At 64.7% G+C, this 53,898-nt stretch carries 58 protein-coding genes (1 of these 58 only partly in view); 33 read left to right on the forward strand and 25 right to left on the reverse strand.

What is annotated here, in order from left to right:
• Positions 1-150 precede the first annotated feature (150 nt).
• Together DK874_RS08980 and feoB are read left to right on the forward strand one after the other, a co-directional pair.
• Positions 151-414, forward strand: coding sequence for a FeoA family protein (locus DK874_RS08980; RefSeq protein ID WP_114313691.1), 264 nt, complete (start codon positions 151-153; stop codon positions 412-414).
• Positions 383-2,467 carry a ferrous iron transport protein B gene (gene feoB / locus DK874_RS08985; RefSeq protein WP_114313692.1) on the forward strand — a complete coding sequence of 695 codons (2,085 nt, stop codon included), beginning with the start codon at positions 383-385 and terminating at the stop codon, positions 2,465-2,467. The genes DK874_RS08980 and feoB overlap by 32 nt, the downstream gene beginning before the upstream one ends.
• A gap of 268 nt (positions 2,468-2,735) precedes the next feature.
• Here feoB and DK874_RS08990 read toward each other — a convergent pair whose 3' ends face one another.
• A complete protein-coding gene (locus DK874_RS08990) occupies positions 2,736-2,996 on the reverse strand; it encodes a ferredoxin family protein (RefSeq protein ID WP_114313693.1) in 261 nt (86 codons plus the stop codon).
• A 137-nt stretch (positions 2,997-3,133) separates the two neighbouring features.
• On the opposite strand from DK874_RS08990, the gene DK874_RS08995 reads away from it, so the two are divergent.
• The 4 genes from DK874_RS08995 (at position 3,134) to DK874_RS09010 (ending at position 5,019) form a co-directional block, all read left to right on the forward strand.
• Complete coding sequence (locus DK874_RS08995; protein WP_114313694.1) at positions 3,134-3,532, forward strand: hypothetical protein; 399 nt, start codon at positions 3,134-3,136, stop codon at positions 3,530-3,532.
• On the forward strand, positions 3,523-3,756 hold the full coding sequence (locus DK874_RS09000; RefSeq protein ID WP_205387576.1) for a DUF488 domain-containing protein: 234 nt from the start codon (positions 3,523-3,525) through the stop codon (positions 3,754-3,756). Before DK874_RS08995 ends, DK874_RS09000 begins: the two co-directional genes overlap by 10 nt.
• 186 nt (positions 3,757-3,942) lie before the next feature.
• Positions 3,943-4,443, forward strand: a complete 501-nt coding sequence (locus DK874_RS09005; RefSeq protein WP_114313695.1) for a cytochrome P460 family protein — start codon at positions 3,943-3,945, stop codon at positions 4,441-4,443.
• Positions 4,444-4,452: 9 nt separating this feature from the next.
• On the forward strand, positions 4,453-5,019 hold the full coding sequence (locus DK874_RS09010; RefSeq protein ID WP_114313696.1) for a MarR family winged helix-turn-helix transcriptional regulator: 567 nt from the start codon (positions 4,453-4,455) through the stop codon (positions 5,017-5,019).
• On the opposite strand, the gene DK874_RS09015 is transcribed toward DK874_RS09010, so the two are convergent.
• The 5 genes from DK874_RS09015 to DK874_RS09035 form a co-directional block, all read right to left on the reverse strand.
• Positions 5,016-6,146 (reverse strand): TIGR04053 family radical SAM/SPASM domain-containing protein, encoded by a 1,131-nt coding sequence (locus DK874_RS09015; protein WP_114313697.1) that lies wholly within the window; start codon positions 6,144-6,146, stop codon positions 5,016-5,018. The genes DK874_RS09010 and DK874_RS09015 overlap by 4 nt on opposite strands.
• A 157-nt stretch (positions 6,147-6,303) precedes the next feature.
• Complete coding sequence (locus DK874_RS09020; protein ID WP_114313698.1) at positions 6,304-7,911, reverse strand: nitrite reductase; 1,608 nt, start codon at positions 7,909-7,911, stop codon at positions 6,304-6,306.
• Between the two features lie 134 nt (positions 7,912-8,045).
• A complete protein-coding gene (locus tag DK874_RS09025; RefSeq protein WP_114313699.1) occupies positions 8,046-8,342 on the reverse strand; it encodes a hypothetical protein in 297 nt (98 codons plus the stop codon).
• The gene (locus DK874_RS09030; protein ID WP_114313700.1) at positions 8,335-9,765 is read right to left on the reverse strand and encodes a cbb3-type cytochrome c oxidase subunit I; all 1,431 of its coding nucleotides are present in this window, start codon (positions 9,763-9,765) and stop codon (positions 8,335-8,337) included. The genes DK874_RS09025 and DK874_RS09030 overlap by 8 nt, the downstream gene beginning before the upstream one ends.
• Before the next feature lie 10 nt (positions 9,766-9,775).
• Positions 9,776-10,441, reverse strand: a complete 666-nt coding sequence (locus DK874_RS09035; protein WP_114313701.1) for a c-type cytochrome — start codon at positions 10,439-10,441, stop codon at positions 9,776-9,778.
• Between the two features lie 230 nt (positions 10,442-10,671).
• On the opposite strand from DK874_RS09035, the gene DK874_RS09040 reads away from it, so the two are divergent.
• From DK874_RS09040 to DK874_RS09065, 6 genes are read left to right on the forward strand one after another with little or no spacing between them, the layout of a single operon-like run.
• Complete coding sequence (locus DK874_RS09040) at positions 10,672-11,097, forward strand: RrF2 family transcriptional regulator (RefSeq protein ID WP_114313702.1); 426 nt, start codon at positions 10,672-10,674, stop codon at positions 11,095-11,097.
• 47 nt (positions 11,098-11,144) lie between these two features.
• Positions 11,145-11,342: a DUF542 domain-containing protein gene (locus DK874_RS09045; protein ID WP_205387577.1), complete on the forward strand. Its 198-nt coding sequence runs from the start codon at positions 11,145-11,147 to the stop codon at positions 11,340-11,342.
• Positions 11,339-11,635, forward strand: a complete 297-nt coding sequence (locus DK874_RS09050; RefSeq protein ID WP_114313703.1) for a cupin domain-containing protein — start codon at positions 11,339-11,341, stop codon at positions 11,633-11,635. The genes DK874_RS09045 and DK874_RS09050 overlap by 4 nt, the downstream gene beginning before the upstream one ends.
• On the forward strand, positions 11,632-12,009 hold the full coding sequence (locus DK874_RS09055) for a hypothetical protein (protein WP_114313704.1): 378 nt from the start codon (positions 11,632-11,634) through the stop codon (positions 12,007-12,009). The genes DK874_RS09050 and DK874_RS09055 overlap by 4 nt, the downstream gene beginning before the upstream one ends.
• A gap of 31 nt (positions 12,010-12,040) precedes the next feature.
• Positions 12,041-13,138 carry a YwiC-like family protein gene (locus tag DK874_RS09060; protein ID WP_114313705.1) on the forward strand — a complete coding sequence of 366 codons (1,098 nt, stop codon included), beginning with the start codon at positions 12,041-12,043 and terminating at the stop codon, positions 13,136-13,138.
• A gap of 56 nt (positions 13,139-13,194) precedes the next feature.
• Positions 13,195-14,217, forward strand: a complete 1,023-nt coding sequence (locus DK874_RS09065; RefSeq protein WP_114313748.1) for a S1C family serine protease — start codon at positions 13,195-13,197, stop codon at positions 14,215-14,217.
• Here DK874_RS09065 and DK874_RS09070 read toward each other — a convergent pair whose 3' ends face one another.
• Complete coding sequence (locus DK874_RS09070; RefSeq protein ID WP_114313706.1) at positions 14,218-15,192, reverse strand: P1 family peptidase; 975 nt, start codon at positions 15,190-15,192, stop codon at positions 14,218-14,220. It abuts the gene before it with no gap.
• A 44-nt stretch (positions 15,193-15,236) separates the two neighbouring features.
• On the opposite strand from DK874_RS09070, the gene DK874_RS09075 reads away from it, so the two are divergent.
• The 6 genes from DK874_RS09075 to DK874_RS09100 are packed head-to-tail and all read left to right on the forward strand — an operon-like array spanning position 15,237 to position 21,130.
• Positions 15,237-16,298, forward strand: coding sequence for a class II aldolase/adducin family protein (locus DK874_RS09075; protein ID WP_114313707.1), 1,062 nt, complete (start codon positions 15,237-15,239; stop codon positions 16,296-16,298).
• On the forward strand, positions 16,295-17,389 hold the full coding sequence (locus DK874_RS09080) for a zinc-dependent alcohol dehydrogenase (protein WP_114313708.1): 1,095 nt from the start codon (positions 16,295-16,297) through the stop codon (positions 17,387-17,389). The genes DK874_RS09075 and DK874_RS09080 overlap by 4 nt, the downstream gene beginning before the upstream one ends.
• A 58-nt stretch (positions 17,390-17,447) precedes the next feature.
• The gene (locus DK874_RS09085) at positions 17,448-18,485 is read left to right on the forward strand and encodes an AAA family ATPase (protein ID WP_114313709.1); all 1,038 of its coding nucleotides are present in this window, start codon (positions 17,448-17,450) and stop codon (positions 18,483-18,485) included.
• Positions 18,445-19,314 carry a DUF58 domain-containing protein gene (locus DK874_RS09090; RefSeq protein WP_114313710.1) on the forward strand — a complete coding sequence of 290 codons (870 nt, stop codon included), beginning with the start codon at positions 18,445-18,447 and terminating at the stop codon, positions 19,312-19,314. Before DK874_RS09085 ends, DK874_RS09090 begins: the two co-directional genes overlap by 41 nt.
• Positions 19,281-20,201, forward strand: a complete 921-nt coding sequence (locus DK874_RS09095; protein ID WP_114313749.1) for a vWA domain-containing protein — start codon at positions 19,281-19,283, stop codon at positions 20,199-20,201. Before DK874_RS09090 ends, DK874_RS09095 begins: the two co-directional genes overlap by 34 nt.
• Positions 20,198-21,130 carry a vWA domain-containing protein gene (locus tag DK874_RS09100; RefSeq protein ID WP_114313750.1) on the forward strand — a complete coding sequence of 311 codons (933 nt, stop codon included), beginning with the start codon at positions 20,198-20,200 and terminating at the stop codon, positions 21,128-21,130. Before DK874_RS09095 ends, DK874_RS09100 begins: the two co-directional genes overlap by 4 nt.
• On the opposite strand, the gene DK874_RS09105 is transcribed toward DK874_RS09100, so the two are convergent.
• The gene (locus DK874_RS09105; protein WP_114313711.1) at positions 21,127-21,411 is read right to left on the reverse strand and encodes a hypothetical protein; all 285 of its coding nucleotides are present in this window, start codon (positions 21,409-21,411) and stop codon (positions 21,127-21,129) included. The genes DK874_RS09100 and DK874_RS09105 overlap by 4 nt on opposite strands.
• A 128-nt stretch (positions 21,412-21,539) precedes the next feature.
• On the opposite strand from DK874_RS09105, the gene DK874_RS09110 reads away from it, so the two are divergent.
• Complete coding sequence (locus DK874_RS09110; RefSeq protein WP_114313712.1) at positions 21,540-22,394, forward strand: cell division protein FtsX; 855 nt, start codon at positions 21,540-21,542, stop codon at positions 22,392-22,394.
• A 1-nt stretch (position 22,395) separates the two neighbouring features.
• Entirely contained in the window at positions 22,396-23,688 is a 1,293-nt protein-coding gene (locus DK874_RS09115) for a murein hydrolase activator EnvC family protein (RefSeq protein ID WP_114313713.1), read from the forward strand.
• Between the two features lie 9 nt (positions 23,689-23,697).
• Here DK874_RS09115 and hpf read toward each other — a convergent pair whose 3' ends face one another.
• Positions 23,698-24,258 carry a ribosome hibernation-promoting factor, HPF/YfiA family gene (gene hpf / locus DK874_RS09120; RefSeq protein WP_114313714.1) on the reverse strand — a complete coding sequence of 187 codons (561 nt, stop codon included), beginning with the start codon at positions 24,256-24,258 and terminating at the stop codon, positions 23,698-23,700.
• A complete protein-coding gene (gene ftsE / locus DK874_RS09125; RefSeq protein WP_114313715.1) occupies positions 24,255-24,983 on the reverse strand; it encodes a cell division ATP-binding protein FtsE in 729 nt (242 codons plus the stop codon). Before ftsE ends, hpf begins: the two co-directional genes overlap by 4 nt.
• Before the next feature lie 77 nt (positions 24,984-25,060).
• On the opposite strand from ftsE, the gene DK874_RS09130 reads away from it, so the two are divergent.
• Positions 25,061-26,386: a S41 family peptidase gene (locus DK874_RS09130; protein WP_114313716.1), complete on the forward strand. Its 1,326-nt coding sequence runs from the start codon at positions 25,061-25,063 to the stop codon at positions 26,384-26,386.
• Positions 26,387-26,490: 104 nt separating this feature from the next.
• Here DK874_RS09130 and metG read toward each other — a convergent pair whose 3' ends face one another.
• The 4 genes from metG to DK874_RS09150 all read right to left on the reverse strand — a co-directional run bounded on the left by metG (position 26,491) and on the right by DK874_RS09150 (position 30,144).
• A complete protein-coding gene (metG, locus tag DK874_RS09135; RefSeq protein ID WP_114313717.1) occupies positions 26,491-28,365 on the reverse strand; it encodes a methionine--tRNA ligase in 1,875 nt (624 codons plus the stop codon).
• A 95-nt stretch (positions 28,366-28,460) separates the two neighbouring features.
• Positions 28,461-29,144: a ribose-5-phosphate isomerase RpiA gene (gene rpiA, locus DK874_RS09140; protein WP_114313718.1), complete on the reverse strand. Its 684-nt coding sequence runs from the start codon at positions 29,142-29,144 to the stop codon at positions 28,461-28,463.
• Between the two features lie 2 nt (positions 29,145-29,146).
• Positions 29,147-29,614 (reverse strand): thioredoxin-dependent thiol peroxidase, encoded by a 468-nt coding sequence (gene bcp / locus DK874_RS09145; protein WP_114313719.1) that lies wholly within the window; start codon positions 29,612-29,614, stop codon positions 29,147-29,149.
• A 44-nt stretch (positions 29,615-29,658) separates the two neighbouring features.
• Complete coding sequence (locus DK874_RS09150; protein WP_114313720.1) at positions 29,659-30,144, reverse strand: adenosine diphosphatase; 486 nt, start codon at positions 30,142-30,144, stop codon at positions 29,659-29,661.
• A gap of 56 nt (positions 30,145-30,200) precedes the next feature.
• On the opposite strand from DK874_RS09150, the gene mqnC reads away from it, so the two are divergent.
• A complete protein-coding gene (gene mqnC, locus DK874_RS09155; protein WP_114313721.1) occupies positions 30,201-31,337 on the forward strand; it encodes a cyclic dehypoxanthinyl futalosine synthase in 1,137 nt (378 codons plus the stop codon).
• On the opposite strand, the gene trpA is transcribed toward mqnC, so the two are convergent.
• Together trpA and trpB are read right to left on the reverse strand one after the other, a co-directional pair.
• A complete protein-coding gene (gene trpA, locus DK874_RS09160) occupies positions 31,334-32,113 on the reverse strand; it encodes a tryptophan synthase subunit alpha (RefSeq protein WP_114313722.1) in 780 nt (259 codons plus the stop codon). The two genes, mqnC and trpA, sit on opposite strands and share 4 nt — an antisense overlap.
• Positions 32,110-33,327: a tryptophan synthase subunit beta gene (trpB, locus tag DK874_RS09165; RefSeq protein WP_114313723.1), complete on the reverse strand. Its 1,218-nt coding sequence runs from the start codon at positions 33,325-33,327 to the stop codon at positions 32,110-32,112. The genes trpA and trpB overlap by 4 nt, the downstream gene beginning before the upstream one ends.
• 197 nt (positions 33,328-33,524) lie before the next feature.
• Between trpB and thyX the strand changes: the two genes are divergently transcribed.
• Entirely contained in the window at positions 33,525-34,322 is a 798-nt protein-coding gene (gene thyX / locus DK874_RS09170; RefSeq protein ID WP_114313724.1) for an FAD-dependent thymidylate synthase, read from the forward strand.
• Here thyX and ligA read toward each other — a convergent pair.
• A complete protein-coding gene (ligA, locus tag DK874_RS09175) occupies positions 34,319-36,343 on the reverse strand; it encodes an NAD-dependent DNA ligase LigA (RefSeq protein ID WP_114313725.1) in 2,025 nt (674 codons plus the stop codon). The two genes, thyX and ligA, sit on opposite strands and share 4 nt — an antisense overlap.
• A 60-nt stretch (positions 36,344-36,403) precedes the next feature.
• Between ligA and DK874_RS09180 the strand changes: the two genes are divergently transcribed.
• Together DK874_RS09180 and DK874_RS09185 are read left to right on the forward strand one after the other, a co-directional pair.
• Positions 36,404-37,528: a BMP family lipoprotein gene (locus DK874_RS09180; RefSeq protein WP_114313726.1), complete on the forward strand. Its 1,125-nt coding sequence runs from the start codon at positions 36,404-36,406 to the stop codon at positions 37,526-37,528.
• Between the two features lie 56 nt (positions 37,529-37,584).
• Positions 37,585-39,093: an ABC transporter ATP-binding protein gene (locus tag DK874_RS09185; RefSeq protein WP_114313727.1), complete on the forward strand. Its 1,509-nt coding sequence runs from the start codon at positions 37,585-37,587 to the stop codon at positions 39,091-39,093.
• Here DK874_RS09185 and DK874_RS09190 read toward each other — a convergent pair.
• From DK874_RS09190 to DK874_RS09210, 5 genes are read right to left on the reverse strand one after another with little or no spacing between them, the layout of a single operon-like run.
• Entirely contained in the window at positions 39,090-40,013 is a 924-nt protein-coding gene (locus DK874_RS09190; RefSeq protein ID WP_114313728.1) for an LptA/OstA family protein, read from the reverse strand. The genes DK874_RS09185 and DK874_RS09190 overlap by 4 nt on opposite strands.
• Positions 40,014-40,016: 3 nt before the next feature.
• A complete protein-coding gene (locus DK874_RS09195; protein ID WP_114313729.1) occupies positions 40,017-40,874 on the reverse strand; it encodes an LptA/OstA family protein in 858 nt (285 codons plus the stop codon).
• Positions 40,871-41,422, reverse strand: a complete 552-nt coding sequence (locus DK874_RS09200) for a hypothetical protein (RefSeq protein ID WP_162798769.1) — start codon at positions 41,420-41,422, stop codon at positions 40,871-40,873. Before DK874_RS09200 ends, DK874_RS09195 begins: the two co-directional genes overlap by 4 nt.
• A gap of 54 nt (positions 41,423-41,476) precedes the next feature.
• Positions 41,477-42,499 carry a lipid II:glycine glycyltransferase FemX gene (locus DK874_RS09205; RefSeq protein WP_114313730.1) on the reverse strand — a complete coding sequence of 341 codons (1,023 nt, stop codon included), beginning with the start codon at positions 42,497-42,499 and terminating at the stop codon, positions 41,477-41,479.
• Between the two features lie 3 nt (positions 42,500-42,502).
• Positions 42,503-43,252, reverse strand: coding sequence for a response regulator (locus DK874_RS09210; protein WP_114313731.1), 750 nt, complete (start codon positions 43,250-43,252; stop codon positions 42,503-42,505).
• Positions 43,253-43,303: 51 nt separating this feature from the next.
• Between DK874_RS09210 and pheA the strand changes: the two genes are divergently transcribed.
• On the forward strand, positions 43,304-44,125 hold the full coding sequence (gene pheA / locus DK874_RS09215) for a prephenate dehydratase (protein ID WP_162798770.1): 822 nt from the start codon (positions 43,304-43,306) through the stop codon (positions 44,123-44,125).
• On the opposite strand, the gene DK874_RS09220 is transcribed toward pheA, so the two are convergent.
• Positions 44,122-44,754: a CBS and ACT domain-containing protein gene (locus DK874_RS09220; RefSeq protein ID WP_114313733.1), complete on the reverse strand. Its 633-nt coding sequence runs from the start codon at positions 44,752-44,754 to the stop codon at positions 44,122-44,124. The two genes, pheA and DK874_RS09220, sit on opposite strands and share 4 nt — an antisense overlap.
• Positions 44,755-44,836: 82 nt before the next feature.
• On the reverse strand, positions 44,837-45,271 hold the full coding sequence (locus tag DK874_RS09225; protein ID WP_114313734.1) for a hypothetical protein: 435 nt from the start codon (positions 45,269-45,271) through the stop codon (positions 44,837-44,839).
• Positions 45,272-45,368: 97 nt separating this feature from the next.
• On the opposite strand from DK874_RS09225, the gene DK874_RS09230 reads away from it, so the two are divergent.
• From DK874_RS09230 to DK874_RS09260, 7 genes are all read left to right on the forward strand, one after another.
• Positions 45,369-45,860 (forward strand): OmpH family outer membrane protein, encoded by a 492-nt coding sequence (locus DK874_RS09230; protein WP_114313735.1) that lies wholly within the window; start codon positions 45,369-45,371, stop codon positions 45,858-45,860.
• A gap of 78 nt (positions 45,861-45,938) precedes the next feature.
• Positions 45,939-48,539: a DNA translocase FtsK gene (locus DK874_RS09235; RefSeq protein WP_114313736.1), complete on the forward strand. Its 2,601-nt coding sequence runs from the start codon at positions 45,939-45,941 to the stop codon at positions 48,537-48,539.
• Positions 48,540-48,561: 22 nt separating this feature from the next.
• Positions 48,562-48,963 (forward strand): S-adenosylmethionine decarboxylase, encoded by a 402-nt coding sequence (gene speD, locus DK874_RS09240; RefSeq protein ID WP_114313752.1) that lies wholly within the window; start codon positions 48,562-48,564, stop codon positions 48,961-48,963.
• A 2-nt stretch (positions 48,964-48,965) separates the two neighbouring features.
• On the forward strand, positions 48,966-49,910 hold the full coding sequence (speE, locus tag DK874_RS09245) for a polyamine aminopropyltransferase (RefSeq protein ID WP_114313737.1): 945 nt from the start codon (positions 48,966-48,968) through the stop codon (positions 49,908-49,910).
• Between the two features lie 55 nt (positions 49,911-49,965).
• A complete protein-coding gene (locus DK874_RS09250) occupies positions 49,966-50,601 on the forward strand; it encodes a DsbA family protein (RefSeq protein ID WP_114313738.1) in 636 nt (211 codons plus the stop codon).
• A gap of 72 nt (positions 50,602-50,673) precedes the next feature.
• Complete coding sequence (locus DK874_RS09255) at positions 50,674-52,209, forward strand: cation:proton antiporter domain-containing protein (RefSeq protein ID WP_114313739.1); 1,536 nt, start codon at positions 50,674-50,676, stop codon at positions 52,207-52,209.
• The gene (locus tag DK874_RS09260; protein WP_114313740.1) at positions 52,196-52,930 is read left to right on the forward strand and encodes a YebC/PmpR family DNA-binding transcriptional regulator; all 735 of its coding nucleotides are present in this window, start codon (positions 52,196-52,198) and stop codon (positions 52,928-52,930) included. The genes DK874_RS09255 and DK874_RS09260 overlap by 14 nt, the downstream gene beginning before the upstream one ends.
• 91 nt (positions 52,931-53,021) lie before the next feature.
• On the opposite strand, the gene secA is transcribed toward DK874_RS09260, so the two are convergent.
• Positions 53,022-53,898, reverse strand: the final stretch of a protein-coding gene (gene secA, locus DK874_RS09265; protein WP_114313741.1) for a preprotein translocase subunit SecA. It continues 2,120 nt past the right edge of the window; the window shows 877 of its 2,997 coding nt (coding positions 2,121-2,997); the start codon falls outside the window, past its right edge; the stop codon is at positions 53,022-53,024.

Genomic DNA, 53,898 nt, shown 5'->3' on the forward strand with positions numbered 1-53,898 from the left:
CATCCGCAGCCATGTCCTGCTGCAAATGGCTGGGGTGGAGCTTTAAGGTAGCAAACGAAGGAAGTAGTTATCGCTTTTAACTTACAAAATCCGAGCGGAATACTTGACATTAACGAGGTTTCGGTTTAGCCTGGGCCCAGGAGGTCGGTTATGCTTTCCCTAGCCCAGCTTTCCCCTGGCCACCGGGCCCGCATCCTTAAGGTTCCACCGGGACAAAAGCGGCTCCTCGCCTTGGGGTTAAGGCCAGGGGCTGTGGTAGAGATTCTCCTCCAGGCTCCTTTGGGGGATCCCCTCGAGGTCCGGGCTGGGGAAACCTATTTGCTTTTGCGTCGGGCAGAGGCCAAGGACATCCTCGTGGAAACCCTACTCTCCAACGAACCCCATGGAATGCCCCCGGTGCAACCCACCCGATAGCGTCACCCTAAAGACTCCATCCACCCATGAACGCTGGGCCTTGGTGGGTGGGCCCAACACCGGAAAATCCTCCCTCATCAACGCCCTGGCGGGAAGCCAGCTCTCGGTGGGCAACTGGGCGGGGACCACCCTCGAACGCCTTTCTGCCCAGTTGGACCTGGAAGCCACGCGGGTGGAGCTGGTGGACCTACCCGGCACCTACAGCCTTCTGGCCACCTCCCCGGAAGAAGCCCTGGTGGTGCGGGAACTCCTCCAGAACCCCCCCGACCTGGTCCTCAACGTTTTGGATGCGGGCAACCTGGAAAGGAGCCTGGTCCTCACCCTGGAGCTCATGGAGCTGGGCCTCCCTATGGCCCTGGTGGTCAACCTCCTGGACGAGGCGGAGGCCAAAGGGCTACGGATCAACCTCGAGGCCCTGGAGGAGGTCCTGGGCCTGCCCGTGGCCGGCACCGTTGCCAGCCGGGGCCAAGTGGCGGGCGTTTTGCCCAAGGCGAAGGAGGCGCGTATTCCCAGCCCCAAGGTGCGGTATCCCGAGGCTCTGGAGGAAGCCATCCACCGCTTGGGCCCGTGGATTCCCAACCGGGCCCTGGCCCTGCTGGCCCTTATGGGGGAGGAGGGCCTTCCCCTATCCCGGGAGGCGCTACAGGCCCTCAAGGAGGAGCGAAAGCACCTGGAGAATGCCGGCCATGACCCCTATCTCCTGGCCCTCGAGGCCCGTTACGCCACGGCGCGGGAGATTTACCGCCGTGTTGCCCATCGGGTGGAAACCAAGGCACCCCTCACCGAGAGGCTGGACCGCCTGGTCCTCCACCCCCTTTTAGGCCTACCCCTTTTCCTCCTGGCCCTCTTCGCTACCTTCCGCTTCACCTTTACCCTCTCCACCCCATGGGTGAACCTGATCGGCAAAGTCCAGGAGGTCCTCGCAGGATGGGCGGTAGCCCTTCCCCTCCCCTCTCTGTTTCGATCCTTCTTGGCGGAAGGATTGGTGGCCGGAGTGGGCACGGTCTTGGCCTTTGCTCCCCTGCTCTTCCTCCTCTACCTGGCCTTGGCCTTCTTGGAGCTCTCCGGCTTCCTGGCCCGTATGGCCTTTGTGGCCGACCGGGCCATGCAGTGGGCGGGACTTCCGGGCAAGGCCTTCATCCCTCTGGTACTGGGCTTTGGCTGCAATGTTCCCGCCGTCTACGCCACCCGTACCCTCACCCATCCCCTGGACCGCCTCAGAACCGCCTTGGCCATCCCCTTCATGGCCTGCGGGGCTCGGCTTCCCGTCTTCACCCTTTTCGCCTTCGTCTTCTTTCCCCAACAAGCGCCCCTGGTGGTCCTAGGGCTTTACCTCCTGGGGTTGCTTACGGGCTTGTTCACCGCCCTGCTTCTGGGTAAGGTACTGCGAGCCGAACGAGGGGAAGGCGCCATGGAGCTTCCCCCTTACCGCTTCCCTCCTTGGCGGCTTCTCCTGCGCCTGGCCTGGGCCCGGACCCAGAGCTTTCTGCAAGGAGCAGGAGGACCTATCCTGATGGCGGTCTTGGTTGTTTGGGCCCTTCTCCACCTGCCGTTCTTGGGGGGAAGCCCCTATGCCTTCTTGGCCAAGGCCCTGACTCCCCTGTTTCATCCCTTGGGCCTCGAGGACTGGCGGCTGGTAGGAGCCCTGATCCCCGGGTTCATCGCCAAGGAAGTGGTGGTGGGAACCCTAGGGGTCAGCTTCCTGGGAACGGAAGGCCTCAGCCCTCTAGGGTTGGTTGCGGGGGTAAGAGAGCTTCTGGGAGCCCTCCTTTCCACCCTAACCGGCACGTTCCAAAGCTTGGGGGCGCTCTTCCTCCCCTTAAACCTAGACCTCGCCCCCGAGCCCACTCCTCTTCAGGCAGCCCTCAAGGAGGCAGTTTCCCCTTCTGGGGCCTTGGCGTATCTGGTCTTTGTCCTCCTCTACACCCCTTGCGTGGCCACCTTGGCCGCGCTCCGACAGGTGGTTGGCGGAAAAGTAGCCCTGGCCGCCGTGGTGTACCAGCTTTCCGTGGCCTATGGGTTGGCCTTCCTCACCAGCAGGTTACTGCCATGATGGTAAGAGCCCTCCACCTCCTCGCCTCCCCCACGACTCCCCGGGAACTGGCTGGGGCGCTGGGGCTCAGCCTCGAGGCAACCCTTCTCCTGCTTCAACAGCTAGAGCGAAAAGGCTATGTGCAACCCCTTCCCTGCGCCCCATCCTGCGGGGCATGCGCTTTTCGTAACCTCTGCCCTGGACCCGGCGAAACCACCTGGATCCGAACCCCAAGGGGTTGCTCAACCCAAGCTCTCCACCCTAACCCCGAACCCAGAGAGCTCTAGCGTTACTCCAACACGTGTACGTTAGGCAGGGTTTTGGCCCAACTCCGATTCTTTTCTATATACTCCCTCCACTGCTCGGGCACGTCCTCCTCGGGGTAGATGGCGTTCACCGGGCAAGCGGGCACACAGGCCCCGCAGTCGATGCACTCGTCAGGATGGATGTAAAGCTGCTCCCCGGCGTCGTAAATGCACTCCACGGGGCAGACCTCCTGGCAGGACCGGTCCTTTACACCGACGCAGGGCTCACAGATCACGTGGGGCATAACCACCTCCAGACCTAGCCTGCTCCCCGGCCCCTGGCCCGTCCATGACCCGGGTCAAAGGGCTTTGGGATCCTGCCCCCGATGCCTTCCCGGAACAAACTCACACTTGTGGAGGGCGAAACGAACAAGAATAAGCCATGGTAGCTTTGCGAAAACCCCTTCCCCCCTATACCCTTCACACCCTAGGAGGGCAAAGGGTGTACCTGCCGGACCTTAAGGGAAGGATACTGGTTCTCCTACGCGACCCGGGGATGGCCCAGGCCCTGGCCCACAGGCAGGCCGAGCTCGCTACCCTCGAGGCCCAAGCCTTCTTCCTTCTTCCCCAAGACGCCTGGGAAAGCCCCCTACCCCTCCTTCTGGACCAGGAGGGAAGCCTGGTCCAGGCTATCCCGGAAAAGGGGGTGTTGGTGACCGATCCCTTCTTGGAAGTCTACCATCTAGGGCCCGTGGAAGGCGTGGGGGAGATCCTGGACTGGGTGCGCTTTGTGGGAGCCCAGTGCCCGGAGTGCGTCCTTCCGGAGGCAGAATGGCTCTAAAGGTAAAGCGGGTCTACGAGCCAGCTTCCCCAGAGGACGGGGTGCGGGTGTTGGTGGACCGCCTCTGGCCTCGAGGGCTCAGTAAGGAGAAGGCCCAGGTGGACTGGTGGGCCAAAGAACTTGCCCCCTCAGAGGCCCTCCGCCGCTTCTTCGCCCACGACCCCGGGAAGTATCCCGAGTTCCTTCGCCGCTACCGAAAAGAGCTAGAGGGCAACCCCGCCTAGGAGCGCCTCAAGGCCTTAAGCCAGGGAAAAACGGTAACCCTTCTCTTCGCCGCCAGAGAGGAGCATTACAACAACGCCAGGGCCCTGCTGGAAATCCTAGAGCAGGAGCCTTGAGCCGGTCTTCCCGTCCCCCTTGACAGGGCTTAGGCCTCGGGTTATTATTTAGGAGTACTAAGGAGGTAGCGTATGCGCTTGAAACGAGCGGTGTTTCTCGGCCTTATGGCCCTAGGCCTCTTGGTTCTGGCCCAGTACCCGTCCAGTGGGGGCCAGGCTCAGGCCAGCTTCCCCTACCCGGAGGGCTTCCGCCTTTGGACCCACGTGAAGAGCATGGAGCTCAAACCCGGCCATCCCCTCTACGAAAGCTTCGGCGGCCTTCACCACATCTACGTGGACCCAACCGGGCTCAAGACCTATCTGGAGGGCAAGAAGAATCCCTTCCCTAAGGGCACGGTCATCGTCTTTGACCTCCTCGAGGCCAAGGAGGAAGGAAGCGCTCTCCTGGAAGGCCCAAGGAAGCTCATCGGGGTGATGGTCAAGGACCCGGACCGGTATAGGGCCACGGGAGGCTGGGGGTACTATGCCTTTGGCCCCGACAAGAAGCCCATGAGCATCGACCCCGCCTCCTGCCACGCCTGCCACCAGGGGGCAGCCAACACCGACTTCGTCTTTAGCGCCTTCCGGCCCTAAGATGAAAGGGTGGGCACCCCGCAAGGCCAAGACCGGGAGGAAAAGCTCCTGGCCCTCTTAGAACGCCTGGCCCAGGTGGAGCGGGCCCTCCTCACCCGGCAGGCCTACCACCTGGGCCTTACGGCTTTGCAAGCCCAGCTTCTCCTGCACCTTTCCGAGAGGCCTTATGGGGTGGTGGCCCTGGCCGAACTCCTGGCCCTCACCCCAGCCACGGTGAGCGAGGCCCTCACCAGCCTGGAGCGCAAGGGCCTTCTGTCCCGGGCCAAGGACGAGCGGGATGGCCGGCGCTGGGTCTTAAAGCCCACGGTGGAAGGGGTTAAACTGGCCCACGCTCTAAAAACCTACGCCGCCCCCCTCCGCCATGCCCTGGCCCAAATACCCCATCAAGAGGAGGTCCTTTCCGGGCTCATGGAGCTTTTGGCAACGCTGGTGCGCCAAGGAACGGTGCCCGAGACCGGCCTTTGCCTTACCTGCCGCTATCTACGGCGAGAAAAGGGCTTTTTCTGCTCCCTCCTCCGCCTGGACCTAAAGCCTTTGGACCTTCGCCTTGCCTGCCCAGACCACGCCCCCGCCTAAGTGCCCGCTCTAGGAACCCTGCCCACCTTCTCCAGCCAAGCCGGGGGCACATAGGCGCACCGGGGCTCGCTGGCCAGATAATCCCCGGTTTCCGCCCAGGCCCTAGCCCGACTCCCCCCGCACACAAAGCGGTACTCGCAAACCCCACACTTCCCCTTGAGGAGGTCTTTGTTACGGAGTTCCCGAAAGAGGGGGCTATGACGATATATTTCCAAAAGAGATCTATCCCGGATGCTGCCGGCATACACCGGCAAAAACCCTGAAGGGGCTACATCCCCGGTGGCGGATACGAAGACAAAGCCATTGCCGTCCGTAACCCCAAGCCGGGAGTGCTCCATACCGTCTTGGAAGTACTCCCGGTGGAGGCTCTCTCCCGCCGCCAGGGCCCGGTCCTGCCCCCCTTCCTCCCTACGCCTCTGTAGCACCACCCGGCGGAAGTGGTGGGCCTCGGTGGTTTTCACGTGGAAGGGATAGATCCGGGAGACCCCGTAAAGCCAGTGGAGCACCTCTTCAAACTCCCGGGCGGAAAGCTGCTTTAAAAGAAGTCCGCGTCCCACGGGCACCAGGAAGAAAAGGCTCCAAAGGACCACCCCTTTCTCCGCCAGGAGATCGGGCAGAGCCTGGATCTCCGGCCAGTTCTCCCGGGTCACGGTGGTGTTCACCTGGGTAGGAAGCCCTGCCTCCTTGGCCCATTCCAAGGCCGCCAGGGTCCGGGCAAAGGTGCCATCCTCCCCCCGGAAGGCATCGTGGCTTTGGGGGCTTGCCCCGTCCAGGGAAAGGGCGAGCCGGGTCACCCCCGCCTCCTTCAGCTGGAAGACCTTCTCCCGGGTAAGGAGGGGAGTGGCCGCCGGGGTGAGGCCCACCTTAAGGCCCAGCTCCCGGGCTCTTTGGATAAGGAAAAGGAGGTCGGAGCGAGCCAAGGGGTCCCCCCCGGTAAGGAGCAAGAGGGGCTTGGGGCGGTAGGTGGCCACCTCCTCTATGAGCCTCAAGCCCTCCTCCGTGGAAAGCTCCCCGGGCAGGGGGTGAGGCATGGCTGAGGCCCGGCAGTGGCGGCAGGCCAGGAGGCAGGCGTTGGTCACCTCCCAGGCAACCAAATAGGGGTACTGGGCAAACTCGGGGCGTTCCATACAAACAGGGTAACCGGTGGCTAGGGCACCCAAACCATGACCGGGGTCAAGCAACGAGGGCGGGATAGCTGTTTTTGGCCGTCGCAAGAGCGGGTATGCGGAACCTGTGGGCCAAGGGGGAAGGCCTTAACCCTTCCCCCTTTTTAGGCCCAAGGGTTCAGTAAATGTCGTAAGCGGTGTTGTACACGTTGAACTTGCCAGTGGGGGTGCGCACCCAGTCCCCGGTGATCCGGGCCTTCTCCTTCAGGGTCATGGCGTCGTAGACCACGATGAAGGTGGGGGTGTCCTTAGAACCCCAGGCGGAAACCCAGATCTCGGTGCCGCCCTTGTTGAACTCAGGATGCACCATGCGGGCCTTCAGCTCCTGGGCACCCGGCACCTCCCAGCACCTGGCCACCTCCAGCTTGCGCTTGTCGATGGCGCAGAGGCTCGCCGCCGCCTGAGGACTTGGGCTCATGGGGAAATCCACGATGACCCAAGGGCTATTGGGGTGGGTCTTGATGAAGAGGGTGCCGGTGTAGGGCAAGCTGATCCGCTTGACCACCTTCCAGGCGTACTGGGGATGCTTTTCCGGGTCTACGCCCACCACGGTCACCTCGGGGCTACCGATGTTGCCCGTGGCCCAGACCGGCCCGAAGGTGGGATGCTCCCAGTTGGAACCCCGGCCCGGGTGGGGCCTGACCCCCGCCTCCACCTCGGCGGCAAACTCCCGGGTCTTGGTATCGATAACGATGAGCTTGTTCAGGGCGTTGGCCGCCACGATGAAGTACCGCTTCAGGGCCCAACCCCCGTCGTGGAGGAAGAGATCTGTATCAATCATGGTGATGGGCAAGGGCCGGCCCTTTTTATCCAGCTCGGAGTAGTCCACCAGCCAGGTCTGGCCCGACTCCTTGAGGTTTACAATCCACTCGGGGTTAAAGTGGCTAGCCACGATGGCCGCCACCCGGGCCTCCATGACCAGCTCCCCTGCCCCCTTGGTGTAGGAGATGGTGGAGACCATCTTGATGGGCTCCAGGGTCAGACCATCCAGGATCACCATGGTCGGCGGCCAGTAGCATCCCACCACCGCATACTTGTCCTCGTAGCCCTTAAACTTGCTGGACTCGATGGAACGAGCATCCAAACAAGGCTTAGACTCGGCCACCACCTGGGGTGGGTTCATCCAGAGGTCGATGAGGCTGGCCTTGCCGTCCCGGCCGATGGCCATGAAGTACCGGCCCGTGGCCGAAGAGCGGAGGATGTGGGTGGCAAAGCCCGTGGGCACGATGGTAACCAGTTCCTTCTTATCCCCATCGATGATGGCTACCTGACCGGTATCCCGGAGCACCTGGCCGAAGAAGTTCTGCCAGTTGCGGTCATGGAGCGGCTTGGCGGGCCGCTTTTCCAGTGGCACGTGCACCTTCCAGGTCTTCCTTATCTCCTCGTAGGTGGGGATGGGCGGCGCAGGTGGTTCCTCTAGAAGAAACCGGGCAACAAGTTCGGTTTCCTGTTGGCTCAAGATCCCCTGCCGCCCCCAGTCGGGCATCCCCCCAGGAAGGCCGCCAAAGATCACCGCCTTCAGGTACTCCAGACCCTTCTCTGCCATCTTCTTCGGGTCCAAGGCCGGACCCGTGGCTCCCTTGCGCAACACCCCGTGGCAACCTGCGCACCGGTCAAAGTAGATCTTGGCCGCCTCCTCCTTCTCCCCCGGGCTCAGGGGACCAGGGGCCTGGGCCAAGGCCAAGGCACTCAAAACCAAAACGCCCAATAAGGCTAACCTCCTCATGGCTTTCACCTCCAGTAACTAGGATACCGATGTCCGAGTAGTACAGATGTCCTATGACGGAAGTCCCTACAAAAATCTGCTTACCGGTAGCCCAAGCCGGACCCATCGATGGGCCCGGCAGAAGGACGGAAAACCTAGTGGGCGTGCTCCTTCTCGTGGAAGGTGGTCACCACCCACCACATCCCCTGAGGGATGAAAAGGTAAACCGCGGAGCTAAAGGCGATCAGATACTTCCAGAATGCGTCCAGGTAAGGTGGCAGAATCATGCCCAAAGCCCCCAGGGTCTGCAAGGCGGCGAAGAGATAGGAAAAGGTGACGATGGAAGGCCTCCCCAGCATCCGCCCCAGGGCGTAGAACATGGCGTAGAAACCCGCAGCGGAAACCATGAGCATGCCATAGAGCATCAGGTCCCGCACCGCCTCGCTAGTCATGGGCCCCCACCTCCTTGGCCGTCCGGGCCTCCCCTTTCCCAATGGTAACCAGATCCCACAGAAGAACCAGGTAGCTCACCAGAAAGAAGACCCCAAAGACAAAGCGCCAGACCATGCCGTTTTGGAACCAGGGGTGCTGCTGGGCGTCTATATAAGCCTGCCAGGTACTGCCCCCGATGGCCCGTTCCACCATGGTTTGAGTAAAGCCGGCGATGGTCATGGCCGCAGACATCCCAAAGATGCCCACCACCATAAGGACAAACGCCCACTTCCACAGCTTGGAGTCAAAACGGGGAAGCTCGGGGCGACGCACCTGGTGGAGCGCCATGTAGATCACCGTGAGGATGGCGGTAACGTAGGCCCCGAAGAAGGCCAGGTGGCCATGGGCTGGAGCCAGCTGGGTACCATGGGAGTAGAGGTTGATCTGGGGCAGGGTCTGCATGAACCCCCAAACCCCGGCGCCGATGAAGTTGCCAAAGGCCTGGGCAATGGCCCAGAAAAGGGCAGGTTGGTTCACGGTCTGCATGCGGTGCATCCCAGCGTCGTAAACCGCATGCACCACCATGGCCACCAGAGGAATAGGCTCGAGGGCGCTAAAGAATCCTCCCAAGCCCAGCCAGTACTCCGGGGTGCCGATCCAGAAGTAGTGGTGCCCAAGGCCCAGGATCCCGGTGCCGAAGACCAAGGCCACCTCTAGATAAAGCCAGGTCTCCACAATGCGTCTAGGAGTTCCCAAAAGGTGCATGAGGGCCATGGCCATGATGGAGCCCACCAGCACCTCCCAGGTGGCCTCCACCCAAAGGTGCACCACCCACCACCAGAAGTACTGGTCCATGGAGATATTGGGGGTGTAGTGCATGCCCGCCGTATAGAGCCCGGCCAGGGCTACCAGGTCGAACATCAATACCGCCACCACCCCGGTGATGCGCTGGGCCTTAAGCGCCGTGGCCACCACGTTGTAAAGGAAGATGGCCATCACCGCCACGATGCCGAAATCCGCCCAGCGGGGAGCCTCTATGTACTCCCGGCCCTCGGTGATGAACCATAGGGTAAAGGCGTTCCCCGGTCCGTACTGGACCAAAAGGTAGACCAGGACCACGATGCCCACCGCAGCGATCAGGGTGAAGAAGGCAAATCTGGCCAAGCGGATGCCCACCACCTCCCGCCCCAGCTCCAGGGGCAAAAACCAGTACACTCCGCCCATGAAGCCCAGGAGTAGCCAGACGATCATGGCATTGATGTGGAGCATCCGGTTGGTGATGAAGTTAAGCTTGCCGTAAAGAAAATTGGGATCCAGGTACTGCCAGGCCGCCAGCAAACCGAAAAGGACCTGGGCCCCAAAAAGGGCCAAGGCCACCCAGAAGTACCAGAGGGCCAGCTTCTGGGACTCGTAGAGTTTCCCTTGCGGTAAAGCCTGGGTCATGAGGTACCTCCTACTGCACCCCGGCGAAGCGATCCGGGAAACCGTTGGTGTCTATGGCCGACATCCACTTCAAGAAAGCCACCAAGGCCATGGCCTCCTCATCCGTCAAGCCTAGGTTGGGCATACGGCGGACAAAGGTGGGATAGCGATCCGGATGCTTAAGCCATTCCGCCATGGCCTCCTCCTTGGTGGCCTTTCCGGTCATGCTCTTGACCATGGTCTCCCACTTGGGGTCCAACCATGCCCGGGTGAGGTCGGGAGCGAAATAGGCCCCGTTGCCTAAGAGGGTGTGGCAGTCCATGCAGTTACGGCTTTGCAGGGTCATCTTACCCTTGTTGACCAGGGCGTACGCTTCCTTCTCGCTCCACAGCTTGCCGAAAAACCCCACCTCCTCCCCGATGACCGGGATGTCCCGCCGCTTCTCGTAATCCCGCTTGAGCCCAACGGCCTTGTTAATCACGGTGTAGGCCGGCACCCGGGCCGAACCCTCCCGGATTTGGTTCAGGGAATCAATGGTCAGGTAAAGCAGAATCCCGGTCATGATCAGGGAGCTCACCACGGCCGCATTGCGCCAGAAGCGGGGCTCGAGCCACCCGGATCCCCGTGAAAGCCATAGGGTAAGGACCACGGTGGCGAAAAGGGCCCCGATGGTGGTCTCTATCCAGCCGATCTCCATACCTCAACCTCCTTTCACCTCCAACTCATAAACTCGGGTATCCTGGTCCGGGTTTCCATGACCTAGGTCAAGGGCAAATGTCCCCAGGGATCCTCCCTCTTCAAGCCTCTTTGGCCTCGAGGCCCTGCCCCTTTCCCTGGCCAGGGGAACCCAACCGGCTTCGCCCTGGAGAGCAGGACACTTCACCATCTGGGACTCCCAAGGCCTTAACCCCCCTTTACCATGAGGGTATGCGGTTACGCACCCTACTCAAACGCGAGGAGTCATACGCCATCCACGCCCTTTTGCTCCTGGTGGAGGAACCCGGCCTTCCTGCGCAAGAAATCGCCCAAAAACTAAAGATACCGCCAGCTTTTCTGGCCAAAGTCCTTTCCAAACTGGCTAAAGCGAGCCTGGTGGAAAGCCGCATGGGCCGAGGGGGAGGGGTATGGCTAAAAGAGCCCCCGGAGGGGATCACCCTGCTTAAGGTGATAGAAAGCCTCTCCGGCCCTGTGGCCCTAGACCTTTGCGCCACCCTAAAGCGCTGCCCCACAGAGGAGAGGCGAGGGTTCTGCTACCTAAAGCCAAGCCTGGTGCGCATGAACCAGGAGATCCGCAAAACCCTCGCAGGCTTAACCCTAAAGGACCTTCTACCCGAAACCCCCAGGACCGTTTGACCCAGGTCATGGCGGTAAAACCCCCTGGGTGCCAAGCTTAGGGGGGTATGGTGGAACTCAACTTAAAGACCACAGTAAACGAGGTGCTCCAACGCCATCCGGAAGCGGTGAGCCTACTCAATGAGATGGGTATAGATACCTGCTGCGGTGGGGCCGATTCCCTGGAAGAAGCCGCCCGCCAAGCAGGGAAAAACCCAGAGGAGGTGCTGAAGGACCTCCTGGCCTTTTTAGGGTGGGAAGGATGAACCTTCAGAGGAAGGCCCGCTACGGCGAGGTCCCTGGGGTGGAGCTTCTGGCCGACCACCCGGAGGTCCGCCTGGTTCTCTTCAGCTTGCAAAAAGGGCAGGAGGTACGGGGCAAGGGGGAGCCAAGGGTGCACCTCTTTTGCCTCGAGGGGGAGGGCATCCTGTGGGCTGGGGAACGGAGCATCCCCGCTACCCCCGGCACCCTCCTGGCCGCGGAGCCTAGGGAAGCCCACGGGGCCAAGGCCGGAGAGGGAGCCTTCTTGGTGCTTGGCATCATCACCCCCAGGCCATGATTCCGGCGAGCCGGCTCGCCCTCACCGCGGCCCTCCTCTGGTTCTTGGTCGCCAGCCTGGTGGGCTTACTCCTAGGTTTAGGCCTCCTTCCCTATTCCTGGCGGCCCACCCACGCCCACATGCAACTGCTGGGCTTCGTGAGCCTTATGATCTACGGGGTGGCCTACCACGCCCTGCCCCGGTTCCGGGGGGTGGTCTTCCGCAGGCCAGGACTGGCCCTTTTCCAGGTGCTCCTGGCCAACCTCGGACTTCTGGGGATGGCCTTAGCTTGGGGCCTGGGGCTTGGGACCCAGATATGGGGGCTTTTCGCCATCCTCTCGCTTTTGGCGGGAAGCCTTTTCGTCCTCCTCATGCTGGAGGTGCTCTGGCGCTAAAGGTTCCTCGGACCCCCCTTTGGAGAACGGTATGCGTGCGACCGGTGTCCCTCTTAAAACCGTAGCCCTCCCCACGGAGCATGGGGGTTGGGGGTTCACCCTGGAACCCATCCTCCTGGGCCTGTTGCTCTCCCCCGGACCCCACACCCTGGGGCTTGCCCTCCTGGGCCTCTTCGGCTTCCTGGCCCGGCACCCCTTGAAGCTGGTCTACCAGGACCTTAGAAAGGGAAAGCGCTACCCCCGTACCCAGCTGGCTTTGAAGGTGGGCGGGGCCTATTCGATCCTGGCCCTTCTGGGCCTTCTCCTGGCCACCTGGACCGCCCAAGGCCCTTTCCTTCTTCCCCTTTTACTAGCCCTGCCCTTAGGGGCCTACATGCTTTGGGCGGACGCCTCAAACCGCTCCCGCGATCTTTTCCCTGAGATGGCCGCCGCCTTAGCCATGGCCTCCTTGGCCCCAGCGGGGGTGCTGGCGGGGGGCTTGGGGCTGGAGATCGCTTTGGGAAGCTTTCTGGCCTTGGCCCTGAGGGACGTGGCCGCCCTCTACTACGCCCGCACCCAGGTGCTCAGGGCCCGGGGAAGAAACCCCAAGCTTCACCCTGCCCACCTGGCCCTTTGGGCCTCCTCCCTCCTCGCCCTTCTTCTTCAAGGACAGGGGCTTCTGCCCGCTCCCACCACCCTTGCCCTCCTCCTCCTGGCCCTATATGGCAGTTTGGCCCTCACAAGACCACCGGTGGAGGCCCGGATCATCGGCTGGACGCAGATGGGCTTTGGCCTCCTGGTGGTCCTGGCCACGGCTTTGGGCTATACCCTCCAAGGCCTCCCCACGGCTCTCCTTGGGATACCGGCCCTGCACCGGTTTCTGGGGTGGTTCTTGGTGGGGCTAGCCTTTTTGGTTGGTCTTTACCTTCTTCTGCGGAGAGAGGTGAACCTGCCTGTGCGCATCCTCCTGGGCCTCTACGACCTGAATGCCCTCATGGGCCTCCTCTACCTGGCCTTTTTCTGGAAGCCTCTCCCTCACCCTCTCCTGGCCCTCACGGGCGTGGTCCTCCTTCACCTCCTCCTGAGAAAACCCTATCCCTGGCCCGGGGTTGGCTTTCTCCTCCTGGGATTCCTCCTTCTTTGGCACTGAAGCCCATGGTGGGGGAAAACACCCTTATCCCCTCCAAATCCCGGGAAAATAAAGGCATGAGGAAAGCCTGGGGGATTTTCCTCCTTCTTCCCTTGGCGGGGGCCCTCTACGCCCTGTGGAGCCAGCCCGTACCGCTTTGGGGTAGGTCAGAGGAGGCGGCTTGGGAACTGGTCCAGGCGCCTCCTGAACGCCTGCAGGAGGTTTACACCAAGGCCCATCCCGCCGTCTTGCGCATAGATGGCCCCGAGGGAAGCCGGGGCACGGGGTTCTTCTACCGGGAGGGCTTTGTCCTCACCGCCTACCACGTGGTGGCGGAGGGGGGGCCCTACACCCTGGTGCTTTCCAACCGCAGGCGGGCCACGGCCACCCTTCTGGGCTTCGCCGAGCCCATGGACCTGGCGGTCCTGGCCACGGAGGCCCAAGCCCTCGCCCTTCTTCCCCTGGAAACCCAAAGGCGCCCCCAGGTGGGAGAGGCCGTCCTGCACATCGGCAACGGCCGGGGCCAGTTCATCGCCCCCCGCTACGGGCGCATCACCCAAACCTCCGTGGACCCCTCTCCCTTCCTGCCCTCAGGCCTGGTGGAAACCAGCCTGCCCCTCTCCCCAGGGGATTCGGGTGGACCCGTGCTGGACCTGGAGGGGAAAGTACTGGGGGTGGCGGTGGCCATAGGCCAGACGGAGGAGGGCTTCCGGAGCTTCTTCACCCCGCTTCTTAACCGGAGCCAGGCCCTGGCGGAGATGGAAGGGGGCAAACGGAGCTACTGGCCCTATCTGGGCCTGAGGGGTCCCAGGGGCTTAACCCCACAGCTGGCCCGGGAGCTGGGCCTGCCCCCGGGTGGGGTGCTGGTGGGCGAGGTGGTGCCGGGCGGGGCCGCCCACCGGGCAGGGCTAAGGGGCCTGGAAGCGGGAGGGGTGCCGGATGTGATCCTCGAGGTCAACGGGGTGCCCGTGAATAGCTTTGAAGACCTCCTGCGGGAGGTACGCCGCTATGGGGTGGGGGAACGGGTCCGCCTCACCGTGCGCCGGGGTGGGGAGATCTTCGGGGTGGAGGTGGAACTCGCCCCCTTCCCTGGGCGGTAGTCAGCCCATGAGGTCCCGGTAGGCGGGAATCCCTGGGGCGCCTTTCGCCAGGAGCACCGCCCGGAGGATGGCCCGGGTTACGGCATCGGCGGCGTAGGCCCCCAGGCGCAAAAGGAGGTAGGGCTCTACCCCTTTGCCCTCCCCCTGGGCCAGGGCGAAGACCAGGTCCCCATCCAGGGGGGTGTGGGCCGGGCGGATGGCCCGGGCCATCCCATCCTGGGCCATGATGGCAAGCCTTTTGGCCTGGGCCTTGCTGAGGGGGGCATCCGTGGCCACCACCGCCAAGGTGGTGTGCTGGCCCAGGAGGAAGGGGTAGCGGTAGTCCTCCGGGCTTCCCCGGTAGCGGGAGCGATCCGGAACCAAAGCCCTCTCCCCTTCCGCCAGGAAGTCCTCTCCGTAAAGCCTCCCCGTCCTGGGGTCAAAGGGGCGGCCCAGGCTGTTCGCCGCCACCAGGGCCAGGACCCGGTGGCCTTCTTCCAGGAGGTACCCCGCCAGGCCCACCCCGCCCTTTACCCCTCCCGCCACCGCCCCCGTGCCCGCTCCCACGCCCCCTTCCTCCACCTCCTCCCCCGCGGCCAAGGCCGCCTGGTACCCCGCCTCCTCCCCCGGCGGTCGGTGCACCCCTCCGCGGCCCAGGTCATAGAGCACGGCAGCAGGCACGATGGGTACCGCACCTCCTGGGGTGGGAAAGCCCCTTTTTCTTTCCGCCAGGTAGCGCATGACCCCATCCGCCGCCCTCAGGCCAAAGGCGCTTCCCCCGGTGAGGAGAACGGCGTGCACCTTTTCCACGGTGTTTTCCGGCAAGAGCAAGTCCGTTTCCCGGGTGCCGGGAGCCGCCCCCCGCACGTCCACCGCCCCCACCCAGCCCTCCTCCACCAGGACCACGGTGCAACCGGTGAGGGCCTCGAGATCGGTGAAATGCCCCACCCTGATCCCCGGCCACAGGACCCCTTTCCCCCACAAGGCTTCCGCCATACGCCCAGTATCGGGTAGGCTATGGACCAGAACAAGGAGGAAGCATGTGGGAGTACCTGATCCACGGCGAGCCTTCTCCCAATATCCAGCGCTTCTTGAAAGGCTTAGGCCAAGCCCTAGAAGCCCAGGGGTTCCGCTACAACCCCGAATCCGAGGCCCCCAATTTGGTGCTGAACGCCATCACCCCGGAAAACCCCAAACCCTACCGGCGAAGGGCCCAGGCCACCTTCGTGGCCTCGGTTATGGAGCTTCCCGCCTTTCCCGAAAACCCCCTCCAGGCCCTCTACCCCTACCTGGTCCGGGCCCTTTCCAACGTGCTTCTGGCCCACGTGCCCAGCCAAGGGGTCAAGTTCCTCACCCTGGAGCTGGGGCACTACGACGAGCCCAACGGGGAAGGGTTTTTTGAGCGGGTGGCCGCACGCCTTAGGCCCATCGCCTGTAGCCGCCTGGTGATCCACAACATCTTCCACCCGGACCTCGAGCCCGAGCTTTGGCAAGGGGACGAGCTCACGGAAAGCATGTACCGGGCGGGGAAGAAGCTTAAGGAGTGGGACCTCCTTCCCGCCCCCTTCCCCATTGAGGAGATCCTTCCCCCCGAGGACCTTCGCCACGTGAAGCGCCTCTACGGCATCGGTGGCCTTTCCTACGGCAACCTCTCCGTGCGCAAGGACGAGCGCCGCTTCTGGATGTCGGCAAGTGGGGTGGACAAGGCTAACCTAAGGGAGATCGGCCGCGACATCCTTCTGGTGAAGGACTACGATCCCCAGCAAAACGCCATCCTCCTCTCCGTGCCTCCCCACGTGGAGCCTAGGCGGGTGAGCGTGGACGCCATAGAGCACTGGATGATCTACCGGGAGCACCCCGGGGTAGGGGCCATCCTGCACGTGCACGCCTGGATGGAGGGGGTTCCCGCCACCCCCTTCAACTACCCCTGCGGCACCTACGAACTGGCCCAGGCGGTGGCGGAGAAGGTACGGGAGGCCCCCGATCCCACCCGGGCGGTGGTAGGCCTAAAAAACCACGGCCTCACCATCACCGGGCGGAGCCTGGAAGAGATCATGGAGCGGATAGAGGGTAAGCTCATCCGCACCGTACCCATGTCATGAAGGCCCTCCTCTACACCCCCTCCCTTCCCAGGTTCTTTGCCGCGCGAGTCTTGGGCAAGCGTTTTCCCAAGGGTCTTCTGCCCCTCCGCCTCGCCCAGGTGCCCCTTCCCGAACGGCCAGGCTTCCTGAAGGTCAAGGTGCGGCTAAGCGGGGTCTGCGGCTCGGACCTGGCCCTCCTCTACGGGAAAAGCCCCCCCTCCATCAGCCCCTTCTTCTCCTTCCCCGCCGTCCTGGGCCACGAGATCCTGGGGGAGGTGGAGGGAAGCCTGGTGGCGGTGAACCCCCTCCTCGCCTGCGCCGACCGCGGGCTTCCCCCCTGCCCAGCATGCCAGCGGGGTGAGGAGGGGCTGTGCCGGAACGTGGCCGAAGGGCCCTTGGCCCCCGGGATGCTGGGCTACAACCGGGACCTGCCGGGGGGGTGGGGGGAGTGGGTGTTGGCCCGGCCCGAGAGGCTTTATCCCATCCCTGGGGGCGTCCCCGAGGAGCGGGGCGTTTTGGCCGAGCCCCTGGCGGTGGTGGTGCGGGGTCTTAAGAAGCTGAGGCCGTGGCCCCAGGAGATCCTGGTCCTAGGTATGGGTACCCTGGGGCTCCTGGCCCTCAAAGCCCTTCGGGCCCTGGGGTTTGCCGGCAAGGTGTATGGGGTGGCCAAGTACCCCCACCAGGCGGAGCGGGCTTTGGCCTTCGGGGCAGACGGGATCTACGGGAGCGCCAAGGAGGCCCTATTGGAGCGGGCCCGGCGCTACCGCTACCTCCTCTTTGAGGGATACCGGGGCGGGTACGAGGCGGTCATAGAGGCCTCGGGAAGCGGGCTTGGTTTCCGCCAGGCCCTCACCCTGGCCCAGGAAGGAGGCCGGGTGCTCCTCCTGGGAGCCCCAGGCCTGGACTGGGCCGACCTCTCCCCCTTCTGGTTCAAGGAGGTGGGCCTGGTGGGAAGCTACACCTATAGTCCCGAGGAGTTCGCCCAGGCGGTGGGTCTTCTCCCGGAGCTCAAGGGTTTGGAAGCCCTCATCGGGGGCATCTTCTCCCTTACCGACTGGCAAAAAGCCCTCTCTGCCAAGGGCAAGGCCCTATTCCGGCCAAATGTGTCCTGAAGGGGAGTATCCCCTGGCTTGAGGAACTATACTCCGGGGAAACCTTTAGGGGGTGGGTATGGCCTGGGAAGAAGAACCCTTTTTGGCAGCAGGGGAAAGGCTCCGGGCCCTTTTAAGGGAGGTCAAGAGGGTTATCGTGGGCCAGGACCACCTCCTGGAGAGGATGCTGGTGGCCCTTCTTGCCCGGGGCCACCTCCTCATCGAGGGGGTACCGGGGCTGGCCAAGACCCTGGCGGTGAAGACCCTGGCCCAGGCGGTAGGGGGGAACTTCAAGAGAATCCAGTTCACCCCCGATCTGGTGCCCGCTGACCTCCTGGGCACTCGCATCTACAACCCCAGGGATGGGGAGTTCAAGACCGAGCTCGGTCCCATCTTCGCCCACCTCCTTTTGGCGGACGAGATCAACCGGGCCCCAGCCAAGGTGCAGTCGGCCCTCCTCGAGGCCATGCAGGAGCGCCAGGTGACCCTGGGCAAAGAAACCTACCCCCTGCCCAAGCCCTTCCTGGTGCTGGCCACACAAAACCCCATAGAAAGCGAGGGCACCTATCCCCTGCCGGAGGCCCAGCTGGACCGCTTCCTCCTCAAGGTGGTGGTGGGCTACCCCGCCTTCCACGAGGAGCTCCTCATCGTGGGGCGCATGACCACGGGGGAGGAGGTCCAGGTAGCCCAGGTGCTTTCCCTGGAGGAGGTTTCGGAGCTGGCCCGTCTGGCCGACCGCGTCTACGTCCACCCCAAGGTGGCCGAGCACGCCGTAGCCCTGGTCCAGGCCACCCGGGACCTGGAAGGTGCGGGGCTTAAGGACCTGAAGCCCTTTGTGGCCTACGGGGCAAGCCCCCGGGCCTCCTTGGCCTTGGTCCAGGGAGCTAAGGCCCTGGCCCTGGTCCGGGGGCGGGCCCACGCCCTTCCGGAGGATGTGCGGGACCTGTACCTGGACGCCCTCCGCCACCGCGTGATCCTCTCCTACCAGGCTTTGGCGGAGGGCGTGCGGGTGGAAGATGTGCTGGAAGCCATCTTAAAGCGCCTTCCCCCGCCCTTTGTGCCCCTCCACGACCCTCATGGAGACGCCCGAAGCCCTCTTGGCCCGCCTGGAGCTTAAGGTGGTGCGTCCCCTGGATGGGCTCCTCTTCGGGGACTACCGGGGGGTGTTCTACGGCAAGAGCCTGGAGCTTGCGGAGATCAGCCCCTACAACCCCGGGGACGAAGCCGAGCGCATCGACTGGCCCGCCACCGCCCGCACGGGGGAGCTACACGTGCGCCGCTTTCGGGAAGAGCGGGAGCTCACCCTCTGGCTCCTCCTGGACGGAAGCCCCTCCATGCGCTTTGGCTCTAGGAGGCGGGAAAAGTACACCCTGGCCCTGGAGCTGGCCCTGAGCGTGGCCTACATCGCCCTCCGGCATGGGAACCGGGTGGGGGCTATCCTGCCCTCGGGCCTCCTGCCCCCCAAAGGGGGCAAGGCCCAGGCCCTCCTCCTGGCCCGGGAGGCCCTTAAGGGCGGGGAGCCGCTTCCCCTGGGGGAAGCCTTGGGGCTTCTGGAAAGGGTGGCCAGGCGCAGGAGCCTGGTCTTCACCTTCTCGGACTTCCTGGACTCCTTTTCCGCCCCCTTTTCCCGCCTGGCCGCCCGGCACGACCTGGTGGCGGTCCTGGTGGAAGATCCCCTGGAGCGGGCCCTACCCCAGGCAGGGGTGCTCTCCTTCTTTGACCCGGAAACCGGGGCCCAGGTGGAGGTAAACACCTTAGACCCAAGGGTACGGGAGGCTTATCGCCAAAGGGCTGAGGCCCTGAGGGTGGCCCGGGTACGGGAGATCCTTAAAGCCGGTGCCGACTTCCTGGTGGCCTCCACGGAGATGGACCTGGTTCCCCTCCTCCTCAGGTTTGTGGAAAGGAGGCGTTGGTGGCATTTAAAAGCCCCGAGGGCTTCCTCCTAGGCCTTCTCCTCCTGGGCGCAGGGGGGCTACTCCTCTGGCTTTTGGGGCGGGCCGGGCGGAGGCGGCTTCTCTCCGCCTTGGACCCCGCCTTCCTCCCAGGGCCTAAGCCCCTACCCCTTCCCTTCCTCCTGGCCCCTCTTTTCCTCCTACTGGCGGCAGGTCGCCTCGAAGCCCCCCTTCCCTGGCGGGAGAACCTCACGCAGGCCCTTCTGGTGGTGGACACCAGCCACTCCATGGCCGCAGACGACGAAACTCCCACCCGCCTGGAGCGGGCCAAGGCCCTGGCCCAAAGCTTCCTTCGCGGCCTGGATCCCTCGGTGAAGGTAGGGCTGGTGAGCTTCGGACCCCAGGCGGTCCTGGTCCTCTCCCCTACCCGGGACCGCCAGGCCCTCCTTAAGGCCCTGCAAGGCCTCAAACCCGGGGGGACCACCCCCTTGGGCCAAGGCCTCCTCCAGGCCCAGCGGATCCTGCGGCCCAAGGGGCCAGAGGGGGATCTTCCCCAGGTGAAACCCCCCGCCGCTATCCTCCTCCTTTCCGATGGGGCTGCCAACGCCGGGAGCGATCCCCTCGAGGCGGCTAAAGAGCTCTCCCGGGCAGGCCTCCCCATCTTCGTGCGCCCCCTGGGCGACCCCAAGGGAGCGGTGAGCCGCATCGGGGAAGGGCTTTACTTCGTGCCCACCAATCCCCTGAGCCTCCTGCGCCTGGCCCAGGCCACCGGGGGCCAGGCGCTCGGTGAGGATTTCCAACCCCTCTACCGGGCCCTCCGCCCCTACCGGGTATGGCGAACCCAGACCCTGGACCTCACCCAGGCCCTGGTGGTGGCTGGGCTCCTATGCCTTTCCTTCGGCGCTTACCTGAGCCTGGCCCGGGAAGGGAGGTGGCCGTGAGCCTTCAGGCCCCCGAGGCCCTAAGCCTTCTCATCCTTTTGGCCTTCTTGCTGGTGGGCCTCTATCCAAGGCGCCCCAAGGCCCGCTTGCCCCATCCCTTGGTCCCCCTGCTGCAACAGGCGGCCCGGGAGTCCCGGGGAATCCTTCCCTGGTTGCCCCCAGCCCTCTTTTTCCTTGGGCTTTGCCTCCTGGTCCTGGCAGCCACAAGACCGCTGATGCCCCTCCCCGGCCAAGCAAGCCGAAACGTGGCGATCCTGGTCATAGACGTAAGCCGCAGCATGATGGCAGCCGACCTGAAGCCAAGCCGCCTCGAGGCGGCCAAGGAAGCCGCCCGGGCCTTCCTCCGAGAGGCACCCAAGGCCCTAAGGATTGGGCTCGTGGCCTTCAGCGGCAACGCCCAGACCGTCCACCCCCCCACCACCGACCGCAGGCTCCTAAAGGAAAGCCTGGACAGCCTGGAGTTCGGCCGCTCCACCGCCATAGGGGAGGGAATCCTGGAAGCCCTGCACAACATCCGGGAGGCAGGGGGCGAAGGGGAGGTCCTCCTCCTCACCGACGGCAGGAACCGAACGGGCAGGGACCCCCTGGAGGCGGCGGCCGAGGCCTCCCGCATGGGGGTGCGCATCTACGCCGTGGGGGTGGGGGTACCGGGATGGACCCCAGGCCCCGAGGATCCGGTGAGCGCCTTTGGCTTCTTCCCGGGGGCCTTTGAGGTGGACGAGGAACTCCTCTGGTCCCTGGCGGAGTTCACCGGGGGGCGGTATTACCTGGTGGCCTCGGAAAAGGAGCTTTCCGACCTCTACCAGAAGCTCGCCCGCTCCGTGCGCCTCGAGGTCATGCCCGGGGAGGCTGCTGGGTTTCTGGGGGTCCTGGGAGGCTTTTTGGCCCTCTTAGGAGTGGCCTTGCGGCGTTACCTCTCCCCCGCCTAGGACCCGCCAAAGGGGTTAGGAACGGGCTCCACCGGGAAAAGCTCCTGGGGCTCCCCCCCAGGCACCGGGAGCATGCGGAAAAACTCTCCGTTCCAAAAGAGATAAACCTGAGGTTCGCACCCCTCCCCGCCCGGGGGAAAAACCTCTTGGACGGGTACGGACCCGGCAGCCCAGGAAGCGGGGACCCCCCACAAGGACCCGCTCCCAGGTGGCCGCCCCATCCAGGCTACCCCCACCCCAAGAAGCCCTCCCAGGACCAGACCCAGTAGAAAAGGCTTCATACCCTTTAGGGTAACAGGCTGGACCAGAAGGGCAGGCCGGGGAGCACGTTTCAAGCCACGCTCCCCGCCCACGCCTTCTTTACCCCCTCCCAAGCCTTTTCTCAAGCCAGGGGCGTAAGATGTAAAGCATGTACGCCTTCCGCGAGGGCCTGCGGCAGATTCTCCGTCATCCCACGGCCAGTCTCGCCACTTTTTTTACCGCCCTCGTCTCCTTCGCTCTCCTTTACTTTCTGGGCCTCGTCCTATGGAACCTGGAGCGGGTAGTGCATACCCTGGAGAGGGAACTGGAAGTGGCGGCCTTCCTGCAAAAAGGGGCCGATGTGGAAGCCATCCTCAGCGAGATCCAGGGCTGGGGTGAAGTGGGGGAGGTGCGGCTTCAGAGCAAGGAGGAGGCCCTGGCCCAGCTGGTTCTGGACTACCCCTACCTGGCCGAAGCCAAGGACCTGGTGGAGAACCCCTTGCCCGACACCTTGCGCCTGAGGCTTAAGGACCCGGAGGCGGTGCGCACGGTGGCGGAAAGGCTCAGGAAGCTTCCGGGGGTAGAGGGGGTGGAATACGGAGGCGAGCTAACGGAAAGGCTGGTTCAGGTGCTGTCTGGAAGCCGCTTGGCCATGGGGGTCCTGGTGGGGCTTCTTCTCCTCAACACCTTCTTCAGCGTCATGGGCTCCATACGCCTATCCCTGGAAAGCCGGAAGGAAGCCCTGGGCATCATGCTCCTGGTGGGGGCCACCCGGCGGTTTATCCAGGCTCCCTTCGTGGTGGAAGGGATCCTGCTCACCCTGGGGGCCAGCCTCCTGGCGGTGGCTTTCGGCAGCCTCCTGTACCGGGGCCTGGCCCAGGGCCTCCAGGGACTCCTTCCCTTTCTGCCCGTGCTGGGGGTCAAGGACCTCTCCCAGACGGGGCTCATGGTCCTAGCCCTGGCGGTGGTCCTGGGGGCCGGTGGGGCCTTCATGGCCACCCGGTCCTATCTGAGGGAAGTCTAGGATGGGTTTCCCCTGGATCCTCCTTCCCCTGGTTCTGTGCCCGGGCTTCCTGCTGGGGGTCTTGGCCCAGAACGTGCCTGCCCAGGAGCGCACCGTGCGCAACCTGGAAGACCAGCTGAACCAGGCCAAGGCCCTGGAGGAGCAAAGCCAAAAGCGAATCCGCCTCCTAAACCAGGAGCTTGCCCGCTTATCCACCCGGGTGGAGAACCTGCTTAAGGAGAAAGCCCGCCTCGAGGGGGAGATCGCCCGATTGGAGAAGGAGCGCGCTGCCTTAAGCCGGCAGATCGCCCAGTTGAAAGAGGAAATCGGCCTGACGGAAGGGCGCATCGCCAAGCTGGAAAGGGACCTGGAAAGCTTAAAGGAGCGGCTCCAGGCCCTGATGCGAAGCCTGCACCGGGAGAAAGCCGGCCGCTACCTCCCCCTCCTCCGGGCCCAGTCCTTTACCGACCTGGCGGTGCGAGCCCGCTGGGTGGGGTACATCTCGGAGCGGGATGCGGAGCTGGTCCGTACCCTTCAGGCCACCTTGAAGGCCCTAAGGGAAGAGCGGGAGCGCCTAGGCCTTCTCCTCGCCGACCTCACCGCCAAGGAAAAGGCTCTCGGGGAAACCCAAAGGGCCTTGGAAGGGCAGAAGAAGGAGCTGGAGGCCACCCTCTCCGGCCTTAGGCAGGAAGAACAGGGCAAAAGGGCCCTTCTCCGGGACGCCCTCTTGGAACGGCAACGCCTCCAAGCCCAGCTGGCCGCCCTCCAGGCCAGGGTGCTGGCGGAACGGCAACGCCTCTTGGAGCTTAAGCGCCAGGAAGAGGAGCGGCGAAGGCGGGAGGAGGAGCGGAGGAGGCAGGAGGCCGAGCGCCGCCAGGCGGCCAGCCAACCCTCACCCCGCCAGGCCAGCGTGGTGGTACCCCCTCCCCCCTTGCCCGCCACCGTGGGCCGGCTGGCCTTTCCCGTGCCCGGGGGCAGGATCCTGGTGCCCTATGGGCAGGAAGGGCCTTTCCAGGTGATCCAGGGCCCCGCTCCGGGAAGCCCGGTACAGGCTGCCGCCGACGGGTACGTGGCCGGGATCCTCTACCTGCCCAACCTGGGCTACACGGTGATGCTGGTGCACACGGAAACCCTTTCCACCGTCTACACCAACCTGCAGGAGCCCTTGGTCCAGGAGGGAGAAAGGGTGCAAAGGGGCCAGCTTCTCGGCTACACGGGGGGCGGCCTCCTCATCCGCCCGGAGGAGGTGGAGTTCAGGGTAGCGGTACGCGTGGGCGGAGAGACCCGCTTCGTGGATCCCTCCGCCTACTACTGAAAACCTTGGTTATGCGGGCTCAATAAGCCCGTAGTTGCCGTCCTTGCGGCGGTAGATGACGTTGATCTCGTCCGTCTTGGCGTTGCGGAACACGAAGAAGTCGTGGCCCAAGGCCTCCATCTGGAAGGCGGCCTCCTCGGGGTCCATGGGCTTCATCTCAAAGCGCTTGACCCGGACGATCCTGGGGCCTTCCTCCTCCTCGGGCTTGCGCAGGGCCTCGAGGTCCCGCACCTCGGGAGGTAGCGGCCCCTGGTAGGTGTGCCGCTTGCCTACGAAGCGCCGCTCCTTGTAGCGCTTCAGCTGGGTTTCCAGCCGGTCCACCATGCGGTCGATGGCCGCATAAAGGTCAGGGTCCTCCTCCTCCACCCTGACGAGCCCCCCGGGGAGGTCCACCTGCACCTCGGCCTTGGCCTTGCGGGCCACGTGGTTGCTGCCCGCCAAGGAAAGAACCACCTTGGCCATGAGCTCCCCATTCTGGTAGCGGTCCAGGCGGGAAAGCTTCCTCTCCACGTAGTCCCGAATGGCGTCGGTGATCTCCAGGTTACGACCGATGAGTTTGTAGACCTTCATACGCCCTCCTTTCCGCCCCGGTCAGGGCTTTCCCTTACCCTTATGCTACCACCTTCCCCCGGACGTTCGTCCCGCACCACCTGGCCCGCCTTCAGCACCACCACCCGGGCCGGGTAGGCCTCCAGGAGCTCGCGGCTATGGGTGGCCACCACCACCGTGGCCCCCCGCTGGTGGGCAGCCTTGAGGATATCCAGCACCTGCAGGGCATTTTCCAGGTCCAGGTTCCCCGTGGGCTCGTCCGCCAGGATCACCGGGGGGTCCAGGAGCAAGGCCCGGGCTATGGCCACCCGCTGGGCCTCGCCCACGGAAAGCTCCTCGGGAAAGGCCCTTTTCTTGTGGGAAAGCCCCACCCGGCGCAGGGCGGTGGTGATGCGTTCCCCCCACTCCCTCTGGGGAACCCCCTGCACCCGGAGGACAAAGGCCAGGTTCTCCTCCACCGTCATGTCGGAAAGGAGGCGGTGGTCTTGGAAGACCATGCCGATCCGGCGGCGGTGGAGGGCCACCTGGTCCCCCTTGAGGAGCTTCAGGTTCTGTCCGCCAAAGTACACCGTTCCTTGGGTGGGAAGGAGCCGGCGCAGGATCAGGGAAAGCAGGGTGGACTTTCCCGCCCCCGAGTGCCCCACCACGTAGACGAACTCCCCCTTCTTCACCTCGAGGCTCACGTTGTAAAGCGCCTTGGTCCCCGTGCGGGGGTATTCTAGGCCCACCCGGTGGAAGGCGATCATGCCCTTACTATACGGAAGACAGACCACGGTTGTTTCTCATGGTGGGGCGCTATAGTAGAGGCTAGGTGAGGGAAGAGATGAAAAAACGCGCGTGGTTCCTCGCAGGGCTCGGGGTGATCCTGGCCCTGGTATACGCCCAGCTTCCAAGGCCCCAGGCGGAAAACCTCCTGCAAAACCCCAACGGCCAGGCCCTGTTGGAGGTTTACCAAAGGATCCAACAGGACTACCTGGAAACCCTTCCCCGGGAAAAGCTCAACGCCCTATTGGAAGGGGCCATCGGCGGCATGGTCTCCGCCTTGAAGGATCCCTTCACCAGCTACTCTCCCCCCCAGCGGGCCAGCGTCCGCCAGGAGGACCTAAGGGGCGAGTTCTTCGGCATCGGGGCCACCCTCTCCCCCGCCAATCCCGACGGCACCGGGGCCAAGATCGAGGGGGTGATGAAGGGCCTGCCTGCCCAGCGGGCGGGGATGCGGGCCGGGGATGTGATCCTCGAGGTGGACGGGGAGGACGTCACGGGTCTTCCCCTGGTGGAGGTGGTGGCCCGGATCCGGGGCCGGGAGGGCACCAAGGTCACCATCAAGGTGCGCCGGGAAGGGACCCCCGCCCCCCTGGTCTTTGAGCTCATCCGGGAAAAGGTGGAGATCGTCTCGGTTTCCACGGGCAGGATCGGGGACGTGGGCTATGTGGCCCTGGAGACCTTCGGCAACTTCAAGGTGGAGGACCAGCTTAAGAAGGCCATTGACGGGCTCAAGGCCCAGGGCATCAAGAAGCTCATCTTTGACCTGCGGGATAACGGGGGCGGCCTCCTGGACCAGGGGTGCGCCGTGGCCAGCGCCTTCTTGAAGGAAGGCCCCATCGTCTACACCCGCACCAAGAACCTCACCCGGGTCTGGTGCGAGGCCTCGGGAAAGCCCCTTTGGGATGGGCCCATGGTGGTCCTGGTGAACGGGAACTCGGCTTCCGCCAGCGAGATCGTGGCCGGGGCCCTGCAGGACTACGGCCGGGCCAAGATCATCGGGGAAAAGACCTTCGGCAAGGGCGTGGGCCAGACCCCCTACACCCTGGCCAACGGGGGGGAGCTCACCCTGGTCACCTTTGAATGGCTCACCCCTAAGCGCCGGGCCATCAACAAGGAGGGCCTGAAGCCCGACATCGAGGTCAAGGACACCCGTTTCCCCACCCCCTTCTCCCTGCAAGGGGCCGGGGCGCCTCCTGGGGCTGAGGTCACCGTGACCCTAAACGGGAAGACGGTGAAGGTCAAGGCCGATGCCGAGGGGAAGTTCACCTACGCCGAGCCCCAGCGCCAGCGGCCCCTCCCCGAGGAGCGGGGGCAGGCGGTCTTGGACCTGGAAGAAGACGCCATCCTCAAGCGGGCCTTGGAGGAGCTGAACGCCACCCGCTAGCCGGGAAAGGCCAAGGGGCCGGGTTTTCCCCGGCCCCTTTGGACCACCCCACCCTGACAGGCCCAGGTGGGGCCCCACCATCCCCACCCCTCTTGGGCCAAGGGCTATTTCACCAACGCCCCCGGGGGAATCTCCCCCTCCACCGTGACCAGGGCCAGCCTATCCCCCTCGGATGCCGCCAGGATCATCCCCTGGCTCTCCACGCCCCGGAGCCTGGCAGGCTTGAGGTTGGCCACCACCACCACCTTTTTCCCCACCAGGTCCTCGGGGCGGTACCACTGGGCGATGCCGGAAACCACGGTGCGCTCCTCGCTCCCCAGGGAGAGCCTAAGCACCAGGAGTTTATCGGCGTTGGGGTGCTTCTCCGCCGCCACCACCTGGGCCACCCTAAGCTCCACCTTGGCGAAGTCCTCCATGCCGATGAAGCGATCCTCCTTGGTCCCCTCCATGTTGCCTCCCCTGGCCTCCTCCCTTGGGCTTTCCTTGGGAAAGAGAACCCCCGCCTCCTGGGGAAGGGGAAGGGGTTCCGCCAGGCCCCAGCGCTCCGCCTCCTCGAGGCTCACCTCCTCCTTCAGGCCCAAGGCCCGCCTTAGCTCGGCCATCTTGCCCGGCATGGCCGGGGTAAGGAGGATGGAGGCGATCCTCAGGCCCTCCACCGCCCGGTAGAGCACCGCCTTGGCACCTTCCGGGTCCTTCTTGTGAAGCTCCCAGGGACGCTTCTCGTTGATGTAGCGGTTTATGGCCTTGACGTAGGCCATGGCCTCCTCGAGGGCCACGTGGAAGCGAAGGTCCCGCACCAGACCCCTGAGGCGTCCCGCAAGGCGCGTGCCCTCCTCCAGCTCCTCCCCGGGAACCGGCTCGGGAATGCGTCCCTCAGCGAAACGAAAGAGCATGGCCCGGGTGCGCTGGAGAAGGTTGCCCAGGTCGTCGGCGAGATCCGCCTCGTACCTGGCCTTCAAGGCCTCCTCGCTCACCGACGTATCCTGGCCATAGGGAATCTCCCGCAAAAGGTAATAGCGCACCGCATCCCGGCCGTACTTCTCCGTGAGGGCAAAGGGGTCCACCACGTTCCCCAGGGTTTTGCTCATCTTGCGGCCATCCGGCCCCAGCAGGAACCCCCCCACGTTCAGGTGCCGGTACATGGGAATCCCCGCCGCCTTCAGCATGGTGGGCCAGAAGACGGCATGGGGCTTCAGGATGTCCTTACCGATCAGGTGCCAGGCCTGGGGCCAGAAGGTGGCGTAGCGGGGGTCCTCGGGGTAGCCCAGGGCGGAAACGTAGTTGAGAAGGGCGTCAAACCACACGTAGGTCACGTGGGCCTCATCCCAGGGCAGGGGGATGCCCCAAGGGACGCGGGCCTTGGGCCGGGAGATGGAAAGATCCCCAATGGGCTCGGAGAGCATGGAAAGCACCTCGTTCCTGTACCCCTCGGGCCGGATGAGGTCGGGGTGGGTCTGGAGGTAGTCGATGAGCCACTCCCGGTACCTCTCCATGCGGAAGAAGTAGTTCCCTTCCCGTCTCCGCTCCACAGGGCGGGCGTGGATGGGGCAAAGATCCCCTTGAAGCTCCTTCTCCGTGTAGAAGCGCTCGCAGCTTACGCAGTAAAGCCCCTCATACTCCCCGTAGTAGATGTCCCCAGCCTCGTAGACCTTCTGCAAGACCCGTTGCACCACCCGCTTATGCCGCTCCTCCGTGGTACGGATGAAATCGTCGTAGGCGATGCCCAAAAGCTCCCAAGCCTTGCGGAAGCGCTGGGATACCCGGTCCACAAAGGCCTTTGGCTCCTCTCCCGCCTTCAGGGCCGCCCGGTAGACGGTTTCCCCGTGCTCGTCGGTGCCGGTGAGGAAAAAGGTCCGGTATCCGTCCAACCGGTGCCAGCGGGCCAGGAAGTCCGCCACCACCGTGGTGTAGGCGTGGCCCAGGTGGGGTTCCGCATTCACGTAGTAGATGGGGGTGGTGATGTAAAAAACCTTTTCCATCCCTCCTCCAAGAAAAACCGGGGCATGCGCCCCGGGCGGGAAGGCCCTCCCGCCCTAAGCATGGGGCATGCCCTTCATGGGTCCGATTCTACACCTTACGGGAGTATCTCCTCCACCCCCATGGGCCCCGCCACCAGGGCCCGGGTGGCCAACCCCACGAAAAACCCCGTCTCCACCACTCCGGGGATCTCCAAAAGGGCCTTGTGCAGGCCCAGAGGGTCCCCAATGGGACCAAAGCGCACATCGGCGATCAAGTGCCCCCCGTCGGTGAAGTAAAACTCATCCCCCTCCATCCTGAGCTCCGGCTCCCCGCCCAGGGCGCGGATGGCCTTCAAGGTGGCCAGATGGCCAAAGGGCACGATCTCCACCGGCACCACCCCCCGGCCCAGCACGGGCACCTTCTTGGTGTGGTCGGCGATCACGATAAACTCCTTGGCGTTGCTCTCCACAATCTTCTCCCGCAGGAGAGCCCCGCCCAGGCCCTTGATCAGGGAAAGGTCCGGAGCGATCTCATCGGCCCCGTCTATGGCCAGGTCCACCCCCTCCGGAGGAAGCTCCACCACGCGAATCCCCTCCCTAAGGGCCAGGTCCTTGGTGGCCTCCGAGGTGGGGACCCCCACAACCCCTTTGAGTTCCCCTTCCCTAATCCGCCGGGCCAGCTCCAAGACGGCATACCGGGCCGTGGACCCCGTGCCCAGGCCCACCACCATGCCATCCTGGACATAGGCCACAGCGGCGTGGGCCGCCTCCTTCTTATACGATTCCAAGGGTCTTTCCATGGCTAAAACCCCCGCAAACTCCGCAAGGCCTCGGCCACCTCCTCGGCGTGCCCCTCAGGGGACACCTTTTTCCATACCTTGGCGATGCGCCCTTCAGGGTCTATCAGGAAGGTCTGGCGCAACACCCCTTCGTACTCCTTGCCATAAAGGTTCTTTTTCCCCCAGGCCCCATAGGGCAGGATGGCTCGCCGCTCGGGGTCAGCAAGAAGGGGAAAGTTGAGACCGTACTTCTCGGCAAAGCGCTTGTGGCTTTCCACATCGTCCGCAGAAACCCCTAAGACCACGGCTCCCAGTTCCTGCAAATCCCCCATACGGTCACGGAAGCCGCAAGCCTCCTTGGTGCACCCGGGGGTATCGTCCTTGGGATAGAAGTAGAGAACCACCCACCTCCCCCGGTAATCGGAAAGCCGGTGGATCCGCCCCTCTTGGTCCGGCAGGGCGATATCGGGCGCAAGGGTTCCAAGCTCCATGAGGGCATCTTACCCCAACCCCCCTGGCTGCCAATAAGGGGGCGCTAAAGTTTGTAGCCGAAGCGGCGGAGGAGGTCCTTGCGCCAGGCCACCTCGGCCTCATCCTCTACCCCTAGGGGCTTGAAACCATCCATAACCCCCAGGATGGCCCGCCCTTCCCCCTCCTCGGCCACCACCACCTGGAGGGGGTTGGCGGTGGCGGCAAAGATGCGCACCACCTCAGGGCAAGCCTTCACCGCGTGGAGCACATTAATGGGGTAAAACCCCTCACCCAACACGATGAGGAAGGTGTGCCCTGCCGCCAGGTTGAGGATATTCCGCACCGCAAGCTCCATAAGCTCGGGATCCGTGCCGGAACGCCGCACCAGGCGCTTGCCGCTGGCCTCGGAGAAGGCAAGGCCAAACCTGATACCCGGCACGGCGGTCACCAAGGCCTCGTGGAGGTCCTCCACCGTTTTGATGAAGTGGGCCTGGCCCAGGATGACGTTGAGGTTTTCCGGCTTCTCTATGGGGATGAGCTTGAGTTCCATGCCCCCATTGTATCCGTGGCCCAAGACCCAACCCCAGGGGGTCCGAAAGGTGTAGCATGGGTCCCATGGATGTTCTGGAAAAGGCCGTAGGGGGGGAGAGGCTTACCGAAACCGAGGTGCTCTCCCTTTTTGACCTCCCCCTGCCCGAGCTGGCTGCCGCCGCTCACGAGGTGCGCCTTCAGAAAACCCATCCAGAGGTGGTGACCTTTCTCATAGACCGCAACATCAACTACACCAACGTCTGCACGGTGGGTTGCGCCTTTTGCGCCTTTTACCGCACCCGGCGGCAGAAGGATGCCTACACCCTCACCTTTGAGGCCATCGCCGAGAAGGTAGAGGAACTCTACCAGGTGGGGGGAAGGCGCATCCTGATGCAAGGGGGGGTGAACCCCGAGCTTCCCCTGGAGTGGTACCTGGACCTTCTCCGCTACCTCAAGAACCGCTTCCCCGACCTGCGCATCGACGCCTTCAGCCCCGAGGAGATCCTAGGGCTGGAAAGGCTCACGGGGCTTAAGGCCAAGGAGATCTTGGAAAAGCTGATGGAGGCTGGCCTAGATGGGATGCCGGGGGCCGGGGCGGAGATCCTGGTGGACGAGGTGCGGCACAAGGCCGCCCCCGCCCGCATCAAGACCGCGGACTGGTACCGCATCGTGGATGCCGCCCAGGCCCTGGGGCTTTACACCCTGGCCAGCATGGTGATCGGCTTTGGGGAAGGGCCAAGGGAGCGCACCGCCCACCTGCTGGGCCTAAGGGCCCAGCAGGACAAGGCCCTGGAAAAGTACCAAAACGGCTTTGCCGCCTTTGCCCTTTGGACCTTGCAGGTGGAGCACACCCGGCTTAAGGGCAAGGCCCCGGGGGCCACCGCCCACGAGTACCTGAAAACCCTGGCCATCGCCCGGCTCACCCTGGACAACTTCGCCCACCTCCAAGCCTCCTGGCCCACCCTGGGGTTCAAGGTGGCCCAGGCCGCCCTTTACTACGGGGCCGACGACTTCGGCAGCACCATGCTGGAGGAGAACGTGGTTTCGGCGGCCGGGGGGCATGGGCGCACCCACGCCACGGTGCGGGAGATCGTGCGCCACATCGTGGATGCGGGCTTCCGGCCTGCGGAGCGGGACCCCCTCTACCGCATCCTGCGGTATCCAGACCCCAAGGCCCTCCTGGAAGAGGGCGTGGAGCTCCCCCTGGCCTAAGCGGGTTCCTTTTGCAAAAGCCCTTGGCGGATCTCCTCGAGGAGAGGGGCCAGGGGCCTATCCCCCTCGAGGGCCCGCACCAAGGCGCTTCCCACCACCACCCCGTCGGCCACCGCCGCCTGGGCTGCGGTTTCCCTTCCCGAAACCCCAAAGCCCACCGCCACGGGCAAGGAGGTTCTGGCCTTGATGCGCCGCACCAGGTCCCGCACCTCCTCGGGCAGGCGCTCCCGCTCCCCGGTGACCCCGGTGACGGAGACCGCATAGATGAACCCGGTGGCGTAGCCCACCACGGTTTCCACCCGCCGGTCCGTGGAGGTGGGGGCCAGGAGAAACACCGTTTCCAAGCCTATCTCCTGGGCCAGGCGCACCAGGGCGGGATCCTCATCGGGAGGAAGGTCGGGGAGGATGAGACCCGTGGCCCCCGCCTGCTGGAAAAGGCTAAAAAACCGTTCCGGACCCCAGGCTAAGACGGGGTTCAGGTAGGTCATGAGGAAAAGGGGCCTTTCGGTGAGGGCCCGCACCTCCCGGAAGAGTTCCAAAACCCCCTGGACGCTCATCCCCTTCCTTAAGGCCTCCTCGCTGGCCCGCTGGATCACCGGACCGTCCCCCAGGGGATCGGAGTAGGGAAGGCCGATCTCCAAAAGGTCGGCGTAGGGCAACACCTCCTTCACCGCCTGCAAGAAGCCTTCCCGGCTGGGAAAGCCGGCGGTGAGGTAGGGGATCAAGGCGGCCCGGCCCTCGGCCTTGGCCCGGGCAAAGGCTTCCCGCGTGGTCATAGCTCCCCTCCCAGAAGGCGCATCACCTCGGTCACGTCCTTGTCCCCCCGGCCCGAGAGGTTGATGACCACGATCTGGTCCTTATCCATCTCCGGCACCACCTTGGCCGCGTGGGCGATGGCATGGGCGGACTCCAGGGCGGGGATGATCCCCTCCAGGCGGGCGAGGAGCTTGAAGCCCTCCAGGGCCTCCTCGTCCGTCACCCCCGCGTACTCGGCGATGCCCTGGTCGGCGTAGTAGCTGTGCTCCGGCCCCACCCCTGGGTAATCCAGCCCCGCAGAAACCGAGTGGGCCGGGGTGATCTGGCCGTCGTGGTCGTAAAGGAGGTACATGTAGCTCCCGTGCAACACCCCCCGCTTCCCCGCCCCGATGCTGGCGGCGTGCCTACCGCTGGAAAGCCCCTCCCCGGCGGCCTCCACCCCGATGAGCCGGGGACGCTCCCTTGGGGGAAGGTAGGCGAAGGGGGCGAAAAGCCCGATGGCGTTGGACCCCCCACCCACGGCGGCGATGAGGGCATCGGGGTAGCGGCCGAACATCCTCAGGCTCTCCTCCTTCACCTCCTCCCCGATGACGCTTTGGAACTCCCGCACCATCATGGGGTAGGGGTGGGGGCCCACCACCGAGCCCAGGATGTAGAAGGTGGTGCGCACATGGGTGAGCCAGTCGCGGATGGCCTCGTTGGTGGCGTCCTTAAGGGTGCGGCTTCCCGCCGCCACCGGGCGCACCTCCGCCCCCAGAAGCTTCATGCGGAACACGTTTAGGGCCTGGCGCCGCACGTCCTCCTCCCCCATGTAGACCACGCATTCCAGGCCGAAAAGCGCCGCCACCGTGGCCACGGAGACCCCGTGCTGCCCGGCCCCGGTTTCGGCGATAACCCGCTTTTTGCCCATGCGCCGGGCCAGGAGGGCCTGGCCCAAGGTGTTGTTGATCTTGTGGGCCCCGGTGTGGAGAAGGTCCTCCCGCTTCAGGTACACCTGGGCCCCGCCCCAGTACTCGCTAAGCCTCTTGGCGTGGTAAAGGGGGGTAGGCCGGCCGGCAAAGGTCCTGAGGTAGTGCTCCAGCTCCGCCAAAAAGGCGGGGTCCTTCTTGGCCTCCCTGTAGGCGGCCTCCACCTCCTCGAGGGCCGGGATTAAGGTTTCAGGAACGTACCTTCCTCCATAGGGACCAAACCGTCCCCGCTCGTCCGGTAGGGGAAAATCAGACAACCTCAACATGTCCACTCCAGAAAAGGGCCACCAAGCCCCAAAAGCCCATCCATCCTACAAGCCGCTGGCCCAAGAAGCCAAGCACGGGCTTCGCCCGCGACCAAGGCCTATACCGGCCATGCCGCCACCCGTAGGCAAAGGGGGTGCGGACCCGCATGAGCTTAGGGTAGACCCCTTTGGGCCAAAGGGCAAGTAGACTCTAGGTCATGGAGATTGCGGTACTGGACAAGGGCTTCGTCCGCCTGGTGGAGGCGATGGGGAACGACGCTTCCATCGTCCAGGCGGCCAGGGTTTCCTACGGCCCGGGCACCAAGACGGTGCGGGAGGATGCCGCCCTCATCGACTACCTCATGCGCCACCGCCACACCAGCCCTTTTGAGATGGTGGAGTTCAAGTTCCACGTCAAGGCCCCCATCTTCGTGGTGCGCCAGTGGTTTCGCCACCGCACCGCCAGCGTGAACGAGATCTCTGGGCGCTACTCCGTGTTGCAGGAGGAGTTCTACGAACCCAAGGCCTGGCGCCACCAGGCCAGGAGGAACAAGCAGGGCTCGGAAGGGGCCTTCCCCGACGAGGAAGCCTCCCGCCTTCTAAAAGGGGTGGAGAGAGAGGCCTACCAGGCCTACCAGACCCTCCTGGAAAAGGGCATCGCCCGGGAAATGGCCCGGATGGTCCTCCCCTTAAACCTGTACACGGAGTTTTACTGGAAGCAGGACCTGCACAACCTCTTCCACTTCCTGGCCCTGCGCCTGGACCCCCACGCCCAGTGGGAGATCCGGCAGTACGCCCAGGCCATCGCCGAGATCGTCAAGGCCCACGTGCCCCTGGCCTGGGGGAGTTTTGAGGAACACGTGCTAAAGGGAGCCCACCTCTCCCAGACGGAGGTTCGCGCCTTACGGGGGCTTCTCACCCCCGAGCTTTACGAGAAGGCCCTACGGGCGCTTGGGCTTTCCGGTTCCCGGCTGGAGGAGGCCCTAACCAAGCTCTTTCCCCCGGAGCCCGCTTAGGCCAGCAAGGCTTCCCGGCTTTTGCCCGTACGCTCCTCTATGAGCCGGTAGAGTTCCTCCTCCGTGAGGATGGGCACCCCCAGGGCCCGGGCCTTCTCCAGCTTGCTCCCTGGGGCCTCCCCCATGACCAGGTAGCTGGTCTTACGGCTCACGGAATCCGTCACCTTGGCCCCCAAGCGCCGCAAAAGGGCCTTCACCTCCTCCCGGGGGCGGGAAAGCTCCCCGGTGATGACGAAGGTAAAGCCCTTTAGGGCCTCTTCGCCCCGTTCCTTGGCCTCCATCTCCACCCCGGCCTCCTTCAGGCGCCTCACCAGATCACGGAAGGCGGGGTCCTGCAGGGTTTCGTAAATCCCCCGGGCGGTGAGCTCCCCCACCTCCTCCACCTGGAGGAGCTCCTCTGGTGTGGCCTCCAGGAGCCGGTCCATGGTGCCGAAGTGGGCTGCCAGGTTGCGGGCCAAGACCTCCCCCACCCCCGGTAGCCCCAAGGCGTAAAGGAGGCGTTCCAGACCCCGGCCCTTGCTCTCCCCAATCTGGCGGAGAAGGTTCCCTGCGCTCTTCTCCCCCATGCGCTCCAGGCCCACCAGGTCCTCCTCCCTAAGCCGGTACAGGTCGGCCACATCCTTCACCAACCCCGCTTCTAAAAGCTTCTCAATGAGCTTCTCCCCCAGGCCTCCGATGTCCATGGCCTTGCGGGAAGCGTAGTGGCGGATGGCCTCAAAGCGCTTGGCGGGGCACAGGGGATTGGGGCAACGGTGGACTTTGCCCTCCTTCAGCAAACGGTGGCCGCATTCGGGGCAGGTTTCTGGCCAGCGGATGGGCCTCTCCTCCCCCGTCCTCCTCTCCTTCAGGACCCTCAGGACCTCGGGGATCACCCCCCCCGCCTTGTGCACCAGGACCCAGTCCCCCATGCGCACGTCCAGCTCCTCGATGTAGCTTTCGTTGTGAAGGGTAACCCGGCTCACCTCGCTCCCCTCTATCAAAACCGGCTCCAAGACGCCCACCGGCGTGACCCTACCCGTGCGCCCCACCTGGAAGACCACCTGCAGCAAGCGGGTTTCCTTCTCTTCGGCGGGGAACTTGTAGGCGATGGCAAACCGCGGAGCCCTTGCAGTATAGCCCAGCTCCCGCCAAAGGGAGAGTTCATCCAGCTTAGCCACCACCCCGTCCGCCTCGAAGGTCAGGTTCTGCCGCTCCTTAAGCCAGGCCTGGTAAACCCTCTCCACCCCCTCTGCCCCTTGGGCCTGGGTGAAGCCGTGCTCCACGGGGAAGCCCTTCTCCTTTAGCCAATGGAGAAGCGCAAACTGGGTCCGTATCCCGCTTTCCTCCAGGCCTAGGCCCAGGGCGTAGAAGGTGGCCCTGAGGCCCCTCCTTGCGGTAATCCGAGGGTCCTTCTGCCTGAGGGAGCCGGCGGCGGCGTTCCTGGGGTTTTTGAAGATCCGCTCCCCCTTTTCCTCCAGCTCCTCGTTCAGGCGGAGGAAGGCCTCTATGGGCAGGTACACCTCCCCCCGGACCTCGAGGCGCTCCGGCACCCCCTTAAGCCTCCGGGGAATGGTGGGGATGGTGAGGAGGTTCTGGGTCACCTCCTCCCCCGTCTCCCCATCCCCCCGGGTGGCCCCCCATACCAGAACCCCCTCCTCGTAGTACAGGTTCACGGAGAGCCCATCCACCTTGTGCTCCACCGTATACACGAAGGGACCCTGCCTCCCCAGGGCCCGCTCCACCCGCTCCTCAAAGGCCTTGACCTCCTCCAGGGTGAAGGCGTTATCCAGGGAGTACATGCGGCTTGGGTGGCGGATGGGACAAAAGGTGGCCTCGAGGGGTCTTGCCCCCACCTGCTCCGTGGGGGAGTCGGGGCTTTTGAGCTCAGGAAAGCGCTCCTCCAGCTCCTTAAGCTCCCGCAAAAGCCGGTCGTACTCGGCGTCGGAGATCTCGGGGGAGTCCAGGACGTAGTAGCGGTAGTTGTGGTAGCGGATCAGGTCCCGTAGCTCGTTTACCCGTTTGCGAGCCTCCTCCAGGGTCATGCCTTGAGTTTACCCAACCCGGTATAATGCCCTACGGCGAAATGCCATAGGAGGTGGCAGATGAAACGTATCGTAACCCTTTTGGCAGTACTGGCCCTGGGCCTGAGCCTGGCCCAAGTCCGCGTGGGCATCGCCTTTGACGCTGGGGGTAAGTTTGACCGCTCCTTCAACCAGTCCGCCTGGGAAGGGGCGCAGAAGGCGGCCAAGGACTTTGGGATCAAGCTCTTTGACTTTGAGCCCGCCGACCCCTCCCAGGTGGGCCAGGGCATCCGCACCTTCGCCGAGGAGGGCTTTGACCTGGTGATCGGGGTGGGCTTCGCCAACGAGCCCGCCATCACCGCCACCGCCAAGGAGTTCCCCAAGGTGAACTTTGCCGTCATTGATGCCGTCCCCGGGGAGGGCAAGCTTTTAAACGCCGTGGGCCTGGTCTTCCGGGAGCACGAGGGGAGCTTCCTGGTGGGCTACATCGCCGGTAAGATGACCCGCACCGGGGTGGTGGGCTTCATCGGCGGCATGGACATCCCCCTCATCCACAAGTTTGAGGCGGGCTTCCGGGCCGGGGCGGAGTACGCCTTCAAGGAGGACAAGATCCCGGGCAAGGTCCTGGTGGGCTATGTGGGCAACACCCCCGCCGCCTGGAACGACCCCGCCAAGGCCAAGGAGATCGCCGCCAGCCAGGTGCGCCAGGGGGCGGACATCATCTACGCCGCTGCCGGCGGCTCGGGCCTGGGCCTCATCGACTACGTGAAGCAGGCCAAGTGCCTCAAGGAGGGCGGGGCCATCCGCTTTGTGCGCAAGGCCGACCCCTACGCCAAGGTGCCCAAGTACGCCGATTACACCAAGACCTGCGGCACCGACGGCACCAAGGCCACGCCCCTCTTCTTCATCGGGGTGGACGCCAACCAGAACTACCTGGGGGACACCGACAATAACCCCAGCACCCTGAACCACGGCCTCACCTCCATGATGAAGCGGGTGGACGTGGCCACCTACGAGGTCATCAAGAGCGTGGTGCAGAAGGCCTTTAAGGGCGGGGTGCGGGAGTTCGGCCTGGCCAACAACGGGGTGGGGTACGCCCTGGACGAGTACAACAAGGCCCTGATCCCGGCCGCCGTGATCAGCAAGCTGGAGGTCTTGAAGCAGCAGATCATCAAGGGCCAGCTTAAGGTGCCCGAAAAACGCTAGGAAGGCGGGCTCAGCAAAAGGCCGGGAACCTCCCGGCCTTTTTGTATACTCCGGGCGTGGAGGTCGGCGGAACTACCTCAAAGGCCCTGGTCCTAAAGGACATCACCAAGCGCTTCCCCCTGGTCCTGGCCAACGATCGCATCAGCCTGGACCTGAACTGGGGCGAGGTCCTGGCCCTGGTGGGGGAAAACGGGGCGGGTAAATCCACCTTGATGAAGATCGTCTACGGCCTTCAGCCCCCGGACAAAGGGGAGATGTGGGTGGATGGAAAGCCCTACCGGCCCAAAAGCCCCCTGGACGCCATCGCCCACGGAATCGGCATGGTGCACCAGCACTTCATGCTGGTGGAACCCTTTACCGTGCTGGAAAACCTGGTGTTGGGCCTCGAGCCGGGAAGCCCCCTCTACCTCAACCTGGAAGAGGCCCGGAAGCGGGCCACCGCCCTCATGGAGGAGCTGGGCTTCCAGGTTCCCCTGGACGAGCGCATCGAGGACCTCCCCGTGGGCCTGCAGCAGCGGGTGGAGATCCTCAAGGCCCTTTACCGCCAGGCCAAGATCCTCATCCTGGACGAGCCCACCGCCGTCCTAACCCCCCAGGAGGCCGAGGAGCTTTTCCGCTTCCTGAGGGCTTACGTGGCCAAGGGAAACGCCGCCATCTTCATCAGCCACAAGCTGAAGGAGGTGCTTGCCGTGTCCGACCGGGTCACGGTGATCCGGGACGGCAAAGTGGTGGGCACGGTGAGGACCCCCGAGACCTCTTTGGAGGAACTGGCCCGGATGATGGTGGGCCGGGAAGTGGTCTTGCGGGTGGAAAAGGGCCCCGCCAGGCCCGGGGAAGTGGTGCTGGAGGTGGAGGGCCTCGAGGCGCCCCCAAGGCTAAGGGGGGTAAGCTTCTCCGTGCGGGCTGGGGAGATCGTGGGCATCGCCGGGGTGGAGGGCAACGGCCAGACGGAGCTGGTAGAGGCCCTGGCGGGCCTGCGCAAGTACCGGGGCACGGTGCGCTACCTGGGCCACCCCCTTCCCCACCAGGCCCTGCGGGTACGGGAAGCGGGGGTGAGCCATATCCCCGAGGACCGGCTCGCCCGGGGCCTGGTCCTGGACTTTTCCGTACGGGAAAACGCCATCCTGGGAGACCAGCGCCGCCCCCCCTTCCGGGGCTTCCTGGGCTTCCTGGACGGGAAGGCCATGGAGGAGCATGCCCGGGCCCTGGTGGAAACCTTTGACGTGCGCCCCCGCTCCACCGAGCTTTCCGCCCGGCGCTTTTCCGGGGGGAACCAGCAAAAGATCGTGGTGGGTAGGGAGCTTTTGCGGGGGCCCCGCCTCCTCATCGCCGCCCAGCCCACCCGGGGCGTGGACGTGGGGGCCATCGAGTTCATCCACCAGCGCCTGGTGGAGGCCCGCGACCAGGGCCTGGCGGTGCTTTTGGTTTCCGCGGACCTCTCCGAGGTGATCAGCCTGTCGGACCGGATCCTGGTCATGTACGAGGGGCGGATCGTGGGCGAGCTTGCCCCCGAGGAGGCCAGGGAGGAGCGCCTGGGCCTTCTGATGGCGGGCGTTTCCGCCTAATCGCCCTGAAACTCCCCTTTGACCTGGCCTAGGACCACCACCTCCCCGGTCCTTAAGGCGTAGCGCACCCTTTCCCCCCGCACCTGGCCCTTCTCGTCCTGGCTTTCCACCCCGCCAAAGAGGTAAGCGTACCCTTCCTTTTCCCGCAGGAGGGCCCTTTCCGCCTTGGTGGTCCGTCCCCCCTGGGTGAACTCCACCCCCCCGAGAAGCCAGAGCCGATCCTCGTCCAGAAGATAGCGCAGGGAGCCCGCCTTACCCGAAAGGGGTTTCTCCCCCTCCCGCTGAAGCTGCAAAGGCCCCTCCAGGAAAGCCTCCCCCGTATCGTTGTGGTAGCGGAGCCTCTGCCCCTCCACCCGCACCCGCCCCTGGGCCACCGCCACCTTCCCAGGGGCCGGCCTGAGCTCCAGCCGGCCCTCCTCCTCCAGGTACCGGGCCTCCCCCCCGGAGAGGAAGAGCTCCTCCACCCCGCCCCGCTCCACCACCGCCAAGGGCCCCTTGGCCTCCACCTCCTCCCCCAGGCGCACCTCTACCCCCTTGGGGTCAAAGAGGACGAGCCGGAGGTAGCGCTCCCCTTTCCCTTCCCCAGCCCGGCGCAAACGCATCAGGTAGGGAAGCCCCTCCTGTTCCCAATCGGGGTTGTAGGCCACCTCCACCCTCTCCCCTATCTTCAGCCCCTCCTCGAGGGCGCTTCCCGCATCCCGGAAGAATACCCGGCCCTCCACCTGGACCCTCTCAGAGGAGAGGGCCTGGAGCTCCCCCACCAGGAGGTCCCCGTAGTCGGCGTAGAAGAGGCTCCCCTCCTCCCCGCTCACCCAGGCCACCACCTTCTTGTCCTTACGGACCAGCTCCACTTGGGGGCGGTACACCTCCTGGGCCAGGGCCAAGGCCACGAGGAAGAGGAGGAACCACCTGAAGGCCAAGGTCTACCTCTCCGAGAGCTTGCGGAACTCCTCCACCGGGAGGCGGAAGGCCTTGCCGTACACCCGCACCTGGTGGCGGTTTACATTGTGCTGGAGCGTGTTCCCTGAAAGCTTAAAACCCTCTTTCCTGTTTTCGCTCACCGCTGGCTTACCCAAGACGATGGCCTCCCCGGTGGTGTCGTCGTAGTAGAGGCTATCCCCCGTGGTGACCAGATCCCCGTCCTGTAGCCGCACCCCCCCGGTGGCGATGAGCCTCTTGGGTCCGGTGAGGCTTCGCACCTCCTTGGCCCGGATCACCAGGTCCCCATCCCTGCGCTTGCGGACGAGGACCACCTCCTTGGGGTCGGTGAACACCGCCAGGCCCTTTTCCTCCTCGTAATAGACGAAACCCGCCCGGCCCTCCTGGTTGCCGCTTCGGAGAAGGGCGTTTTCGCTGGTGGAGGTGTCCGTATCCACCTGGAAGGTCATGCGGCTGGCCTCCACCTCCACCGGGTCCTCTCCTGGTTTGGGCTCTTGCCGCATGCGGGCCGGGCCCAAAAGCTCCCCCTCCCCGGTTCGCTCCCGGTAGACCAGGACCGGCCCCCTGGCCTCCACCCGGCCCCGGCGCACCACCACCCCGCCCTCAAAGCGGGCCTCCCGCTCCCCTTCCGCCTCCTGCATGGTCTTGCCCTTGGGGGCAGTGAGGGTGGCCTTGGGGGAACGGATCTCCAGGTCCTTCACCCGGCCCCTCACCTCCCCCTCAAAGGTCCAGGGCCCATAGCGCAGGTCACCGGAAAGCCTTCCCCCCTCCACCTGGATGACCCGCACCCCGGAAGCCGCCAAAGCCAAACCCAAAAGGAACGTCCAAAGCCACGGTCTCATGAGCTACCTCCCTCCACGGTACAAGGTCCAAACGTGCCTCCGGCCGGAAACTCAAACCGCGGGCTTTCCGCCTCCATGCGCTCCAGGCCGAAATCCGAACGAAAGCCCTGGGCCTCTCCCCTGAGGTTAGGGGCCTCAATCCGCACCCAGGGGGCAAAAAACCCCTCCTTCTGCCGGATGAGGACCTCGCCCCTCTCGGGGCGGGAAAGCTCGAGGCGGAAGCATCCTTTCAGGATCTCCACCCGGGCGTAGGGCGCCCGCAGGTTGTCCCCCGGTTCCACGGCCACCTCGGGGGCAAAAAGGCGCAGGTCCAGCCGGTCCTCCACGTACCGTTCGCCCTTAAGCCCGCCCTGGATGCGGAAGACCCCTCCCTCCTCCACCATCTCCTGGGCCGAAAACCGCCACTCCACCCCCTCCTCCTCGGGGAACAGGTAAAACTCCACCCCCTTAAGGCGCACGCCTTCCGTGGGCAAGGGCCTAGGCGGAGGCCGGAGGGACCAAAAGAGTAGGCCGAGGATGGCAAGGAGGAGAAGGAGGAGCCGCACCACCTTCCCACCTTACCCAAGGCCCCTTGAGAAAGATGACAGGAGGGAAAAGCGGGTTCAACCCAGGACATCCCGCGGATTCCCCCGCACCCGCAGGTTCACCCAGGTTTTGCGCAGGCGCAGGAAGGCCTTAAGGGGACGGTAAAGGGGGGAAAGGGGCAAGGTGTAGGCGGGAAACTGGACACGCCGGCCCCCAAACCCCTCCTTGAAGCGCCATATCCCCTCCGCATGGCTTCCCTCTGGGGTTCTGGGCACGCCCCAAAGGTCGTAAATGCAGTAGCCACGGCCCATGGCGTGGCGGATGGCCGCCAGGTGCATGCCCATGGGGGCCTTGGCCTCAGGGTGGGCGCGGCTGCTTCCCCCATAGAGGTAATCCACCTTGCCGGCAAAGGCCACGAAAAGCCCCGCCGCCAAGGCCTCCCCGTCCTTGCGGGCCAGGGCCAAGAAGGCCTCCCCGTAGGGCTGGTTCATCTCCCTTAGAACGGCACGATAGTAGGCCTCCGCATGTTGCAAAAGCTTGGCCCGACGGTTGGTTTCCTCAAAGAGGCGGAAGAACTCGGGGAAGGCCTCCTCCCCCTCCACGCCAAGCTCCGTGCGCTTTAGGGCCAGGCGAGCGTTGCGGCGGTGCATCTCCTTCATCCCCTTGAGGAGGGCCTCCTCCCCCTGGCTGAGGTCCAACCACAGGGAATAGGCGGGCTGGACGGCTTCCTCGAGGAGGAGGCCCGGAAAGCTGGGGGGCGTTTCCTCCGCGGGCAGTCCTGCCTCGGGCTCGAGGACCAGGTGGGTGGCCCGCACCCCCTGGGCCAGGGCCCTGGCCACCCGGGGCAGGTCCTCGAGGCGGGAAAGGGCCGGGCCCCTGGGCGCATAGGCCAGGCGCAGCCCCCCAGGCAGGGGGCGCAGCAACACCTGGGCTACCCCCACAAGCCCTTCCTTTCCGTACACCGCAAGCCGCCTGGGCACCCAGCCGGAAAGCCGCTTCACCTCGCCCCAGCCCCAGGACTGCAAGGCGCTGGTGATGGGAAAGCCGGAAACCAGCCGGTTCCAGGCCTCGGGATCGGGGATCTCTACCAGGTCCCACACCCCCTAAGCGTACAGGGCCTGGGCCAGTTCTTCCAAAAGACCGTTGCCCTCCAGGGGAAGCCGCTTCTCCTTCAGGTAGGCCTCCAGGTGGGAAGCCAGGCGGGGGTCCTGCACCCGGGCCGCCCGCTCCCTTAAGGGCAGCAAAGGCCAGCCGAAGGCCAGGTGGCCAAGGATATCATAGAGATCGTATTCACCGGGAAGGATGCGCCGCAAAAGGGCCTCGGTCCAACCCTTAGCCAGGAGGTTCTTAAGAAGGGCCCGGCGGCCTGACGCCTTGAGCCAGAGGGACTTAAAGCGCTCCTCCTTGGGCAAATCCCGGGATAGGTGTGCCCCCACCTCCTCGAGGCTGGCCACCCGCTCCCCCCCGGGAAGCACGTATCCCTGCCGGCTCAGGAGGCCTTCCACAGCCTCCCTAAGGCGGCGGCCTGAGATGGGTTTCTCCAGGAAAAGATCGGCTCCTAAGGCCCGGCTTGGCCCCTCCAGCTCCTTTCCGCCCCCGGTGAACATGATCACCGGTACCTTGGCCAAGCGCCGCACCGCCCGGATACGCCCAAGAAGGGTGAGGCCATCCATATCCGGCATCATGATGTCCAAAAGGATCAGGTCCGGGGTTTCCCTGCGCAGGTATTCCAGGGCAGCCTTGGCCGAATCCGCCAGCGCCACCTGGTGGCCTGCCCCGGAAAGCAGGAGTTCCAAAAGGTGCCGGATGCGGGGGTCATCGTCCACCACAAGAAGCCGCGCCACAAAGGCCATGCTAAGGGAGATGGCTTTCTTGCGTCTACGGGAAGGAGTACCATGGGGGGCATGAGGATCGCCTTCCAGGGCACGGAGGGAGCCTACAGCGAGGAAGCCCTGCTCAAGAGTTTCCCGGAATCCACCCCCCTTGGCTTTCCCACCTTCCACCAGGTCTTTGAGGCGGTGGAGGCTGGGGAGGCGGACTACGGGGTGGTGCCTGTGGAAAACACCACCGCAGGCAGCATCAACCAAACCTACGACCTTCTTTTGGAAAGCGACCTCCACGTGGTGGGGGAGATCATCCACCGGGTGGAGCACTGCCTTCTTGCCCCTAAGGGTACAGAGCTTAAAGACCTGAAGGCCGTAAAGAGCCACCCCCAGGCCCTGGCCCAATGCGACGGCTTCCTGGCCCGCATGCGCCTGACCCCCATTCCCGTATACGACACCGCCGGGGCAGCCCGGGCCTTAGCGGAACATCCCGAACCGGGCGTGGGGGCCATCGCCAGCCGGCGGGCCGCGGAGCTCTATGGCCTTCAGGTCCTGGCGGAAAACATCGAGGACTATCCCCACAACTACACCCGCTTCTTCATCATCGGGCGGGAGGAGGCCAAGAGGGGGGAAGGCCCCCACAAGACCAGCATCGTGTTTGCGGTGCGCCACAGGCCGGGAGGGCTTTTGGAAGCCCTGGCGGTCTTCGCCGAGGCTGGGGTGAACCTCACCAAACTGGAATCCCGGCCTAGGCGGGATAAGCCCTTCAGCTACCTTTTCTACCTGGACCTCGAGGGCCACCTCGAGGATCCCGGTCCCGCCCAGGCCCTTCTGGGGCTCCTCAGGCGGGCCGCTTTCCTAAAGGTGCTGGGATCCTACCCCGCCTACCGCAACGGCGCCTAACCGGGGCGTACGTCCACCACCCGCTCCCCAGCGGCCTTTAGCCGGTCGGGAACCCCCTCCACATCCTCCCCCACCACCCTCAGGACCAGGCGCTGGTACCCATTCAAGTGGGCGGCGGTGGCGATGGAGACGATGTTGGCCGGGGGGACCGCCCGGGCCATCTGGGCCAGGGCCCCGGGCACGTCGGGGATGTCCACGGTGATGCGCAAACCCCCCATCTTAAGCCCCAACACCTCAATGAAGGCCCTGAGGACATCGGTCACCGTGATGATGCCCACCAGCTTCCCCCCTTCCATCACCGGAAGACCGCCGATCTTCTTCTCCTCCAGCAAAAGGGCCGCCTTTTCCAAAGGCTCATTGGCCTCCACCGTAATGACGGGCTTGGCCATCACCTCCTGCACGGTGAGCTTGGAGAGGAGGTAGTTCATCTCCCAGACGGAAAGGGTGGTGGCCTTGGAGGGCATGGCTTCCTTGAGGTCCTTGTCGGTGACCAGGCCGAGGAGCTTACCATCCTTCACCACCGGCAGGCGCCGGAAGCCCTTATTTTTCAAAAGGTTGATGGCTTCCAGCACCGGGGTATCCGGGGCCACGGTGAGGGGGTCCTTGGTCATCCAGTCCCTGACCAGCATGGCTTCACCTCCGGCTTCCAGTCTACCCTGGGGCCAAAAGAAAAATGTCCCCGCCCGAAGCCGAGCGGGAAGGGAGGTCCCTCTAGCGCAGGTTAGCCCCTATGACCGTACGGCCAAACCAGCCTCCGCCAAAGGCGTAAAAGTACTCCCCGTCCAGGAAGATCCCCGTGCGGGCATCCAGGAGGAACTCCACCCCAAGGGAGAGGTGAAGCCCCACCTGGCCCGGGCCGGCAAAGTGGCCGGCGAGCCCCCCGCCAAAGTACGGGCGTATACCCCGAAGGTCCCGGTCCAGCTGGCCCAGGTCCGGCTTGAAGAGAACCTCCCCCGCCAAAAGGAAGCTGGGCCCCGTGGGGAAGAGGTCCGCGAACCCGCGGAAGGCCAGGTTGCGCTCCAAGGGCGCCTCCAAGCCCAACCCCAGCCCGGCCGGGGGCAGGGAAAGGCGGAAGGAGACCGCCCGCTGGGCAAAAGCCCCGGTGCCTAAGGCCAGCACCGCCAAAACCAAGACGATCCTGCGCATAACCCACCTCCTTCCGGCATGCTACCCTTCCTTGCGGCCAAGGGAAAGAGAGGCTTCTCTCACGCACCCTTCACCCTAAGGCCTTAGGCTTTCCCCTATGAAGCGGCTTTCCCTAGCAGCCCTCCTCCTGGCCTTCGGCGCCCTTCTCACCCCCATGCTGGCCCAGAACCGAAACGTGGCCACCCGGGTGGGATTCGTGGACGCCGATGCCCTGGTGCAGGCCCACCCCGACTACAAGAAGGTCCAGGACCTCCAGGCCCAGGCCCGCAAGGAGCTGGCTCCTTTGGAGGAAAAGCTTAAGCCCCTGGACCAAAAAGTCCGTTCGGGCCAGGCCACGGCCAAGGAGCGCCAGGACTACGAGGCCCTCCTCAAGACCTACCAGGACACCCTTAAGAAGTGGCAGGACCGTCAGAACCCTGTACTTAAGCCCATCTTAGAGGAGGTGGACCAGGCTATCGCCAAGGTGGCCAAGGCCCAGGGTTTCGCCGTGGTCATGAGCCGCCAGGTGGCGGCCCAGTCGGGGCTGGTGGTCTACGCCGCCGAGGACACGGATCTGACCGAAGCGGTGAAAAAGGAACTGAAGCGCTAGCCTGAGCCCTGGCCCTCGGGGGACCTCCCCCCGGGGTCTTTCTTTTACCCCGCCCGCCCGGAGGTTATAATCCTTCCGATGGCGAAGCGGAAGCCGGCCAAGCCCAGCCGCAACCGCGACCTCGAGGCCCTGGGTATGTTGGCCTTGGGAGCGGGGGTCTTTTTCGCCGCTCCCCTTTTACCCCTACCCACGGGGGCCTTCGGCTCCTTCCTCCGGGAAACCTTCTACCAGATGCTGGGCCTACCCGCCTACCTCCTACCGCCAAGCCTCCTTCTCCTGGGAACCTTCCTCTTCAGGAACAAACCCTTAAAACCCCTTCTTCGCCACCTCCTTTTCCTCTACCTCCTGGCCTTTGCCCTCCTTCCCCTCCTGGGACCCCTTTCGGGGCAGCTGGGGAAGGAGGCCCGGTCCCTTCTGGAAGCCAAGGCCGGGGCCTTGGGCCTCCTCCTTCCCCCTATCCTGGCCTCCCTGGTCCTGGACCTCTGGCGGCGAAAGCCTCCCCTTCACCTTCTCCTCACCGTCCTGCACCTGGGAGTGGAGGGGGTGCGACGGGTCCGCTACCGGCTGAAGGCCCTTCTCCTTAAGCAAAGGATCGGCCTCCTCGCCCGCCTTTACCCTGAGCACACCGCCCTAAAGGCCCTGGCGCAGAACCTCTCCCCCGCCGAGCTTCCAGGGGTGGAAAAGGCGTTAGGGGACTTCCTTAAGGAACGGGCCGCCGAGCTGAGGCGGCAGATGGAGGAGGACCAAAGGCCCCTGGAACCCCGGCTCCAATCCCTTCTCCAGGGCCTGAAGGCCCCCGTGCCCGGGGAGGGTCCCTTGCGGGATGCCCTCGAGGAGAGGCGGGCCGCCCTCCACCTGGAGGCCCAGGCCCTCCTCGCCCGCCTGAAGGCCCTCCACTCCATCCCCACCCCCGGGGCCACCGTGGGGGGACTGGTGCGGGGGCTAAGGCTTAGGGAGGAGCGCAAAGCCCGGTGGGAGGAACTTACTGGCCTGGTCCAGGACCTGGAGGCCCGCCACGAGGAGCTTGCCTCCTGGCTCTCCTTCCTCTCCCGCCATCCCGAGGCCCAGGTGGAGGGGCTAAGGGCCTTGCTCACCGGCAACCCCCCGCCCGTCCCCTCCTCCCCACCCCCTGCCCCCCAACCGGAACCCTTTGACCTGGACCTGGTCTTTCCCGACCCCTCCCCGCCCCAAACTCCACCGGACCCGCCTTCGCCGCCCCGCCCCCTTCCCCCAAGCACCGCCTTGGCCCTTCCCACCCCGGACCTCCTGGACCCCCCGGAGCCCAAGGGAACGGCGCGGGGTTTGGAAGAGGAGGTGGAAAGGCTCAAGCGCACCATCGCCGACACCCTCAAGCACTTTGGGGTCCAGGCGGAGGTGGTGGGCTACGCCCGCGGGCCCTCGGTGATCCGCTACGAGCTTCTACCTGCCCCTGGGGAAAAGATAAGCCGCATCCAAAGCCTGCAAAACGACCTGGCCCGGGCCCTGGCGGCAGGGGCGGTGCGCATAGAAGCCCCCATTCCGGGAAAGAACACCGTGGGCCTGGAGGTACCCAACCCCAAAAGGGAACTGGTGCGCTTCTCTGAGGCGGTCCTCTCCCCGGCCTTCCACAACGCCAAGGCCCTTCTGCCCCTGGTCCTGGGCAAGAGCATCGAGGGGGAGTTCTGGGTGCGGGACCTAGCGCGAATGCCCCACCTGCTCATCGCCGGCTCCACCGGCAGTGGCAAAAGCGTGGCCATCAATGTCCTCATCGCCAGCCTCCTCTTTAAGCACCTCCCCACCTCCTTGCGCCTTCTCCTCATCGACCCCAAGATGGTGGAGCTTACCCCCTACGAGGGCATCCCCCACCTGGTGCGCCCCGTGGTCACCAGCCCCGAGGAGGCCGCCTTGGTCCTCCAAGGAGCCGTGGCCCACATGGAACGGCGCTACCGCCTGCTAAGCGGGGTGGGGGCCCGGAACCTGGAACAGTACAACGCCAAGATGGAAAAGGAGGGCGGGGAAACCCTTCCCTATTTGGTCATCGTGGTGGACGAGCTGGCCGACCTGATGATGACCGCCCCCAAGGAGGTGGAGTCGGCCATCCTGCGCCTGGCCCAGATGGCCCGGGCTACAGGGATGCACTTAATCCTCGCCACCCAGCGCCCCAGCGTGGACATCCTTACCTCCCTCATCAAGGTGAACATCCCCGCCCGCCTGGCCTTTGCCGTGTCCAGCGGCTTTGACTCCCGCACCATCCTGGACACCCAGGGGGCGGAAAAGCTCATCGGCCAGGGGGATGCCCTCTTCCACCAGCCCGGGCTGCCTAAGCCCGTGCGCCTGCAGGTGCCCTACCTCTCCGAGGAGGAAGTGGGGCGCCTGGCGGGTTTCCTAAGGGGGCAAAGCTTTGAGGACCGCTTCGCCGAAGCCTACGGCCAGGACTTTGAACCCCCTAGGGGGCCGGAAGGGAGCGGCCCGGGCGAGGTGGACTTCTCCGATCCCTTGCTCAAGAAGGCGGCGGAGATCGTGGTAGAGGAAGGCTATGGCTCGGTAAGCCGCCTGCAGCGCCGGCTTTCCATCGGCCACGCCCGGGCCGGGAAGCTGATGGATGCCCTCGAGGCCATGGGGATCGTGGGCCCCTCCAAGGGTTCCAAGCCCCGGGAGGTCCTCGTTAGCAAAGAGCAGCTTAGGGACTTCTTCGGCTAAGGATGTGCTATCATGGCCCTTTGTGGAAGCGGTGCCGGGCGGGCGCTGGGTGGCGGAGATCTACGGTTGCGACCTGGATGTCTTGGAAAACCCCAAGATGGTGGAGGCCGCCCTCTTGGATGCGGTGATGCGCTTGGGGGCACCTAGGGATGCGGCCCAGTCGGTGGTGTACAAGTTTCATCCCCAGGGTCTTTCCGCCGCGGTGGTCAGCCCGGTGGCGGCGGTGATGATCCACACCTGGCCCGAGGATAACGCCTCCGCCACCTTGGACCTCTACTTCTACCGGGATGGGGTGAACCCGGAGGAGGTCTTGAAGGGGCTTTCCCGGGCCTTCGGGGCCAAGGAGGAATCGGCCTTCCGGTACTGGCGGGGAACGGAACACGCCATCAAGCGCCGGGCCTTTGGCGGCCAGCAAGGAGGATAGCTATGGACTACGGCATGTACTTCTTTGAGCACATCACCCCTTTTGAGACCATGGTGCGGCGCATGGAGCGGGTGATCGCCTCCGGCCGCACCAAGTACCAGGACTACTTTCTTTTTGAAACCCAGGGTTTTGGCAAGGTGTTGGTCCTGGACAAGGACGTGCAGAGCACGGAAAGGGACGAGTACGTCTACCACGAAACCCTGGTCCATCCGGCCATGCTCTCCCACCCCGAGCCCAAGGCCGTGCTCATCGTGGGAGGCGGGGAAGGGGCCACCTTGCGGGAGGTGCTCAAGCACCCCACCGTGGAACGGGCGGTGATGGTGGACATCGATGGGGAGCTGGTGGAGGTGGCCAAGCGCCACATGCCTGAATGGCACCAGGGGGCCTTCGAGGACCCCCGGGCGGTCCTGATCATCGACGACGCCCGGGCTTACCTGGAAAGAACCCAGGATACGTACGATGTGGTCATCATCGACCTCACGGACCCCGTGGGGGAGGACAACCCTGCCAGGCTCCTCTACACCGTGGAGTTTTACCGGCTGGTGAAGGCCCACCTGAACCCGGGCGGGATCATGGGCATGCAGGCAGGCATGATCATGCTCACCCACCACCGGATCCACCCGGTGATCCACCGCACGGTGCGGGAGGCCTTCCGCTATGTGCGCAGCTACAAGAACCACATCCCCGGCTTCTTCCTGAACTTCGGCTTCCTGTTGGCCTCGGATGCCTTTGACCCCGCCGCCTTCTCCGAAGGGGTGATCCAGGCCCGCATCCGTGAGCGGAACCTTGCTCTTCGCCACCTTTCCGCCCCTTACCTGGAGGCCATGTTCGTCCTACCCAAGGACATCCAGGAGGCCATGGATAAGGAAACCCTGGTATCCACTGACCAGAACCCCTTCTACGTGACCCCGGAAGGGGAGGCCCGGCAGGCCCCCTACCGGGGCTAGGCGGTCCTGCGAGGCCCTCTAGGGCTTCTCATCCGGGACGTGATAGAGTAAGCCCATGCAACGCGTTATCGTTCTCGTGGTGGTGGCCTTGGCCCTCGTGGGCCTGGGCTGGATCCTTTGGGGTCCCAAGGGGAAGGCCGGCCTAGACCCTGCCCAGGGCGCCCGCTTTGCCTTGGGCGACCCCAACGCCCCGGTGGTGGTGGTGGACTTTTCCAACTACCTCTGCTCCCACTGCCAAAACCATGCCCTAAACGTCCTCCCCCGGATTAAGGCCGAGTACGTGGATACCGGCAAGGTGCGCTACCTCTTCCGCGACTTTCCCTTCCCCGGCCAAGCCAACGTGATCCGGGCCAGCGAGGCCGCCGCCTGCGCCGCCGACCAAGGGCGTTACTACGAGTACCATGAGATCCTTTTCCGCGCCGCCTCCAGCTGGGGCAACCTGCAAGGGACCGTGCTGGACCGCTATCTGGTGGACCTGGCGGGGCAGATGGGCCTGGAGGAAAACGCCTTTGCCCAGTGCTTGGCTTCCGGAAAGCACCGCCAGGGGGTCTTGGCCGACCAGAAACTGGCCACGGACCTGGGCCTCACCGGCACCCCCACCTTTTTCATCGCCGGGGAGAAGCGCACCGGCTTCCTGAGTTACGAGGAGTGGAAAAACCTCTTGGATAAAGCCCTGGCGGAAAAGAAGTGAGGGGAAAGGCATAGGGGTCCAGGGGGGTTGCCCCCTGGGCCTCTTTCTTCTCCATCTGTTACCCTGGAACCCATGGAGGCCCTTTGGGTGGCTGCCGCCTTCGCCCTGGGCTTGCTGACGAGCCGCCTGGGGCTTCCCCCCTTGGTGGGGTATTTGGGGGCCGGCTTTGCCCTTCACGGGCTAGGCCTGAGGGAGACGGAGTTTTTGCACCATGCAGCGGAGATCGGCGTGCTCCTGCTGCTTTTCACCGTGGGATTAAAGCTCCGCTTCCAGGACCTGTTGGAGCCTCGAGTCCTGGTGGCCGGTGGGCTCCACCTCTTGCTCTTCTCCCTCCTGGCCCTTCCCTTCTTGGCAAACCTTCCCCTGGCCCTAGCCCTGGCCTTTTCCAGCACCGTGCTGGTGGTGAAGGTCCTCGAGGACAAAAAGGAGCTCACCACCTACCACGGCCGCCTCAGCGTGGGCATCCTGGTCCTGCAGGACCTGGTGGCCGTGGGCCTCATCACCCTCTATGGGGAAAACCGGATCAGCCCCTGGGCCGGCCTGATCCTCCTCCTGCCCCTAGGGCGGTTTGCCATGACCTGGCTCCTGGAGAAAAGCGGCCACGACGAGCTCTTGGTGCTCTTCGGTCTGGGCCTGGCCCTCCTTGGGGGGGAGGGCTTCCGCCAGGTGGGCCTGTCCCCGGAACTGGGAGCCCTGATCATGGGCATCCTTCTCTCCGGCCATGAAAAGGGAGGGGAGATGGCCAAGGCCCTTTGGAGCCTGAAGGAGGCCTTTCTTGTGGCCTTCTTCCTGGATATAGGGCTTAGGGAGGGACTAAGGGACGTGGAGGTGGGGCTGGTCCTGACCCTCCTCCTCCTCACCCTGGTCAAATCCCCTCTTTTTTTCGGCCTTTTTCTCCTCCTGGGGCTTCGGGCCCGCACCGCCTTCGTAAGCGGGATGTACCTGGGCAACTACTCGGAGTTTGCCCTCATCGTGGGGGTAGTCCTGGAGCGGGCGGGCCTCTTGCCCCAAAGCCTCTCCACCCTGGCCCTAGGGGTGGCGCTATCCATGGCCCTTTCCGCTCCCCTGGCCCGGTACAGCCACAGCCTTTACAAGCGCCTCGAGGCCCGCCTCCTCCCCCTGGAGCGAAAGGTGGCCCACCCCGACCAGGAACCCGAGCGCCTGGAAGGGGCCACGGTGCTCATCGTGGGCATGGGCCGCACCGGAGGGGCCGTCTACCGCATCCTGGAGGCCAGGGGGGAACGCCCCGTGGGCCTGGACGCCGACCCCGAAAAGGTGGCCCACCACCAGGCCAAGGGGCGGAAGGTCTTCTACGGGGATGCGGAGGACCCCGAGCTTTGGGAACGCCTGGACCTAAGCGGCCTTAGGGCCGTGGTCCTCGCCCTGCCCGACCTGGAGGCCAAACTGTTGGCCGCCCGTTGGCTGAAAGAGCGGGGCTTCAAGGGCATCCTGGCCGCCACCAGCTTCCACCTGGAGGAAGACCCGGCCCTGGAGGCCGCCGGCGTCACCCTCCTCTTCCACCCCTTCCGCGAGGCAGGCGAGCGCCTGGCGGAAAAGGTCCTGGAGAAGCTGGCTATAATGGGTGAGGTGAGCCATGGCCGGTCATAGCAAGTGGGCACAGATCAAGCGCAAAAAAGCCGCCAACGACCTCAAGCGCGGCAAGATCATCTCCAAGCACCTAAGGGCCATCCAGGCAGCCGCCCGCGCCGGGGGAAGCCCCTACCCCGAGGCCAACGTCCAGCTGCGAAACGCCATTGAGGCGGCCCGGGCCGACGATGTCCCCATGGAAAACATTGAGCGCCTCCTGCAGAAGCTTCAAGGCGGGGGCGACGGGGCCGAGCAGTACGAGGAGATCGTCTACGAAGGCTACGCCCCAGGCGGCGTGGCCCTTTTGGTCTACGCCCTCACCGACAACCGAAACCGCACCGCCGGCGAGGTGCGCCACGTCTTCAACAAGTACGGGGGTTCCCTGGGGGCTTCGGGAAGCGTGGCCTGGCAGTTTGAGCGCAGAGGGGTGATCGTCTGCCCAAACTCCGAGGCCGCCCAGGAGGCGGCCATTGAGCTTGGGGCCTTGGACCTGGAGGAGGAAGGGGAAAGCCTCACGGTCTACACCGACCCCAGCGACACCTACCGCATCGCTGAGGAGCTTAAGGGGCGGGGTATCCCTGTGGAGGCGGTGGAGGTGGTGCAACACCCGCAGAACACCGTGGCCTTACCCCCGGAGGAAGCCTTGAAGGTGATGCGCCTGGTGGAAGCCCTGGAGGACCTGGACGACGTGCAGCACGTCTACACCAACCTGGACCCTGCTAGCCTCCAGGTGGAGGCCTAATACCACCCCACCTTGGCTCTCGCCAAGGTGGGGCCCCAATCCCCTTGGGCCAGGTTCGGGAACGCCCAGGGAAAACCTGGGGCAAAGGAGGCTACTCCTTCTTGCGCTTCTTCTCCTCCCGCATCAGCCGCCTTCGCTCAGCCCGGGAAAGCCCGGGCTGGGGAGGCGGGGTGGCAGGGCGCTTCTTCTCCACGCCAAAGGGCCTGGCCTCCTCCTTAGGCGCCGGAACCGGCACGTAGGGGGCCTCCCGCACCGGGCGCACGGGCTCCATCTCCACCTTGAGCCGGAAGAGGAACTTGGCCACCTCCCCCTTGATGAAGCCCACCATGTCGTTGAAAAGCCGGGTGGCCTCGATCTTGTACTCCTGGAAGGGGTCCTTCTGCCCGTACCCCCGTAGGAAGATACCCTGCCGGAGCACATCCAGGTTGTGCAGGTGCTCTTTCCAGGCGGAGTCCACCACGTTGAGGATCACGAAGCGCTCCACCGCCCGCATGAGGGGTGGGGAAAGCTCCTGCTCCCTGGCCTCGTAGGCCTTTAGGGCCGCCTCCACCAGGCGCTCCACGCCCTCTTCCGGCTTTAGGGTGCGAAGCTCCTCAAAGGGGAAGTCCGCAATCTGGGGCACGGTGTCCAGGAGGGTGGCCTTGAGGGCCTCGAGGTCCCAGTCCTCCGGGTGCACCTGGGGGTTGAGGACGTTTTCCGCTATCCCCGCCACCGTCTCCTCCACCATGCCCAAAGCGGCCTCCTTCACCTCCTCGTCCTTCCCCAGAAGGATCAGGCGGCGCTGGGCGTAGATCACCTCCCGCTGGCGGGCCATCACGTCGTCAAACTGCAAAAGCTGCTTGCGGACGGCGAAGTTCCGGTCCTCCACCCGCTTCTGGGCCCGCTCAATGGAACGGGTCACCATGGGGTGTTCTATGGGCTCGGAGTCGTCAAAGCCCATGCGGTCCAGCATGGCGATGACCCGGTCC

It is taken from the genome of Thermus caldifontis (assembly GCF_003336745.1).
GTDB classification, from domain to species: Bacteria; Deinococcota; Deinococci; order Deinococcales; family Thermaceae; genus Thermus; species Thermus caldifontis.

Excerpts from the sequence above, each read along its gene's own strand:
- DK874_RS08980 (WP_114313691.1), top strand. The coding sequence starts at position 151 with ATGCTTTCCCTAGCCCAGCTTTCCCCTGGCCACCGGGCCCGCATCCTT.
- feoB (WP_114313692.1), top strand. The coding sequence starts at position 383 with ATGGAATGCCCCCGGTGCAACCCACCCGATAGCGTCACCCTAAAGACT.
- DK874_RS08990 (WP_114313693.1), bottom strand. The coding sequence starts at position 2,996 with ATGCCCCACGTGATCTGTGAGCCCTGCGTCGGTGTAAAGGACCGGTCC.
- DK874_RS08995 (WP_114313694.1), top strand. The coding sequence starts at position 3,134 with ATGGTAGCTTTGCGAAAACCCCTTCCCCCCTATACCCTTCACACCCTA.
- DK874_RS09000 (WP_205387576.1), top strand. The coding sequence starts at position 3,523 with ATGGCTCTAAAGGTAAAGCGGGTCTACGAGCCAGCTTCCCCAGAGGAC.
- DK874_RS09005 (WP_114313695.1), top strand. The coding sequence starts at position 3,943 with ATGCGCTTGAAACGAGCGGTGTTTCTCGGCCTTATGGCCCTAGGCCTC.
- DK874_RS09015 (WP_114313697.1), bottom strand. The coding sequence starts at position 6,146 with ATGGAACGCCCCGAGTTTGCCCAGTACCCCTATTTGGTTGCCTGGGAG.
- DK874_RS09020 (WP_114313698.1), bottom strand. The coding sequence starts at position 7,911 with ATGAGGAGGTTAGCCTTATTGGGCGTTTTGGTTTTGAGTGCCTTGGCC.
- DK874_RS09025 (WP_114313699.1), bottom strand. The coding sequence starts at position 8,342 with ATGACTAGCGAGGCGGTGCGGGACCTGATGCTCTATGGCATGCTCATG.
- DK874_RS09030 (WP_114313700.1), bottom strand. The coding sequence starts at position 9,765 with ATGACCCAGGCTTTACCGCAAGGGAAACTCTACGAGTCCCAGAAGCTG.
- DK874_RS09035 (WP_114313701.1), bottom strand. The coding sequence starts at position 10,441 with ATGGAGATCGGCTGGATAGAGACCACCATCGGGGCCCTTTTCGCCACC.
- DK874_RS09040 (WP_114313702.1), top strand. The coding sequence starts at position 10,672 with ATGCGGTTACGCACCCTACTCAAACGCGAGGAGTCATACGCCATCCAC.
- DK874_RS09045 (WP_205387577.1), top strand. The coding sequence starts at position 11,145 with ATGGTGGAACTCAACTTAAAGACCACAGTAAACGAGGTGCTCCAACGC.
- DK874_RS09050 (WP_114313703.1), top strand. The coding sequence starts at position 11,339 with ATGAACCTTCAGAGGAAGGCCCGCTACGGCGAGGTCCCTGGGGTGGAG.
- DK874_RS09055 (WP_114313704.1), top strand. The coding sequence starts at position 11,632 with ATGATTCCGGCGAGCCGGCTCGCCCTCACCGCGGCCCTCCTCTGGTTC.
- DK874_RS09060 (WP_114313705.1), top strand. The coding sequence starts at position 12,041 with ATGCGTGCGACCGGTGTCCCTCTTAAAACCGTAGCCCTCCCCACGGAG.
- DK874_RS09065 (WP_114313748.1), top strand. The coding sequence starts at position 13,195 with ATGAGGAAAGCCTGGGGGATTTTCCTCCTTCTTCCCTTGGCGGGGGCC.
- DK874_RS09070 (WP_114313706.1), bottom strand. The coding sequence starts at position 15,192 with ATGGCGGAAGCCTTGTGGGGGAAAGGGGTCCTGTGGCCGGGGATCAGG.
- DK874_RS09075 (WP_114313707.1), top strand. The coding sequence starts at position 15,237 with ATGTGGGAGTACCTGATCCACGGCGAGCCTTCTCCCAATATCCAGCGC.
- DK874_RS09080 (WP_114313708.1), top strand. The coding sequence starts at position 16,295 with ATGAAGGCCCTCCTCTACACCCCCTCCCTTCCCAGGTTCTTTGCCGCG.
- DK874_RS09085 (WP_114313709.1), top strand. The coding sequence starts at position 17,448 with ATGGCCTGGGAAGAAGAACCCTTTTTGGCAGCAGGGGAAAGGCTCCGG.
- DK874_RS09090 (WP_114313710.1), top strand. The coding sequence starts at position 18,445 with ATGGAGACGCCCGAAGCCCTCTTGGCCCGCCTGGAGCTTAAGGTGGTG.
- DK874_RS09105 (WP_114313711.1), bottom strand. The coding sequence starts at position 21,411 with ATGAAGCCTTTTCTACTGGGTCTGGTCCTGGGAGGGCTTCTTGGGGTG.
- DK874_RS09110 (WP_114313712.1), top strand. The coding sequence starts at position 21,540 with ATGTACGCCTTCCGCGAGGGCCTGCGGCAGATTCTCCGTCATCCCACG.
- DK874_RS09115 (WP_114313713.1), top strand. The coding sequence starts at position 22,396 with ATGGGTTTCCCCTGGATCCTCCTTCCCCTGGTTCTGTGCCCGGGCTTC.
- hpf (WP_114313714.1), bottom strand. The coding sequence starts at position 24,258 with ATGAAGGTCTACAAACTCATCGGTCGTAACCTGGAGATCACCGACGCC.
- ftsE (WP_114313715.1), bottom strand. The coding sequence starts at position 24,983 with ATGATCGCCTTCCACCGGGTGGGCCTAGAATACCCCCGCACGGGGACC.
- DK874_RS09130 (WP_114313716.1), top strand. The coding sequence starts at position 25,061 with ATGAAAAAACGCGCGTGGTTCCTCGCAGGGCTCGGGGTGATCCTGGCC.
- metG (WP_114313717.1), bottom strand. The coding sequence starts at position 28,365 with ATGGAAAAGGTTTTTTACATCACCACCCCCATCTACTACGTGAATGCG.
- rpiA (WP_114313718.1), bottom strand. The coding sequence starts at position 29,144 with ATGGAAAGACCCTTGGAATCGTATAAGAAGGAGGCGGCCCACGCCGCT.
- bcp (WP_114313719.1), bottom strand. The coding sequence starts at position 29,614 with ATGGAGCTTGGAACCCTTGCGCCCGATATCGCCCTGCCGGACCAAGAG.
- DK874_RS09150 (WP_114313720.1), bottom strand. The coding sequence starts at position 30,144 with ATGGAACTCAAGCTCATCCCCATAGAGAAGCCGGAAAACCTCAACGTC.
- mqnC (WP_114313721.1), top strand. The coding sequence starts at position 30,201 with ATGGGTCCCATGGATGTTCTGGAAAAGGCCGTAGGGGGGGAGAGGCTT.
- trpA (WP_114313722.1), bottom strand. The coding sequence starts at position 32,113 with ATGACCACGCGGGAAGCCTTTGCCCGGGCCAAGGCCGAGGGCCGGGCC.
- trpB (WP_114313723.1), bottom strand. The coding sequence starts at position 33,327 with ATGTTGAGGTTGTCTGATTTTCCCCTACCGGACGAGCGGGGACGGTTT.
- thyX (WP_114313724.1), top strand. The coding sequence starts at position 33,525 with ATGGAGATTGCGGTACTGGACAAGGGCTTCGTCCGCCTGGTGGAGGCG.
- ligA (WP_114313725.1), bottom strand. The coding sequence starts at position 36,343 with ATGACCCTGGAGGAGGCTCGCAAACGGGTAAACGAGCTACGGGACCTG.
- DK874_RS09180 (WP_114313726.1), top strand. The coding sequence starts at position 36,404 with ATGAAACGTATCGTAACCCTTTTGGCAGTACTGGCCCTGGGCCTGAGC.
- DK874_RS09195 (WP_114313729.1), bottom strand. The coding sequence starts at position 40,874 with ATGAGACCGTGGCTTTGGACGTTCCTTTTGGGTTTGGCTTTGGCGGCT.
- DK874_RS09210 (WP_114313731.1), bottom strand. The coding sequence starts at position 43,252 with ATGGCCTTTGTGGCGCGGCTTCTTGTGGTGGACGATGACCCCCGCATC.
- pheA (WP_162798770.1), top strand. The coding sequence starts at position 43,304 with ATGAGGATCGCCTTCCAGGGCACGGAGGGAGCCTACAGCGAGGAAGCC.
- DK874_RS09220 (WP_114313733.1), bottom strand. The coding sequence starts at position 44,754 with ATGCTGGTCAGGGACTGGATGACCAAGGACCCCCTCACCGTGGCCCCG.
- DK874_RS09225 (WP_114313734.1), bottom strand. The coding sequence starts at position 45,271 with ATGCGCAGGATCGTCTTGGTTTTGGCGGTGCTGGCCTTAGGCACCGGG.
- DK874_RS09230 (WP_114313735.1), top strand. The coding sequence starts at position 45,369 with ATGAAGCGGCTTTCCCTAGCAGCCCTCCTCCTGGCCTTCGGCGCCCTT.
- DK874_RS09235 (WP_114313736.1), top strand. The coding sequence starts at position 45,939 with ATGGCGAAGCGGAAGCCGGCCAAGCCCAGCCGCAACCGCGACCTCGAG.
- speE (WP_114313737.1), top strand. The coding sequence starts at position 48,966 with ATGGACTACGGCATGTACTTCTTTGAGCACATCACCCCTTTTGAGACC.
- DK874_RS09250 (WP_114313738.1), top strand. The coding sequence starts at position 49,966 with ATGCAACGCGTTATCGTTCTCGTGGTGGTGGCCTTGGCCCTCGTGGGC.
- DK874_RS09255 (WP_114313739.1), top strand. The coding sequence starts at position 50,674 with ATGGAGGCCCTTTGGGTGGCTGCCGCCTTCGCCCTGGGCTTGCTGACG.
- DK874_RS09260 (WP_114313740.1), top strand. The coding sequence starts at position 52,196 with ATGGCCGGTCATAGCAAGTGGGCACAGATCAAGCGCAAAAAAGCCGCC.